The following is a 57,671-nucleotide window of genomic DNA, read 5'->3' as shown; positions in this document are numbered from 1 at the left end:
GAGGGATGCGCTTGGCCAACGGCTTTTTCCCTGGAGCGGCCTCATAGTTTAAGACTGGCTCACCGTGGACGACCTCTACTCCAATGGCTTTGGCCGTATCCATCGAACTTCCTCCGCCTACCGCTACCAAGCCATCGCACCCCTGTTCCACATACATTGCCGTTCCCTTTGCTACCGTATAAATGGATGGATTCGGCTCGACTTGGTCATACACAATCACATCAATATCGCTTTCTTTTAAACTTTTGACCACCCCTTCCGTAAGTCCGACCTTCTGCACTCCGGGATCTGTCACTAAGAGCACGCGGTTCACCCCTAGGTTCTTGATCTGTTCCCCTGCCTGCTTGATGACCCCTATGCCATGGACGACTACGGTTGGCATTTCAAAGCTTTTTAATCTCCCCATGCGCTCAAATCTCATATTCATTATTTATTCTCCTCCCTGTTCGATGATTAACCGAACCACTTCATAGGTTCTGGTTTAATATTCGTATAGACATGCTTAATCTCTGTATATTCTTCCAGCCCGACATGACTTAGCTCCCGGCCGATCCCCGATTGCTTATACCCGCCCCATGGAGCTTGCGGGAAGTAGGGATGATAATCGTTAATCCATACCGTACCCATCCGCATCGCTTTCATGACACGCTCTGCCCTGTTCATATCTTGGGTCCATACCGCGCCTGCCAAGCCGAACCGGCTGTCATTGGCTAAACGGATCGCTTCTTCTTCATTCTTAAAAGTCTCCACCGTAATAACCGGGCCAAAGGATTCCTCCTGCACAATGTGCATTTTTGTATGGCATCCAATAAAGATAGTAGGCTCTATAAAAAAGCCTTTTTGCAGTTCCGGCTGACTGGCTCGCCTTCCTCCCAAAACCAGCTCAGCTCCCTCCTGTAACCCAATTTGAATATACTTTTCAATTCCTGCCAACTGCTCAGCGGAAATCACCGGCCCCATTTGGGTACGTTCATCAAAACCGCTTCCCATCCGAATCTTCTTCGCTTGTTCCACCATCGCAGAGACAAACCGATCATGGATGGATTCCTCCACAAGCAGGCGAGCCCCAGCAGAGCAAACCTGACCCGCATGGAAGAATACGGCATTGATCGCATAATCGACAGCGGTTTCAAAATCGGCATCCGCAAACACCACGTTCGGGTTTTTTCCACCCAATTCAAGCGAGATCTTTTTGAAATTGGCTGCGGCAGCTTGCATGATCTGACGGCCCGCAACCCCTCCTCCGGTAAAGGAAATAAGATCCACCAATGGATTTTCAGCCAATTCCGCGCCTACTGTCGATCCGGGACCCAACACCACATTAACCACTCCGGGAGGCAATCCTACTTCTTCAAAGATTTCTGCCATCTTAATGGTCGTTAACGGAGTAATTTCCGCAGGTTTCAAGACTACCGTATTCCCAGCCGCTAAGGCCGGAGCTAGCTTCCAGGATGCTTGAAGCAGGGGATAATTCCACGGGGCGATCAGCCCGCACACACCCACCGGCTCACGAACGGTGCGGCTGACGGAATTCGGGTTCGGGGATTCAATCATCTCTCCCCCGTTCTTATCCGCCAGTCCGGCATAATATTGAAATACACCCGCAATCCCATCCATATCGGCGAGGCTTTCAGTGAGCGTTTTCCCTGTATTCAAGGTTTCCAGCTCAGCCAGCTCGGTTTTATATTTTCGAATCTTCTCAGCTACTTGAAGAAGAAGCGATCCCCTTTCGTACGCCGTGGTGTTTCTCCATTCGCCAAGATCAAAAGCTTGCCTTGCGGCTTGAATCGCATCACTCGCATCTCGGCGGTCGCCTCGCGTAACCGTGGCGATCACTTCTTGGTTGTAGGGATTAATCACCTCTTTGGTTTGTCCGGTGTGGGATGGCACCCATTTCCCATTAATGTACATGTTTTTCAAGAAAGTCCCTCCTTCATTTCGTTAAATATTTTTTAAACGTTCTTAACAATTTAAATTATAACACCGCAACTTTTAGCGGTCAATACTAAAAAGTCTGAATTTTATAAATTGACAAGACCGTCCTTTCTGTTTATATTTAATCCATACGAAATATTTTGAAATTATTTAACGTATGGAAGGAGATGACGGATTCAAATCCATCAGTTTATGGTGACCACTTCGAAAATGATGTACGACCATCAGAACTTGTTGGAGCAGGGCGAAGGACTAGTTGTGGACTCTATTTCAGAAACCATGGATCTCTATGGTGTTACTCCATCCGTTGGAAGGCTATTCGCCATTCTGTATTTCAGCGATGGACCGCTTAGCTTAGATGAGATGAGCGAAAAAACTGGCATGAGTAAACCATCGATGTCCACTGGTATCCATTCCTTGCTGGAGATTTCCATGGTACAGAAAGTTTGGATGAAGGGAGTGAGAAAGGATCAGTACGTAGCCGAAAAAGACTTTTTCAAATCGTTTATCCACTTCTTCTGTAAAAAGTGGGAACGGGAAATCTTATTAAACGTAAAATCGATTGAAAGCGCTACAGAAATTTTTAACCAATTGCTCGAAGACAAGAGTACACCCAAGCCTATTCGGCATAAAGCGGAAAAGAATCTCCGCCAGCTAGAAGAATCGCGGAAATATTATGATTGGTTGGTCAAGCTCGTTGAGTCCTTCCGCAGCAAGGACATTTTTACCATTATAAAATAAAAAAAAGGTGCCCGCAGGCACCAAGTCGAAACATTAGGGGAACATGACAAAATAGAAAGCTAGCCCAGCCCTACTTGTCATATTCTCCCTACTCATTGGCATCTGCCAATAGATAATTCTAGTTTAACATAATGGGATGATACCATAAATGCTTATTTAAAAGATAAGAATTCTAGCGTTCTTATTCCTCATAATAAAGGAGCAATGTGGGAATGAATTTAAAAAATAATATCGAGAAAGTTTCCTATGTTACTAGAGAAGAAGCTGCCACCCTAGAAGGTGAGATTGCCTCTCCACCTCTCAGAGGCGGATTCTGGACTCCATGGCGAACGTGCTTGACCGGTTTTAGCTTGGCTTCTGTCATAGCATTGGCATATTCGACCGTTACGGATAAGGAAATTTATTGGCCTGGCTTATTTATGATGTTAGGGTTTTATGCCCTATTCTATTATGTAGGAGCTAAATCTACCGAGAAAAAACGGGATGATGACATGCTGGTTGCCGGCCGTTCCATGCCACTATGGATTGCTATGTTTACCATGACGGCGACATGGGTAGGCGGCGGGTATATTACTGGAACATCTGAAAACGTATACAATGCTGGCATGGTCTGGACACAGGCTCCTTGGGCCTTCTCCATCAGCCTCATTCTCGGAGGAATCTTTTACGCACGGAAAATGCGCAGGTACGAATTTATGACCATGCTGGATCCTCTCGAATCCCGTTTTGGCAAGAAAATGGGGGGCCTGCTTTATTTTCCGGCGCTTTTAGGGGAAGTTTTCTGCATTGCCGCCTACCTTACGGCACTTGGGATGACCTTCGGCGTCATTCTTGGCCTGGACTTTAAGGTTTCGATCATTTTCTCTGCCTTTATCGCAATTGCCTACACAGTCATTGGGGGCTTATGGGCCATTGCCCACACGGATGTTTTGCAACTGTGCATCATGTTTCTTGGCTTGATTTTTGTTCTCCCTTTTGCTTTTTCCAATGTCGGAGGCTTTGAAATGGCCTTTGCGAAATATGCGGAAGGGATGGGAGATTCACTCAGTCTCTTTCCTCCCCTTATGGGCTGGACAGATCCGAATTGGGGGAATTACTACTGGCAATGGTGGGACTTCGCTCTTCTTCTCATGCTAGGCGGAATTCCATGGCAAATCTATTTCCAGCGAGTCCTTGCCGCGAAGAATGAAAATGTGGCCATGTGGCTTTCCATCAGCGCGGGGTTAGTCTGCATGCTTGCAGCCATCCCCCCCGCCCTTATCGGGATCGCGGGATACAATGCAGACTGGGCAAGCTTGGGAACCGCTGCACCAGACAATCCTTCGATGATTCTATCTTATGTTTTTAAGTATATGGCTCCCGGTCTCGTCGGTTCCCTAGCTTTAGGGGGGTTAGCTGCTGCAGTTATTGGATCGGTGGCGGCATCCATGCTGTCGGCTTCCTCCATGGCGGCATGGAATGTTTACCGTCCAATGGTTAAACCTAATGCGAGCAAAGTCCAACTGGACAAGATGATTAAGCGATGCATCATTATTGTTGGTGTGGGATCCACTATTATTGCCTTATCGGCCAAAAGTGTATATGCTCTTTGGTACTTATCAAGCGACCTAGTTTACTGCATCCTTTTCCCGCAGCTCACTCTAGCTTTATTTAATAAAGGAGTAAACACATACGGCTCTGCTGCCGGATTCATTGTGGCATTAGTTCTTCGAGTTGGAGGAGGTGAACCGCTGCTGGGTTTGCCACCCTTGCTTCCTTATCCGATGATCGAAGATGGCGTTGTATTATTCCCATTCAGAACCTTTGCCATGCTAAGCAGTTTAATCACCATTATCGTGGTTTCTTATTTCACTCGGCGCAAGTGTCCACCGATGCCTTTGCGGAACTTGGAAACGGGTAAACAGTGAGACCAACGCACAATTTTTCTATGTAAGTCCTCATGAGATAAAACTACAACAGCTCAAGCAAGAAAGAGGGAGTTCAACACGCTTTCTCTTTGTTGCAAGCAAATTCAAGCCGGTACTATTTCTAGCACCGGCTTTTTATTTTTAAGATATTTAATTAAGCAGCTTGCTTATACTTATCAAACTGCAATTGGGTGTTTTCAGATGGCTTAGGAGTCAAAAGACTCACTACAACAATGACCAAAAAGCTGGCTAGGAATCCGGGTACTATTTCATATAGGGATTCTTTCAGAAACGGAAATCGAGTCCAATGTATGACTGTACTTGCCCCTGCAACCATTCCTGCCATAGCTCCCCACTTGGTCATTCGTTTCCAATAAAGACTGAGCAGAATGACCGGGCCGAAGGATGCTCCGAAACCAGCCCAGGCATAGCCGACCAAGGATAAAATGGTTTCATTTTTATTGTAGGCAAGGAACAAAGTAATAATGGATACAAGGAGAACAGAAAGTCTTCCAACCAAAACAAGTTCCCTATCCGTTGCTGAACGGCGGAGGAAGGTCTTATACATATCTTCTGTCAAAGAACTGGCTGTAACAAGAAGCTGTGAGGAAATGGTACTCATTATTGCCGCTAAAATCGCCGATAACAGGAACCCGGTTATAATCGGGTGGAACAAGATTTCACCTAATTCAACAAAAATAGTTTCCGGATCAGCCAAATTCATTCCTTGTTTAAAGTAAAATGCAATTCCTACAAAACCGGTAAACATGGCGCCAATATACAGAGTTCGATAATTTTATACAGTCATTATATTCTTACTGTGTATATTTGTACAGTTGTTTTTTGAAAAAAGATATATTTTTTAAAAATAATCATAAGTGTTAAGTTTTTATCTATTTCTGTCTATTCCTATTCATATTGAACGTTATTGTTCAAATTAATTTCGTGATGATACTTCAATCTCCCAGTTTACAGGTTCAATTCTCTCACCATACGTACTCCCTTTAAAATCCACCATGCTAAAAAATTAGCCGATAATCAGTTCATACCGGCTAATTTGTTTTTATCCTATTTCTCCTCTTACATACTTAACGTTAAATAAAAATAGTCTCATTAACATATATATTGATGGCACTAAAAGGAACAGGCCCCCAATAAATGCCCAAATCAATGCCTTTCCCATGACATCATTCGTAACTCCGGACTGGATAGTAATATATGGATAAAGGAGATAAGGCATATGGGAAGAGCCATATCCCCAAAAAGCGGTGCCAAACTGCAGCATCACGGCAATAAAGGCGAAGCCGTAAAATTTTCGCTGGACGATCAAGGCTAAAGCGATGAGGAAAAATCCTAATGATAAGACATACAGCCAACTATAATCCATCATGGCATTAAAATGAGTCAAATTATGTTTTCGGAGCGACACAAAGACTAGAAAGCTTGCGAATATGGTAGGAAGGCTCCAAAATAATGCCCACCCGCGAAGCACTTTTTCCGCGCTGGAATCTTCTGCTAGGCCGGCATAATAAGTAAGAAAACACGAACTGATAAATAAAACACTGACAAGAGCAAGCAATACGACTGACCAGGAATAGGGGCTTAATAGCAGCTTATCCATTAACAGAACAACGCTTTCCCCCTCCTCAACGATGAATCCGCCCTCCGAAATCGTAAGAAGTGTCGCAAGGGAGGCCGGTATGAGAAGCCCCGTCATTCCATACAAGAAATGATAAATCGGTGCCGTTTTGCTGCCATAGTGATGAAAAGCGTAGAAAGATCCTCGTATCGCGATCAATATGACGGCAATACTGGCTGGCACCAACAGAGTTGTCCCATAATAATAAGCCGTATCGGGAAAGAACCCAACCATTCCCACGATGAAAAAAATAAGAAATACATTCGTCACTTCCCAGACAGGTGAAAGATAACGGTCAATTACTGCATTAACAAGCTCTCCTTTTCCCGTTAATTTTCCGTAGTAAGAGAAAAATCCAGCACCGAAGTCGATGGACGCAACGATGATATAACCGTACAAAAAGATCCATAGGACCGTAATACCGATGAGCTCAATGGACAAATGACTTCCTCCTTACATCGAGATCTTTCTTTTTTGCATTTCTGACTCCGGTGAATTTCTCCGGAACATTCGAATTAGTACAAAAGTGCATAATACACCCAATAACACATACAGAGCTGTAAATAGTATGAGCATTTCCCCGACATCCCCTGAGGTCGTAACTCCCTCCACCGTTCGCATATAACCGCGAAGAATCCAAGGCTGCCTTCCTATTTCAGTGAAAATCCAGCCGCATTCAATGGCAACCATGGAAAGAGGCCCACCCAAAACAACAGATCGGAGCAGCCATTTGTTCCATTCATTGCCCTTATTCCGTACCCAGGCAAAGATATATAAAAGAGGGACAATCGTTAAATACATGCCAATCGTAACCATCACGTCAAAGAAATAATGGGTGATGAGCGGAGGCCAAAGATCCTTCGGAACATCGTTTAATCCCTTAACCTCCGCATCGAAACGGCTATGGGCCAGAAAGCTGAGTCCGCTTGGGATAACAATCGCACCTTTTACTTCTTGTGTCTGGGGATCCAATACACCGCCAAGCAGCAAATCCGCGTTCTTTTTCGTTTCAAAGTGCCATTCGGCTGCTGCTAATTTTTCCGGCTGATGATGGGCCAGAAATTTTCCTGATAGATCCCCAATGATTCCGGTAGCCAAGGCAAAGACAAGACTGCAAGCCATGGTTAAGCGCAACGCTTTCCGATAGTAAGCACTCTGGTTGCCACGCAGGATGAACCAAGCCGCGCATGCTGCTAATATAAAGGCGGAGGTCAGATAGGCAGAGGACAACACATGTGCAACCTTGCTTGGAGTTGCCGGGTTGAACATTGCCTGTATCGGATCAATCTCGATAATTCTGCCCTGATCGATCTTAAAGCCCTGTGGCGTATTCATAAATGCATTTACAGTTGTAATAAAAAAGGCGGATGCGGATGACCCGATCACAACCGGGATCCCCATAAGCCAGTGATGCAATGGATTGGAAAATCGATCCCAAGTATAAAGATAAATGCCTAAAAAGATCGCTTCAAAGAAAAAGGCAAAAGTCTCCATTAACAGTGGCAGGGCAATGACCTGTCCCGCCAACTGCATGAAATTAGGCCAGAGAAGCGACAATTGAAGCCCGATGGCTGTACCCGTCACAACCCCTACAGCTACGGTAACCGTAAATGCGCGCGACCAGCGTCTGGCAAGAAGAATATAGTGGGGATCCTTCTTGCGGATCCCCATCCATTCTGCAATAAGAATCATAACGGGGATACCTACCCCTACGGTCGCAAAAATGATATGAAATCCAAGTGTTAATTCGGTCAATATCCGACTTTGATTCAAGGTTGTAAGTTCCATTGTTTCTCTCCTATCCACTATCATCCTGCTTGATGCAGATTTCTTTTTTGTATGGATTAACTCAAAAGGGCAAAAAGCTTCTTCCGCTTCTTCTGCAGAATCCGATTTCCCACCTCGTACGCACTCGAGAAGGATAGTTCTGATAATTGCCCTTCCCCTTCACACCAGTCTCCCGCAAAAAAGAGATTTTCAAAGTCGGGAATGGATGTAGGCATAGCTTTTTGATCCATGGTCCACTTAATTTCCTGCGCCGTTGCCCTTTGCGAAATTCGCGGTACAACCAGTGCTTCTCTCCACCCGGAAAAGTGCTTGTCATAAAGCTCCTCTATTTTTTGTTTGCATAGATCCAGCACTTCCTTATTGCCTAGATCACTCGGCTTTAAATAAGCAATAGCTTGAAGGAGTTGGCCTCCTTCCGGAATGCATGATTCGTCATAATAGGAAATGTCGGTAATGAAAATGTTATTTCGTTTATCATAGATGTAGGTATAAGGCATATCCAACCGAGTTTTTAGACCAATATCATAGACAAAGACTGTTGCTGGATTAAAATTTGAATAATACTTGAACAGGTGAGAGGCACCCGTTTCTTGAGAGATTTTTACCAATTCCTTTGGAGGGATGCAAAAAACAAATTCATCCCCTAATATGGCTTGATCCCCCATATGAACCGATCGGACTCTATTTTCCTCTATTGTTACGGACTCTACTTTACTCTTCGTCAGGATCCTTCCATCATTCTCCAGGATAACCCGCACAAACTCATCAATTAATGCTTGCCACCCTCCTCCGATATACGTGACCGGTTTTTGAGATTGGAATAATTTCTGATAATAGGCAAAGAACACATCCGATGGAATTTTTTCAGGTTCTTTGGTAAAAAAGTTAGACGAAGCAAGAGTGAGCATCATTTCCTTTACTTCATCAGCTATTCCTGCTTGCTCCATCCACTTCTGAATCGACACATGGGGATGCCCTGTTTCCAATTTCGTAATGGTTTTTAAAATCTCAAATGTAAATTTGATTTTTTCTGTTCCTTTTAAAACCTTTGTACGAAAAAGACCTTGTATATTCGCAGGGACATCCGTCAATTCCGCCCCGATGTCATACTTCGCTTTAATCGGATTAAAATCGCGCCAATCAATCCGGAGCCCCAATTCTTTTTCAAATTGGCACAGGATAGAAGCGTCTCGGCCATATATGGCATGGGCCCCAAAGTTAAAGGAAAATCCTTTAAGATTTAAGGTTACAGCTCGCCCCCCTAACACTCCGCGTTCTAATAAAATGACTTTTTTTCCTTTGTGGGACAGGTGAGCAGCCGCGGCTAACCCGGCTAACCCACCTCCTACAATCACCACGTCATAATGTTCTATGAGATTCATGCCAATTACACCCAACCTCTCCATTTCGCGGCTTCTGCCATCCGTCTTAAACCAACCATGTAAGCGGCCAATCGCATATCTACTTTTCTTTCTCTCGAGGTTTTATAGATTTGGAAGAATGAAGCAGTCAAAATCTTTTCCAGTTTTTCATTTACTTCTTCCTCCGTCCAATAATATCCCTGATTATTCTGTACCCATTCAAAATACGAGACAACAACTCCACCGGCGCTTGCCAAGACATCCGGGACGATCAAAACGCCTCTTCGGGTTAAGATTTCCGTTGCTTTTAATGTTGTAGGCCCATTGGCTGCTTCCACTAATAGCTTGGCCTTAATCATCTGAGCATTTTCCTCGGTAATTTGATTTTCAATAGCAGCCGGTACAAGAATATCGCAATCTTTAACCAATAACTCTTTATTGGTTAAACGATTAGGAAATAAATGAGTGACCTGCCCGAATGAATCCCGTTTATCCAGCAAATAATCAATATCCAATCCATCCGGATCGTATAAGGCTCCAACGGCATCAGATATCCCCACCACTTTAGCCCCGGCGATATGGAGAAACTTCGCAAGAAAACTGCCGGCATTCCCAAATCCTTGGATAATGACTCTAGCTCCCTCCATGGAAATTCCAGCCACTTTAGCGGCTTCTTTCATCACCATGGTCACTCCCTTAGCCGTCGATGATTCCCTGCCGGCAGACCCGCCTAAGACCAAAGGCTTTCCCGTGATAAAGCCCGGGGAATCAAATTCGCGAATACGGCTATATTCATCCATCATCCAGGCCATAATCTGCGAATTCGTAAAAACATCGGGGGCAGGAATATCCTTGGTAGGTCCAACAAGCTGGCTGATGGCACGTACATAGCCACGGCTTAATCGTTCCAATTCGCGGAATGACATCGATCGCGGATCACACTGGATCCCCCCTTTTCCGCCGCCATACGGCAAATCGGAAATCCCGCATTTAATGCTCATCCACATCGAAAGGGCTTTGACTTCCTCTTCTGTCACATCCGGATGAAACCTTATTCCGCCTTTTGTAGGACCTACAGCATCGTTATGCTGAGCCCTATATCCTGTGAAGACTTTAACAGTACCATCATCCATACGAACGGGAATGCGGACGGTCAACATGCGAAGGGGTTCCTTGAATAATTCATAGAATGATTCCGGATAACCTAATTTATGTAATGCTTCTTGTATAACGGTTTGTGTTGCCTCCAGTACGGTTAATTCTTTTTCCGTTGGAGTCGTCTGGTTGTCTAAGCTAACTAATGTGGTAGTGACCATGATTTCATACACCCCTCTGCTTGTTTGATAATTAAACATTGCAATATTTATGCCAATAGTAGAAAAATTGAAATGTGTGTCAGCAAATAAGCATCCAATCATTATAATGACTTGCTTAAGGTTGAAGTTTACTTTTTCACTTAACACATTTATTTACACGATTGTTTAAATTGTTTAAGCTTGATTTACATTTATGTAAGTTACAGGGAATCATAAAAAGGCTGTTGACAAAGTCAACAGCCTTTAGGGAAGATTTAGATCATCATTTAAAGCATTATTCCAACTTATATTTTTTTATTTTATTGTAAAGAGTGACTCTTGAAATATTTAATAGCTTTGCAGCCGCCGATCGATTTCCATAGGTGATTTGCAATGCGTGCTTTATTTTCGATTCCTCGTCATCATGGCGAAGAGAGGGTTTTATAGTACTTGGTAAACTCGTTTGACCATTGGTTTGGCTCTTCAAAAAACACTCAGGAAGATGGTGTGGTTTGATTACTTCCTCATCCGCCAATATCATAATCCGTTCGATGGTGTTGCGAAGGTGCCTGATGTTTCCTGACCAAGGATAATGCAAGAAGGTGCGCATAACTTCCGGATCTAAACTTGGTATGGGCTTTTGATGCCTAATGGAAAATTCCTTCAAATATAATTGGATAAGCTCCGGTATATCTTCAATCCTCTCTCTCAACGGCGGAATATATATCGGAACGACATTCAACCGATAAAATAAATCTTCGCGAAATACGCCTTCAGCTACCCTTTCTTCCAAGTTCCGATTCGTAGCTGCAATAATTCTTACATCAATAGGAATCGGTTCATTGCCTCCTACCCGGTAAAATTCTCTCTCCTGGAGTACACGCAGCAATTTCACCTGCAGATCTAAGGGCATCTCTCCGATTTCATCCCAAAATAATGTACCTCCTTTTGCCACATCCATTTTTCCCTTTTTCCCTTCCTTTACCGCACCCGTAAACGCACCTTTTTCATAACCGAACAATTCGCTTTCAAACAAAGCTGCTGGGATAGCCCCGCAATTGATATCAACGAAAGGCTGGTCAGCTCTTGGGCTTGCCTTATGAATCGCCTCGGAAAATAATTCTTTTCCGACTCCGCTTTCCCCCGTAATGAGTACGGTCGCATCCGTAGAAGCAACCTTGCTGGCTAAATCTAACGCTTTGCGAATGGCTGGGCTGCTGCCTTTGATTTTATGAAAGGGATCATTGGAACAATTTTTATCTATTTTCCTTTTTAAATCATGCACATAGGCAGCGGTTGTCGAGAGTTCATCATTGAGCCGAACAATATCGGTAATGTCTCTTTCTACAGACACGCCCCCAATGATGGAATCATTTAGAAATACGGGCAGCGTATTGACCAAGACATGAACGTCAGGCTGTGGTTGATTATACTTTCTAATCACACCTTTCCCTTCTTTTAGTGCAGACATCAACATAACGGAATCTTCTTTAAAAAAGTCCGTCACAGGCTTGCCTTTAGTCGCCTTAGAGGAACATTGGTACATTTCTTCCGCTTTCGGATTCCAAGCCATAATGTTTCCATGTTGGTCGACTACGGTAATGGCATCATCAACGGCGCTAAGCAACGTATGGTAATAGGATAGAGTGGCTTTCCAGTGGCTAAAAAGCGTTTGAATGACCTTAATATACGGGATCCACCCAACGAACTGGCCATCTCTGTTTGTAAGGGCAATATCCTGTTCGTGATCAAGATGGTCAATTTCTGAAAGGAAAAGATCCTCCGGAAAAATTCGCATTTTCCTGTGATCTAACGTCTTATCCCAAGGTATGGAAAGCGAAATAAGCGGTATGGTTTGTTCCAAGGTCTATTATCTCCTAAAGTAAAAAATGTAATTTAACTTTACAATTGTGTACATACTTAACACTTAATTTGTCATAACATAAACATAATTGTTTAAATATAATTATACAATCAATGCATAAATATCACAATTGCTTAAAATTAAACATTGGCACTGAATTTGCTTATAAATAGTTCTATAGAAATCATACTTTACAATTATTTAGGAGGTTTTTGTCAATGATTGAGTTTAGCTCAAGAAGGGTATACGATGCGCATTTATATACCTTTTGGCAATGATTGGTTTGGCTATTTTATGCGGAGATTGGCAGAGAGACCACAAAATGTCGCCTTCGCTTTAAAGGGCTTAGTGTCCAAATAAAAAGCAGTAGGCACTAACGGACGAAACAGCTATGGGGGAGGCCGAATAGGTCCTCCCCCATTATTTTGTTTATTTTTCCAGCAAGCTCGATCCCGCAATTCCTGGATAAGTCATTTCAAAGGGATCAAGAATCAAATTTAGCTCTTCCTCGGTCAAAACGTTGTGCACCAGGCACAGCTCCCGTACAGATCGTCCGGTCTGGATCGCTTCCCGGGCGATTCGAGCTGCAGTTTCATACCCGAGATGGGGATTTAATGCCGTAATGATACCTACGCTCTTTTCTACATATTCCCGGCAGCGTTCAATGTTGGCTTCAATCCCCTCCAAACAGTAGGTTCGGAAGACCTTGAATCCCTGGTTCATAATACTTAGGGACTGAATCAGGTTAAAGAACAGAACCGGTTCCATCACGTTAAGCTCAAGCTGTCCAGCCTCTGCAGCCAGGCAGATCGTATGATCATTTCCCATCACCTGAAAGGCAATCTGATTGATGACCTCACACATCACCGGATTTACCTTTCCCGGCATAATCGAAGAACCGGGTTGTCTGGAGGGAAGCGAGATTTCCCCCAGGCCTGTACGAGGCCCCGAAGCCATCAGCCGCAAATCATTTGCGATTTTGGACATATTGATCATGCATACTTTCAGTGCCGCAGACACTTCCGCATAAACATCCGTGTTTTGCGTGGCATCAACCAAATGATCTGCATTTACTAGCGGGAAACCACTGTTCTCCGCAAGCAGCTCAACCACCCGTTTGATGTACCGCGTATCAGCATTCAACCCAGTTCCAACCGCAGTCGCTCCCATATTCACTTCGTACAAGGATTCGCATGTGCGTTTAATCCTGTTGATATCACGGCCCAACGCCTTGCTGTAGGCTTCAAACTCCTGCCCCAGCCGGATCGGAACCGCATCCTGCAAATGGGTCCGGCCCATCTTAATCACTGCTTCAAAGTCCTTTGCCTTCTGAACGAAAGTTTGATGGAGTTCATCCATCGTCGCAAGAAGCTGCTCCAGCAAAGACAATAGGGCAATGCGAACAGCTGTCGGAAACGCGTCATTTGTGGATTGGGACATATTCACATGCGTATTGGGACTGAGTTTGAAATAATCCCCTTTCGTTTCTCCCATCAGCTCCAAAGCGCGATTCGCAATGACTTCATTGGCGTTCATGTTTATTGAAGTACCTGCTCCTCCTTGGATCGGATCCACGATAAATTGATCATGCCAGTTGCCTGCTATGATTTCTTCAGCCGCTTGTACGATCATTTCTCCCAACCGAGAGTTCAGCCTCGAAACCTCCATATTGGCAATGGCTGCCGACTTCTTCACCATAGCCAAGGACTTGATCAACTCCCCATGTATCCTATACCCCGTTATGGGGAAGTTTTCCACCGCACGCAGCGTTTGAATGCCGTAATAGGCTTCCACGGGAACTTCCTTCTCACCTAGGAAATCTTTCTCTAATCGGAGGCTATTCTTAATCATGACTGTTTTCCCCTTTTTGGATAGCTATTATTCTTCTAAAACGCTTACTCTATCACAATACTATCTTACATATAACCTACAGAAAGAGACAAAAAACTAGATTCCAGCAAAAAATAAAAAAAAGGAATACGAAAAAATATCGTATCCTACTTAAAACCGTATTCGAATAGGAGTATAAATCTTCAAGAATCTATTGCATCCATCTACTGTGGATTGCCTTAATCAAGATAGATCTGCCTAGGGTGAGAATGGCTGAGGAAGTCATGATGGGAAATGGCCCATCCATATGCACCGGAAAGATGAAATAAAATAATATCTCCCACTCTCACTTGTTCAATCGGTGTATCCCGTGCCAGTACATCATTCGGGGTACATAGCTCACCAGCTATGGTAACCGTCGTGTCCTTGATTTCCGGACGCGGAAAAGGATATTTCCAATGGTCGGCTTGGATAACGGAAAAAGGATGGTTATGCTTCCAGGCAGCAGGCAACCGCAAGTGATGGGTTCCTCCGCGGATCACCACAAATGTCTTTCCATGGTTTTGCTTAATGTCTAGCACTTCTGCTGCGTAGTAACCGCAGGAAGCTGTCGTATAACGCCCGCATTCCAGAATGAGTTTTCTATCCGAATGCTTGAATCTACTCGTTACGTTTTCTAGTTCTTGAGTCACTTTGCTCCATGGGAAGGATTGATTTGGATCTTGATAATTGACCCCTATTCCCCCACCCACATTAATAAGGGAAATCGGTAAGCCATATTCCTTTTCCCATGTTTCCGATTTCAGCACACAATGACGAATAAAACCAGAATGAGCCTCCCCATCCAAATTATTTGACATCGCATGGAAGTGAAAGCCCTGCAAGTTGATGTGGCGAAATTCACGAATCATCGAAAGCACCATCGGGATATGCGCTTCGTCGATTCCAAATTGCGTAGGGACACCCGCCATTTTCATTGTGGCATTGGGGATTGCATGCTTCAGGTTAACACGCAGCAGGATCTGGACTTCTTGTCCCGCTTGATTAGCAATCCAATCCAGCCGCCGCAATTCATGGATGCTTTCCACATGGATGAGATCGACACCATAGCGAATGGCTCCTTCCAGTTCGCTATCCATTTTTCCAGGTCCGCCAAAAAGAATCGAAACCGTTGGGTCAAGCTCTCGGACTTTCTCGATTTCACCTAGAGAAGCCACTTCAAACCCGTGGACAAGCGGGATCAGCGCTTTTAAGATTTCTTTTTCCGAATTGGCCTTTACGGCGTAATAGTAGCGGCATCCCGCAGGCAATGTTGAAATAAGGGAAGAAACATGGCTGCGCAAATGACTTAAATCATAGAGGTAAGCGGATATGGGTTCTTCTTGTTCCTGTTTGAGCGATAATAGCGCCGTTTTAATCTTTTCCATATATGAGTCCCTTCAATATATTATAGATTCCAAATTTGTTTTCTCATGCTAAGGACTAGAAGGGTGGTCAGAATGCACCCCAATCCCATGACGATCCCCGCCCAATAGGGTCCGAACGCACTGCCTATCGCACCTACGAGGATGGCACCGAGCGGGATAAACCCCCGATCCATTAAAGCGATGCTTAGAATTCGTCCGCGCAGGGAATCCGGTACCTCCTTTTGCAGAGCAATTCTACTCATCGTGCGGTACGTTTGACTCGTTAGCCCCACCAGAAACATGGCAATGGACGCTATGAAAAAATGAGACGCAAAGATAAAAAGTAAAAATGTTAAACCAAATAATAAAATGGAACAAACCAGCCATTTCCCTGCTTGAATGCCATTTTGGCCTAATGACAGCCAGCCGGAGCCCACAAGGGCTCCGATAGCGGAAATGGATAAAAGCAGTCCAAAGCCATCCGGTCCCAGCTGCATTAATTCTTTAGCGAAGAACGGCATCATCGAGGTATAAGGGAAGCCAAAGGTCATCGGAACGATTGCTAAAATCAACAGCGATTGTACAGTCGGCGAGCTCTTTATGTAAAGGATGGCCTCTTGGATATCTCCTTTTCGTGCCTTTTTCGGTTCCTGAAGGGATCGGCTTTCTGGGCGAATCAGAAGCAGCGTAAAAACAACGATGATCGAACTGAATCCCGTAAGCCAAAATATTTCAGATGTATCCATTAAAGTTAACAAGGCCCCGGCAATCGCTGGCCCAATGATTCGCGAAAGATTAATCACTGTCGTATTGACCGCGATAGCACTGGCCATTTTGTTTTCGGTCACGAGATTCGCAACCAGCGAATTTCGAATGGGGGGATCCATGGCCGTTAAGATGGCTCTTCCCGTTACAATCGCAGCGAACAACCAGAAAGGGAGGCCGGCTGCTAATATATAAGCTAGCATAAACGTAAATAGCATGACACCCGTTTGAATACCAACTAATAGTTTTCGCCGATCATATCGGTCGGCTAGGATGCCTGCCGGAAGGCTGACCAAAAAAGTCGGAATCAGCCGGCAAGCATTAATTAACCCGAGATAAAGCGGAGAATCGGCAAATTGAAGAACGGCCCAATTCAAAGCTACATAATCCATCCAATCCCCGACTCTCGAAACGAGGCTTCCCGTCATAAAAAATCGAAACGTTCTAGAATGCAAAGCAAACGATGAAGTTTGCGAATAAGATGTTTCCATTTGTGACATTAGTTATCATTCTCTCCTAATAAATTCGTGAAGGGGGTTAGGCACTTTCGTGTAGGTATACCCTTTATCTTCAGGATCCAAGCGCATCTTGGTTAAAGACTTATGATCTACTTTAGACTGGTAAAGCTCTGCCCGATCCAGTTGAACATTTTCCCTATTGATAGGGTCAGCCTCTAAATTTTCGAAGATTTGATCACAAATGCGGCGAATTTCCCTCCAAAGCTCTCTTTCTTCAATCCCATAAGCTTTGGTGATCTGCAGGATGATTTCTCCCAAGTGATTCTGGAAGACCGTATAGAACACCTTGTTCTGCATTTCCTTCAGGCTTTCGGTTACCGTTACCGATCCAGGGACAAAGCGGACCTCGAATTCACTTTGCTCTAATCGCTTGCTGTAAATTCTGGCTCCTCCCCAATCTCGGAACAGCATGCGAACCGGACGGCCCCCGAGAAAAACAGGTACGCTATTTTGCAAGTGACCTTCCAATCCTACCCCGTATTTCACCATCATCGTCAGGTACCCTTCAAGAGCAATCCTAGCATATTCCGATAGGAATTGAAATGCAGCCCGCTGCATTGCCGGCTCACCTATCGTCTTGGAAAATGCATCTATTAATTCTACCAAAATAGGTTTTCCGCTAACCGGAGATTCAGCATATAGAGCTGACCCAACGATGGGCAGTTCTCCCGGCTTCACCAAATCGTTTATACTTTGACGTACAACTGCGGACAAATTTCGAGATTTTAACGATCGTTTCTCTGCATCTGGTTCTCTGGGATCGACCTTGAAATGATACCCTGCCCATTCATATACCGGAATAAAAGTTTCAGACAGCTGAAGTTCCTGTTCCATGATTTTTCTTATCATTCCTGTAAATACTGGAGCGTTCTTGGTCGTGTTGGCAGAGATGGATCGGACGGTCGAAGTCATTTGGCTGTTTACCGCTATCTTTACGGCCGGAAGATGCCCTTCCCCCCTAGAAGTCGGTACGACGGTTCGAAAAGACGAAGTAGCCAAGCAAGGGACGGAAAAACTTTCTACCGGAACCACGACACCCTTGGATAGCTCTTCCCGGTAAATGTCCCCAAGCGCATGCTCCCACTGCCAAGCATGAACTGGTACAAAAACATAGTCGTTTGCAGTAAGTCCGTTTGCTGCAAATTCCTTCTCGACCGCCTGAACCAATGCAGGAAAAGCTTCAAAAAACAATTTATTGGCTTCTGCTCTCTCCGACGTTGCCCAGCCTGCATGCTCACGCTTAATCCCGACAAACCGGATGGCCACTTCATTCCCAAATTCAGGCGCAAACTGGTATACATCCTGTGGCTCCATCCCCATCTTGGTTTTTGCTCCCGGATGAAGATTATGGCCCTCACTGCAAAGCTGCTCGAAAAATAGATACGGATCAAATTCAGAATTTTTCCGCTGGAGACCAAGAGCCAAATCCAAGCTGTTTTGTACCCCAATCTCCTCCGCTTGGGATTGTATCCGGTGCTTTTTCTTTATCCAGGAAGCGTAGGCCAAAGCCAGATTCGCGCACCCGTTTCTTAACTCATCAGCAAGCCGGATCCAAGAGCCTGTTTCTTCCCCCAATGAAAGAGCCTCCTTTCTTCGTATGAGCTGAAGCAATTCGACGGGGTGCTCCACTTGCTGAACCTGCATGGAATGGATGTAAAGAATCGCTCCCGGTATCTCGGTCCGCCGGAAAGCATAGGTTCGGGAAACCGGTATGACTAGCGCTTCCTGATCACTTAGCGGATATACTTTATAAGAGTGAGCCGATGCCAAACCTGAGCGATGAAGGGTTTGAATTATCCGTCTCCAATAGCCGTCAATTTTCGGTACATTTAAGGCAACGATGGAGTCGATCATCTGAAGGTCATAGGATTGGGAAAATAACCCTAATACATCTTCACGCAGCAAGGAACAAGCCAACCGGTTTAGAATGCCTCGTCGCCCTTTCGGAATGGAGAATAGATAATGAGCAACCAAATCGGGGAAGCTGTTCTCCAGGAATTTTAGGATGCGGTTCTCCTCCTCATCCCTGTTGCCTGCGATAATATTCTGATAAGCCAAATCTAAAGAATCTTCTGTACGCTTAATGTGGAGTACACTCTTCACCGGTTTATTTCCTCCCTTGTTGAATGATGTGTTTTTCGGCCCACTCAAACAGCGGATTTTCTACCATGGTATAGGAATTAGCAGCGATATCATCGAATAGGCGCATCGTTACTAAAGCTTTTAAGCCCATGTAAGGCTGAAACATAAATTCTTGGTCTGTCTTGGTTTGTTTTTCTATTGCGGGGTCCTTTTTTAACTCCTCCAATTGATTCCAGCACACGGCTGCGACGGGCTCCCAAAGCTGCCTTTCTTCGATCCCGAACCAGGAAACAAGAGAGATAATCAATTCACCGAGATGGTTTTGGAATACGGCATGTGAGAGGACATTTCTCAAATCCATCATGTCTTCGGTTAGGATCGGCGACTGAGGGGAAAGCGGGCAAGGTAGACCTTGCTTCTCTAATCTTTCCCGTGATAGGCGCACACCGCCGTAGTCCCTTATGATCATGCGGACAGGCAGGCCGTTCCGGAATACCGGAATACTGTTTTGCAAATGGCCCTCCAAGCTCATGCCGTACTTGCACATCATCGTTAGAAACCCTGGCAAGCACACCTCTGCATACCGACGCATGAAGGAAGCCGCCGCCCGGTCTACATCAGAGATTTGAAAGTTCCGGCCGTGCTCTTCAACTAATTCAGCGATAATCGGTTTTCCGCTGATGGGCGATCGGTTGATCAAGGCTGCACCTGGCATAGGAATTTCTTCTTTCCTGACATGGTTCTCGGGGTTCTCACGAAGAATGGAAGCCAGATTCTTGCCCATCCTCGCACGCTCTTCATCCGAACCATCTTGGCCCGATGGAGAATAATAGATGCCAGCCCGTTCCTCCAGCATGATGAAGCGCTGATCAAACTGCTTCTCTCTCATTTGGATGTCCCTCAATATCCCGGAAAGGAAAGGCCCATTTTGCGTCGATTGAGGCGAAACGGTTCGGATGGCGCTCGTCGTTTGAACATTGATGGCGGTTTTAATATGATGTCTTCCTTCTCCCTGTCTTTGGAGCGGTGCCAGTGACCGAAAGGATACGAGGGCTGCCGCAGGTATCCCGTAGCCGCGTATCCAAATCATTTCCCGCTTTTGTATAGACTCGCGGTAGAGTTTCGGTAAAGTATGCTCAAGCTGCCAAGGATGTACAGGAATCAGTTCATATTCTTTCGCATCTGCACCATTTTCCCGCAGAAAGGTCGTTACGTACCTGTTCAAATCCTTATACTCTTGGTAAAGGATCTCTTTAAAATTTATCCCATCCATGACCGTTAACTTGCAGATGGATTTATGTATGGCAACTAAGGCTATTTCGGGGAAAGCGCCCCATTCCGGGGAATATCGGATCACCTCCGCCGCTTCCAGCCCCAGTCTCGTTTTTGAACCCGGATGCAGAGTGTGCCCATCGATCACCCATTGTTCATAAAACGACAGAGGACTGAAGGTTTCTTCCTCTGCAGCTTTTCGCAATACCCATTCTTGCAAGGTATTGGAATGCCATCGATTAGCCTGGGCTTTGATCTTTTCTGAACGGGAATGGGCACCGGCCAAGGCTAAAGCATAATTCGCAGAGCTATTTTGCAGCTCGCTGCCAAATCTTTGGAATTGGCTTTCCTTCACTTCCTTTGGAATCAACCCTTCTTCCTTCATCAGATTAAGTAAGGAAACGGGGTGATCTATCCTTTCTGATAGCCCCTGATGGATGAGCCGCATGTCACCATGTGGTTCAAATCTCCCTAAGGAGTATTCCTTTTCAATCCCTATCTCAAGAACTCTTCCACTTGGCAAATCGATTTGCCATTTCCCGATTTGCCTGTTTTTTCGAATCCGATTTACTTCAATCAGATTTTCTCTAATGAGTCCTTGAAACAACCGTTTTAGAATTCCCTCACGACCCTTTCCTTGATACTTATAAAATAAAGCCGTCATCGTAGGCATATGTTGGTCTAAGTACGATGCAATTGCCTCTTCGTCCTTATCCAGTCGTGCTTTGTAACAAGCATTGACCCCATTACTCATAGCATTAATCACCTCTTAGAACTTAGATTAATAATCATTATCACCATAAAAATAATAATCACCATACCGATAATGATAATTATTATCTGTAATGGTAAACATAAATAGAATTGTTGTAAATAGGAAAAAAGACCTGTTAAAGGTCTGCATATATTTTCCTAAACACTTAATTCTTATAGTCCATTTCTTATAGAATTCAATTACTTTTTGTCAATGGTCAAAAGATATAAAAATAGAGAGCACCTTCTAAAAAGGCACCCTCCTTCAAGTTTGATTTGCATACTTCTATATCATTATGTCAATTCTCATTAGTCTCCAATATCTGCTTGCTCAACCCATATTACATGACTGACCCTTCCGTAATCCACCTCTTTTCCATCAATAAGGCAAATACAACGATCATTTCCGCATTGAGACTTTATTTCCTCCACTATCTCCTTATCCACGTTTCGTAGAATAATCGTACGGTTATCAGCTAGGTATAAAACAGCAGCTGCAGCTGTTGCTTGCATGTACAAAACCTCCTCTTTTTTTCTGGACATTCATTTGGTTGAATTCTACCAACCCCGAGCGGCCATTCTTTCATTTTCCAAAAGTGCAGATATTTCAATGCCTTTCATGGCTGTACCTAGGCCTTTGGATATTTCTCCAATCAAGGCAAAATCTTCATAATGCGTGGTGGCTTGGACAATCGCTTTAGCAAATTTTTCCGGCTGCTCTGATTTAAAGATTCCCGATCCAACAAAGACCCCATCGGACCCTAAATGCATCATCAGGGCGGCATCTGCTGGTGTAGCTACGCCCCCAGCGGCAAAATTTACGACAGGAAGCTCTCCATGCTGATGAACATACTCTAGTAATTCATATGGAGCTCCTAGATTTTTTGCCTCAGCCATCAACTCATCGTATGACATATTCGATACCTTACGAATTTGACTTTGCATCATGCGCTGATGACGAACAGCTTCTACAATGTTTCCGGTACCCGGTTCCCCTTTGGTCCTGATCATTGATGCCCCCTCGCCGATTCGCCGAAGAGCTTCCCCTAAATCGCGGGCTCCGCATACAAAGGGCACTGTATATTCTTTTTTATTGATGTGGAAGACTTCGTCGGCAGGCGTTAAAACTTCACTCTCATCAATGTAATCCACTCCCAAGGCTTCAAGTACCTTGGCTTCAACATAATGGCCAATACGTGCCTTAGCCATCACCGGGATAGATACTGCTTGCATAATCTCCTCGATGAGTGTCGGATCCGTCATGCGGGCCACCCCTCCTGAAGCGCGGATGTCTGCAGGTACACGCTCAAGAGCCATGACGGCTACGGCCCCAGCGGCTTCGGCAATTCTCGCCTGCTCAGCCGTAACAACATCCATGATGACCCCACCCTTTTGCATCTCAGCCATTCCTCGTTTTACTATATCTGTTCCATTTCTTTTCATGACATGTTCTCCTCTCTTCCATTGCTATGAATATTTTATAAGCAATAATGATGCCAATGTTTTTCCTTAGCCATTCCTATGAATCTTGGATTCCAAGAAGGAAAATTTGATGGCATTGCAATTCTTTTTTGCAGGCTTATGGCACATTATTTTTGCAGTGAATGGAAAGAAATCTTTGAAAAGTCAGTTTCTCTATTCAATGGAATTGCCTTCAAGGATTTGGCAAAGGAATTGCATAAAACAGTTTCTAGATTGCCAAAAAGAATGAGGAGGTATTTCAAGCATGTATGCTGCGGAAAAGGTGAGAGAAGGTCTTGATCATTTGGTGAGGTCGTTTTCCATTTCTCGTTTGCTGCAATTCGTATTAAATCTAAGTCTCATTGGCCTTGCCATCATATTATCTATCCTCTTGATGAAAACCTTAGGAGAAATCTACTCTGTAAGTATAGAGGACCATACCAACTTTCATCATTTTCTTGGGAAAATTCTGGTCTTCTTTCTATACTTTGAATTTATATCCATGACTGTAAAATATTTCCGCGACCAATACCATTTTCCGCTTCGCTACTTTATCTACATTGGTATTACAGCCATGATCCGGTTAATTATTGTAGAGCATGCAGATCCGATTCATACATTGTTTTATGCGGCAGTGATTTTGACTCTGATTATAGGATACTTCATCATTAATAAGACTCCTCGAGAGAGGCCATGATGATGAAAAATCGCTCGAGGTGCGATTATAACGGCCAATCGCTTCCTCGCTTGACCTTAAAAATGAGACCTAACCCCTATACCAGTTGTATGTTCCCATTCGAGCCTAGTAAAAAACTTTAAATTATTGGAAGGCTAAAAAGCACCTGGATTCTTCGGAAGAATCCAGGTGCTTTGATTTTATATATTATAGAGACTGGACAATTCCGGTATCCTCAATGTCTTTTCGACCCCCGCAGCCGGTGGCAAGGAGCAGGAAAATGTGAACTTGCAAACCCAAAATCTCCTTTAGATCTTCCCCATTCCTTTTCTCCTTATCTTGGCTATTATCCAGAAGTAAAGAGGCATAATGGCCCCAAGAAATATGGATAGGTATCCGATATAGTCGCCCAGCTTGAATATGCTATTCAAATTTTCAGGGTACATCGCAACGATATAAATGATAGGCAATATCACAAAAGCGTAAACATGATGATCCTTCTTGAAAAGTTGCCCCAATCCCAGACACGCAGCGTAGTGAAATGGAACGAATGAGGTATACATTGCCATGACCCAGAGAACAACGAAAAAGGCTTCGAAACGCTCGAAGAATCCCCCCGGTAGCTCAATGGCCTTAGCCACCGACATCATCGGCCAGGTTAGCGTCTTCACCTCCTCTAATGTTAAAGTGCCTATGGCTAATATGACGACTAAGGTATACAAAGGGATTACGATGCCGATGCCAGCCATGATGGACTTGACTGCCTTTTGAGGCTCTTTCATAAAAAAGGTCAGAACAAGCATCAATTCGAAACCGCCATAAGATAGGGCCGTGGCATTGATTCCCTTCCATACCGGAAGGGTACCGTCACCCAGCACAGGTCGAAGATTATCCAATTCGAAATTCCGGAAACTGAATACAGCGAGCAATAGTAGAAGAACTACTATCACGAGAAAAAAAAGTTCACATATTCGCGCAATCGGATTGATTCCCCCTACGGTTAAGTAGACCCCCACACACATAAATGTGATAATGATCATTTCCATCGGCGTATCGTCCAACAGATACATACGGATCACTTCACCCATGATTCGCGCCTGATGGCCGGCGGAAATAATCAAGTAAACGACAAATATCATCCCGTGAACCTTACCCAGAAAATTTCCAGCTACCACTTGGCTGAATTGATAAAAGCTCTGGTCTGGAAAACGCTGACTCACTTTTCCGACAACCCACCCGAAAAATAAGGCAATCAGCCCGCCCAAGATCACCGAGATCCATCCATCCGGTGTTCCTACTTCTTCCGCCACTGCCCGGGGAAGAGTGATAATCCCTGTCGCTATGATCACATTGGTGACGATCAAGGCAGATTGAATCGTCGTGATTTGATCTTTTAGATGGGAAATCACAGCAAGACCTCCTTAGACTATCATCAGCGGCACTCTTCCGAATGGCGAATCCCGCTCCGTACTAGAGAAGGAAGGCCGCAGATGAAATCCAGCCAAAGCGACCTGAATCATCATCGGTCTTCACTTCCCCCTTTTCGCTCAAAGCCAATTGCGGTAAAAACGCACGGAATCCTCCTGCTTCGTCTAGGATATTACCATCATTTCATTTCCTAGTAAAAATATACCCTAATTTAAACAGCCGGCTGCCAGTCATGCAATGAAGCAATCTACCGAGTCTCCATACTAGGCAAAATTAACAACCACCTTTCAATAGGTGGTTGTTAAGAGTTAAATGGTGTAATCAGCATTGGGTTGGCTGGCTACAGGACCATTGCAGCAATGACACCGAAGATCATAAGTGGGATGTTATAGTGCAAGAAGGTCGGCACACATGTGTCCCAAATATGATGATGCTTTCCGTCCGCGTTCAATCCTGCCGTTGGGCCAAGCGTGCTGTCAGACGCCGGTGAACCTGCATCCCCGAGTGCACCAGCAGTACCGATTAATGCGGCAGTTGCTATTGGGGAAAAACCTACGGCTGCACAGATTGGCACAAACAAAGCTGCAAGAATCGGGATCGTGCCGAAGGAGGAGCCGATTCCCATTGTAATCAACAGCCCAACTAGAAGCATCATGATAGCAATAATCAGTTTACTCTCTCCCAAGATACCGCTTGCGGATCGCACAAGGTCCTCAACCGCACCAGTCTCTTTCAAAATCGCGGCATACCCGGAAGCGATCAGCATCACGAAAGCAATCATGCCCATCATAGTAATCCCTTCAGCGACAACCTTCTCTCCTTCTCTATACGGGATAACCGCGAATACAAACATGAGAAAAATTCCGGTAAGCGCTCCTAAAACAAGGGAATCGGTAACAAGCTGAACAATGAGTGCAACGATTATCGACACGATTGTGTAAAAGTGACGCCGTGTGAAAGCTAATTGCATTTCTTCTGAAGCGGCTACTTCTTTTGATGCTTCATGATCTATCATCCCTAAATTACTGAAAGGCAGTTCGCGATCCTTCCTATAAGAAATAAAAATGGCAATCAACAACCCAACAATCATTCCAAGTCCTGGTATTAACATAGCGTAAGTAACGGATGCAAGAGGGATTTCCATACCGCTTGCTTTCATTTCATCAGAAATAATCCCGTGGAATATTAGCCCAAACCCAGCTGGAATCATAATATAAGGCGCCTTCAATCCGAATGTTAATGCGGTAGCAACGCCGCGACGGTCGACCTTCATTTTATCAAACAGATGAAGCAAAGGCGGAATTAAGATCGGGATAAACGCAATGTGTACCGGAATGGCATTTTGAGACAAACAGGCGACTCCGGCAATCGTCAGTAACATAATGGATCGTTTCCCTTTTAAAATGCTTACAAGCCTTTTCACGAGAAATCCTGTAATTCCCGAATATCCAATCATAACAGCAAAGATCCCAAGCATAACATAGCTTAGTGCCGTATTCGCTTGTCCTCCCATCCCAGAGATGAGCATATTCGTCGTTTCGGCCAGAGACAAACCTTGCATCAAACCTGCAACACCTGCTGCAATTAAAATCGCAAACATTACATTTACACGGATAAGACTCAATAGAGACATAACGATGACTGAAACGACTACAGCATTGAACATCAAACCACCCTTTCTGTTTTAAGCGTTTCCAAATTGCTTTTAGAGAGTGCCGGGATTATCTCCCGGCTTCACTTATGCCGTAACCATACAATTATCGATTACAAACTCATCCTCTTTCATCCGTTCAGATAATCTTTCGATATCCTTTGAGAATACGCGATCCTTTTCGATGATCGGAACCACAGCACGGATAGCGTCATGCAAGCATTTGGTTTTCGGAGCCAGTTTCTCCTTGCCGCGAATGTCTGCAGCCTGGGCAGCACATATCGCTTCGATTGCCAAAACTTTGCGGCTGTTTTTAATAATCATCGCAGCATGTCTAGCTGCGGTCGTTCCCATGCTGACATGATCCTCCTGATTTGCAGAAGATGGGATCGAATCCACACTGGATGGATGCGCCAATGTTTTGTTCTCGGATACTAGAGAGGCTGCAACGTATTGGGTAATCATTAAGCCGGATTGCAGCCCCGGATCGTTACTCAAGAATCCCGGAAGATCGTTTAACTGCGGATTAACCAGTCGTTCAATCCTTCGTTCTGAAATGCTTGCTATTTCCGCCACGGCTATGCCAAGGAAATCCATCGCAAAGGCAATGGGCTGGCCATGGAAGTTGCCGCCTGAAATGACTTTTCCGGAATCAGAGAAAATAAGCGGGTTATCCGTTGCCGAATTAATTTCGATCAGTAGCTTTTCCTTGACATACGCGAGCACTTGCTGAATCGCACCGTGAACTTGCGGGATACAGCGCAAGGAATAGGCATCCTGAACGCGAAGTTCCCCCTGCTTCGTCGTAAGCTGACTCCCTTCAACAAAAGAAAGGATTCGCTCCGCTACTTGTCTCTGCTCCGGGTAAGGGCGAACCAAATGGGATTCCGGCATAAAAGCATCCACCACACCCCTCAACCCTTCCAGGGTTAAAGAAGCAATCCCATCAGCTACAAGAGCCAAATGTTCGGCCTCCAAGTACGCTATGACGCCAATCGACGTCATGGCTTGAGTACCGTTGATTAAAGCAAGCCCCTCTTTCGCTTGCAAACGAATCGGTTTTAATCCCGCTTGACGAAGAGCCTCTGCGCCATCCATCCGTTTTCCCTTGTATATGACCTCTCCTTCACCAATTACAGCTAGTGCCAAGTGAGATAATGGAGCCAAGTCACCGCTAGCCCCCAAAGAACCTTGGCTTGGAATTACCGGATGGATGCCGTGGTTGATCATATCAATCAACAGTTGCAATGTTTCTCGACGGATTCCGGAATATCCTTTCGCCAAGGCATTTGCTCTTAGCAGCAGCATCGCTCGGCTTACATTCTCCGGCAGCGGTTCACCCACAGCACAAGCATGGCTTCGGATCAGATTCAACTGTAAATCCTCGACGTCCTGACGGGAGATAATGGTGTCGCTGAATTTCCCAAAGCCTGTGGTCACGCCATAAACCACATTCCCCTGCAACACGTTCTTGTCAACGACTTCCCTGCTTTTCTCAACCTTTTTCCAGGTCTCTTCCGTTATTTCTACCTTTTGGCCATTCGTTACTACTTCCTTAATTTGCTCTAATGTCAAATGATTTCCATTCAATTGAATTTTCATAGCTATTTTTTCTCCTTTTCTGATTGAATAAATTAGAATAAAAAAAGGAGGCTACACCAAGAAAACACCGTCTTGGTATAGCCCCCTGATCACTAAATCACTATAGGCTAACTAAACTTGTTATTTATAATCATAAATATGTTATGCAAAACCCGTTAGATATGGTTATACCCAAATCCCAGCACATCATGCTCAAACCCTTTTTGCGGAGCGCCAATCGTTCCGTAAATACAAACGCTCAGCCATTCTCCTGCATGGCCAGAGACATCAACCTGTCCTCTTGCAATGCAAAAGGTTAACCCTACAGTTCGCAAAATCTCGCCAACCTGAATCGTACCTCTCCCGACTCCCTGGAGTGCTTCTATTATGGCATGATAAAGCGAATGAACTTCACGGTATGAATTGGAATCAATGATTTTATTAGATTTACCGCTTGTTTCAATTGCCGCTACCACCTTAGTCAGATCCATTGCCCCAACTTTCCCTACTGTATAGCGATAACCTCTGTATTTCATTTCTTCTTCGATAACCTTCATCATTTCAACATCATGCTGTAAAAGAACTACAAGTGAAGTCAATCTTCCCAAGGAGTACTTCGTTCGGTCCGCAAATCTCAGATCTTTACGATTATCCATTGAATTCCCTTTCATTAATAAATTTTCCTAAAATCAGGCTATACAACAGTAGATTGTATCCTATTCTCTCCTATCTATATCCTAAAAAAACAAAAAACTTCGCACGAAAAGAAACCTATGGTTCCTCTTGTACCAAGCTCTACTCTAAATAACTAATAACTAAATGGAGAACTCTACTAATATTCTATACTTATATACTACCATAAAAGCTGAGTCTGTCAATAACGATTATTCGATCACTGCTTGTACAGTTTAAATAAGAAATCAGGCTTTTTATACCCAACCTCTCCATTTCACAGCTTCCACCATTCGGCGTAAGCCCACCATATACGCTGATAACCTCATGTCTACATTTTTTTCTACCGATGTTTGATAGACCTGATAAAAAGATCTGACAAGAATCTCCTCCAGTTTCCGATTTACTTCTTCCTCCGTCCAATAATATCCCTAATTATTTTGCACCCATTCAAAATAAGAAACAACTACCCCACCGGCACTCGCTAACACATCCGGTACAATTAAAATCCCCCGATCCGTCAGGATTTCCGTAGCTCGCAAAGTCGTTGGTCCGTTGGCCGCCTCCACTAAAATCTTGGCTCTGATCCTAAAGGCATTCTCTTCTGTTATTTGGTTTTCAATAGCCGCCGGTACAAGAATATCACAATCCTGAATAAGCAATTCCTGATTGGAAATGCGATTCTGGAAAAGAGTTGTCACCGTGCCAAAAGAATCCCTTTTATTTAATAAATAATCAATATCCAGACCCTCCGGGTCATATAAAGCCCCATATGCATCTGAGATGCCTACCACTTTCACTCCTGCATCATACAGAAACTTCGCCAGAAAGCTTCCTGCATTTCCAAACCCTTGAATAATAACCCTGGATCCTTCAAGCGGAATTCCAACGACTTTCGCTGCTTCCTTCATCACCATCGTCACTCCCAGAGCCGTAGAAGATTCCCGACCGGCGGATCCCCCTAAAACCAAGGGTTTCCCGGTAATAAATCCTGGGGAATCGAATTCACGAATGCGGCTATATTCATCCATCATCCAGGCCATAATTTGCGAGTTGGTAAACACATCCGGTGCCGGAATATCTTTTGCGGGCCCCACCAGCTGGCTGATTGCCCGAACATAACCCCGGCTTAGTCGCTCTAATTCCCTAAACGACATAGATCGTGGGTCACACTGGATCCCTCCTTTACCACCCCCATAAGGAAGTCCAGTAATGCCGCATTTCATGCTCATCCAAATGGATAAAGCCTTAACTTCCTCTTTGGTTACATCGGGGTGAAAGCGAACCCCCCCTTTAGTAGGTCCAACGGCATCATTATGTTGGGAACGGTACCCGGTAAATACCTTTACAGAACCATCATCCATACGAACAGGTATGCGAACGGTTAATAATCGAAGCGGCTCTTTTAACAATTCAAACAGTTCTTCTTCATACCCCATTTTTTCTAGGGCCGTGTGAATAACATGCTGCGTTCTTTTCAATACATCATCATTTTTCTGGACATTTTGTTTCTTTTCTTCTAACTCTCTAGTTTGTACACGCATTCGTTTCCCTCCTCGTCCTTCTTTCTGATCTTATTGTATAGAGGAACGGAAAGGGCGAATAGAAGAATGTTTTTGTAAATACTGAATGATTCGGTGTATTGATATCGCCCTGTTCTCACATTTTTACTAATACCTGGATTTTCATTTTAATTCATGGATTATTTATTGCAATCTCCAGGCTCGGGGAGAATAGCCTGTATATTCTTTAAATAACCGGCTAAAATAGTTCGGATCATCATACCCTACGGCAAAGGCAATTTCGCGAACCGTCAAGGATGTTGTAGATAACAAGTGCTTAGCCTGCTTGATTCGCACATCCGTTACATATTGGCGAAACGTCTGTGCTCTTTTCGCAGATAATATATGGCTGAAATAACTGGGGCTTCGCTGGACATAGTGAGCCACTTCCTCTAAGCTCAAATCGGAGCGGTGAAAATTTTCATCAATATAGCGCAAACTTCTCTCGATAAAATCGCCGTGCGCATTCTCCTTTTGGTTTTTAGCCTCTTGAACAATATCAAAAATAAACAGCAGGACTTCTTGTACAATTCGAAACAGAACTGGAACATGCAGTATGGTTTGGAAAATCTCCTGATAACGGATTTCCACTTGGTGAATCTTTTCAAGCTGATAGGTCTGCATGAAACGACGCAAATGCGCAAGAATGCTTGTTAATCGGATACGCAACAATTCAGGCTCAGGAAGTCCTTCCGTAAATTCGGTAAATTGTTCGTACAGCCATCGTTTTATCGCTACTCTGTCTCCCTCTTCAAGCATCCCCATCCACACTCGCTGTTCAGCAGGGGTTAAAAAAGGATCAATGTCAAGAAAAATAGGAACATCTTGAATATGCACAATTTGTTGATGGCCCTTAAAAAATATCGTTTTTAAGGCCTGCAATGCTCTTTCATAGCAAGTATGAATGGTTATCGAAGAGTACTCAATGGAAGAAAGGGCAATAAATAATTTGCTTCCGTTTCTTCCTAGCGCTTCTCTTACCAGCCGTTGGGCTTCCTGATAGAGCATTTCGTTTGTATAGGAAGGCAAAAGACAGACCATATGTTCACGCAACGGCAAAATATGAGGTTGATAGACAAAGGAATAATTCCCTAGCCATTCGGTAAGCTCGCTTATTTCGCTTCTATCTTCCGGATGTACAAGCATCATCCCCATTACATCGGACATTCTGACTTCCGCATCGTAGAATAAAGAAGAATAGAGTTTTTGCAGGGTTTCCTTTTCGTTTCCTTCACTTGTTGCCGTTACATCTCTTTTTCGTTTACTGCGAACTGCCGTTGTGAGAGTCTGTCTGATTCGGTCCGGTGATAACGGTTTGATTAAAAGTCCTGTTGCTTGCAACTGTAAAGCTTGCCAGGCTCTTTCGAAAACAGCTTCAGCTGTTATGGCAATAATAGCTCCTGCACATTTATCTATTGCACGAGCAAAAACATCCCAGCTGGCGGGAGGAATCATTTCAAGCTCTACAATAAGTATATCTGGCTGATATTTATCCAATTCTTTCATGAGTGCCACGATATCGGACGTTTGGCGGATTTCAGAAAATCTCATAGAATAAGATGTGATTAGCCATTCAAGCCCTGTCCGTTCCGTTGAATCTCGGTCAGCAATTAGCAGGCGCATAGAAACGTCCTTTCTTCTGTTCATCAATAAAAATTCTTACCCCTATGATTGTAACATAGAAGGGCCAAATCCCTGTATGAGAGGATTTGACCCAACAATTTGACTCTATGTTTTGCAATTGCCTTTTCTTTGTGCAAATCCGGTCAGGAACGTCAGCATGACGTGAACACCCGCTTTTACAGTTGCCTGGGCAACATCGCGATTAGGATCAAGGCAAACGATATCCATGGCCTGTACGCGGGGATGGCATCCAGCCAAATAGACCGCTTCAAACAATTCATCTGTTCGCATGCCTCCCGAAGTTGCAGCAGGAACTCCCGGCGCATAGGCAATATCGAGCACATCCATATCGACTGTAAGATAAATGACATCTACCTTAGCAGACAATTGCTCTAATGCAGATTGAACCGTAGATGTAATCCCTCTTTCTCTCACCTGGCGAAGGGTCACATAATTCACTCTTGCTTTGTCCGCATATTCCCTCAGTGATTTAGCATTATAAAATCCATGTAAACCTATATTATAAACATCCTCTCCAAGGATGGTACCACTTTCAATCAGATTGCGGATAGGCGTGCCATTGCTTGGACCGTTATCCTCCAGACTGCGCAAGTCAAAATGGGTATCGAACTGCAAAATCCCGATCCGCTGTTCCGGATGAGCACTTTTCCATCCCTTGATGAGCATTGCCGTAATCGAATGGTCGCCCCCTAACATAATGGGAAGTGCATGCGAATGATGCTTTCGCATCGAAACCATCGCTTCCGCAATCCATTGATGGGAAAGGGAAATGTCCGTGACATGCTGTCGCACATCTCCCAGATCGAGTACGTGTAAGGGGGTTAAATCGACATCATATTCCAGATGATACGGGTTGAAGGACTTCCAGGCCTGGCGCATCGCCTCCGGATTTTCGCTTGCTGCAGATGCGCTAATCGAAGAGCGGGATAAGGGAATCCCGAGGATCGTTACATCCACGGGAGCAAAATCCACGGTTTGATCTTCACCGGAAAGCGTACGAATCCATTCATTCACTTTCGGTTCGCTTCCTTGCGCCCGCGACCAGCGGAATGGAGGCTGCTTAAGCTGGGGATACGGATAACTCATGACTCAATCTCCCCTTTTCCATCACAATCTGTCCTGCCTTAATCACGGTTTCGACAAGGTTAACGGCATAGTTGTACTGCATATATGAATAGTTTGGGGCATCAAACACGACCAAATCAGCCGCCTTCCCTTTTTCCAGGCTGCCTACGCGATGCGCTTGCTTAATGGCATGAGCCGCATTAATGGTGGCAGCCACTAAAACCTCGGCAGGTGTCATGCCCATGGTTTGGCATCCCAGATTCATCATGAAAGGCAAGTTTTCTGTAGGAGAAGATCCTGGGTTGCGGTCTGTTGACAGGGCCACGGCCACTCCTGCATCGATCATTTTGCGCCCATTTGCCGGCTCTGCTTTTAAGAAAAACGCAGTTCCGGGAAGCAGAACCGCAACTACGCCTTTTTCCGCCATTTGCCGAATCCCTTCATCCGATGCCCGCAAAAGATGGTCAGCGGATACCGCTCCTAGTTTCGCAGCCAACTCTGCTCCCTGATAAGGTTCAATTTCATCGGCATGTATTTTGGGAAGCAACCCGTATTCCATTCCCGCGCGTAAAATTCGCTCGGTTTGCTCAGGCGTAAACACACCATGTTCGCAGAATACATCATTAAACTGGGCCAGTCCGCTTTTCGCTACTTCCGGTATCATTTCATTCACCACAATATCGACAAAACGATCCGGGTCATGTTTAAATTCGGCAGGTACGGCATGCGCACCCATAAAAGTAGGAACGATATCTATCGGATGGTGATCATTCAACCGCTTGGCTACGCGCAGCTGCTTCATTTCATGTTCCAGCGTTAAACCATAGCCGCTTTTCGCCTCCAGCGTAGTCACTCCGTACTGCAAAAAACGATTAAGACGCTTGAAGGCCAATTGATATAATTCTTCTTCACTGGCAGCTTGCGTAGCACGGGTTGAATGATGGATACCGCCACCCGCATTCATAATCTCCATATAGGATTTCCCTGCCAAACGCATCTCAAACTCATTTTCCCTGCTTCCCGCAAACACTAAATGCGTGTGGGCATCAACAAGTCCGGGCGTGACCACTTTCCCAGTGGCATCGATAACAAGAGCTTCATGAAGACGATCCTGATAAAAAGCAGTCACGTTTTTATCTGTATCCACCATCTGGATGAAGCCGTCTTCGATCCAGACGGCCCCATCAGCAATGATGTTTAAATCGCTCATCGCTTTTCCTGTTACCGGTTGTTCTGTCGTTCCCTGAAGTGTAACAAGTTGGGCGGCGTGGCGAACTAGAACCGGTTTTTGCTTCATAACACACTCTCCTAAGATTTATAATATTTAGATAGATTTTTGAATATGGTACCCTTTAATAGGTGCTATTTCTTCAGCATGGGAATATGAATACCTTTATTCTTCGCCGTTTCGATAGCTAATTCATAACCTGCATCCGCGTGGCGAACGACACCCATTCCCGGGTCAGTTGTAAGAACGCGCTGCAAGCGTTTTTCAGCCGCTTCCGTACCATCAGCGACAATAACCATTCCGCTATGCTGCGAATATCCCATTCCTACTCCGCCGCCATGGTGCAGAGATACCCAGCTTGCTCCGCCTACGGCATTGATCATAGCGTTAAGGATTGGCCAATCGGATACAGCATCACTTCCGTCTTTCATCGCTTCGGTTTCACGATTTGGCGAAGCAACAGAACCGGAATCCAAGTGGTCGCGTCCGATAACAATCGGAGCTTTCAGCTCACCGCTGCGTACCATGTCATTGATAATCTTGCCGAAACGGGCGCGCTCCCCATAGCCTAACCAGCAAATGCGGGCAGGCAGGCCTTGGAAGGCGATGCGCTCTTGTGCCATTTTGATCCAATTGCAAAGATGTTCATTGTAAGAAAATTCACGCAAAATCACTTCATCTGTCTTATAGATATCCTCTGGATCACCGGATAGGGCTACCCAACGGAATGGCCCTTTCCCTTCGCAGAATTGCGGACGAATAAAGGCAGGAACGAATCCAGGGAAGTTAAAGGCATCCTTTACTCCTTCATTGTAAGCGACCTGACGTATATTGTTGCCGTAATCAAAAGCAATTGCGCCTTTTGCTTGCATTTCTAACATAGCCTTCACATGAACTGCCATACTCGCTTTTGAACGTTTTACATACTCTTCCGGGTTGCTCTTTCGAAGTTCGGCCCCCTCCTCCAAGCTCATGCCAGCAGGCAGGTATCCATTTAACGGGTCATGTGCCGAGGTCTGGTCGGTGATGATATCCGGGATGAAGCCCTGTTTGATCATTTCCGGTAGAATTTCTGCTGCATTCCCAAGTAAGCCAATAGAGAGTCTGCGTCCTTCATTCTTCGCTTCTTCTGCGCGGGCAATCGCTTCATCCAATGTTTCAACAAGGATGTCTGTATATCGGGTTTCAATCCGTTTCTCAATTCGAGATCGGTCCACGTCAATACCGATGACGACCCCGTCACACATCGTAACCGCAAGGGGCTGTGCTCCACCCATTCCGCCTAAACCGGCCGTAACGGTAATGGTCCCTTTCAAGCTTCCTCCAAAGTGCTGCCTTGCACACTCAGCAAAGGTTTCATATGTTCCTTGAACGATACCCTGGCTGCCGATGTAAATCCAGCTCCCCGCGGTCATTTGACCATACATCATAAGTCCTTTTTTATCCAATTCATGGAAGTGATCCCAGTTTGCCCATGCTGGAACGAGATTTGAATTTGCAAGCAATACACGAGGAGCGTCAGGATGCGATTTGAATACAGCCACCGGTTTTCCTGATTGAACCAGCATCGTTTCATCATCTTCTAGATTTTTTAATGTCTCAACAATCGCATCAAAGCTTTCCCAGTTACGGGCCGCTTTTCCGATTCCACCGTATACAACCAATTTATCAGGCCATTCTGCCACTTCCGGGTCAAGGTTATTCATAAGCATTCTTAATGCTGCTTCCTGTACCCATCCTTTTGTATTTAATTCGGTACCGCGCGGTGCTCTGTATACTCTTTTGTTTTCTATCGTTGTCATTTTGATTTGTCACTCCTTCAACTTTTCTTAACTTAATTTTATAGGGTGAAGTTGATTTTCAATAGAAGAGTGGCTTTATAAATCATGAAGATTTCTCTATATTGATATCGCTTTTTCTTTTTGTTTTCGTTGATTAACTGGATTATTATTAGGTATTATGGATTTATTTTTTCTCGTGCCGTGTTTTATATTTTTGTTGAACGAAATTCACTAGGACTTATCTGAACGTATTTCTTAAAAGTTCGACTAAAATAGTTCGCATCTTCAAATCCGACATGATTGGCAATTTGCTGTACGGTTAAATCGGTTTGTTCTAAGTATAGAAGAGCCTTTTCAATTCTCATTTTATTTATAAAATCAACAATGCTTACTCCCAGTTCTTTCTTGAACAAATGACTAATATGGTATTTACTTAAACAACAAAATCGTGCTATTTCATCCAAAGAAATTTTCTTTTCAAGATTTTCTTTAATATATTGAATCGCTTGCCGAATCACTGGGGAAACCACGGCCGAGTGTGTCAGGGTAACTTGCTCCGTAAGCCGTTGTCCGTATTCACACACTTTTTGAACAAACTTATCGTAACGAATCGTTTGATACAGATCTTGAATAAAATGGGCGTTTTCTGACAAGATCGTCGGGGCACTTACCCCTGACTCCAAAGCCAGCCTAGACATCAACATGACCAAGTCCGCTACTTCAGATTTAAACATATCCACATTAAACTTATACGCCCTGGCCATTCTTTCCATCAATATTTTCAAAATGGAAACAGTTCCCTCTCCATCACCAATCCTGACGCGTGCCAATAACTCTGTTCTCTCTAGCCGGACAACAGGATCATTCCTAAGGTCCCCTGAACTAGATTTCTTCTCAAATTGGAAAATGAGCCGATTGCCTTGGAAAAACCGATCAACCATTGACCTTTTTGCTTCATCATAAGAGTGATGAAGCATATAGGGATTATCGTAGTAGGTTCCGATGCCAATGGATACGGGGATATCCATGAAATAAGCCGATGTTTGGATATCTCTCGCAATCTGAAAATTTACTTCTTTCAAATCCTGCTGATCAAGTTGTTCCGATCTAATCTCTAGGAGTAGTGCAAGTACGCCTTCCGCAACCCAAGCCCATACAAAAGGAACCGTTATGGCCTTATAGACGGCTTCTACCAACTTATGGCCAATCTCTGTTTTCCATATCAAAGTCTTTCCCAACGAGAGATCAGGATAGCGATCGACAGAAACGACCATGACGAGATGGGGGTGTATGGATATGCCATATATTTCTTGGATTTTAGAAAATGCTGCCTCATGTACTATTGTTCCCGAGAGCAACAAGTGTGAAAAAGTTGCTATAATAGGATCTTGTTTCATTTTACGGTTCTCTTCCTCAATTTATGATTTTCACAAGAATGCTTATTATATTGTTCTCAACTGGCTAGTAAGTACGCATGAGAAAAAGCCACTCTTCTACCCAAAGGGCAGAAAGAATGGCTGATTTGCATCTATAGGATGAACAATGCGATCGGTGTCACTAGAATCAAGGTCAGGATAACTCTTTCAATATAGATAACAATAAGTTCTGGTACTGAAATCGGAATGTCCGTAGATAAAATGCATGGGATAGAAGCAGAAAAGAATAAAATGGACGATACGGATACAACGGCAATGATAAATTTCGTGGCTAATGGAGCACTGGCTACCAACAGAGCAGGAAGAAACATTTCGGCAATGCCAACAGACAACGCTTTTGCCGCTAATAAGGGTTCAGGAACTTGCAGGATCCAGGTAAATGGGTAGAAAATATACCCCAACCAATCGAACACAGGAGTAAATTTAGCCAGCACAAGACCTAATAAGCCAACAGACATAATCGAAGGGAGAATTCCCATCGTCATGACAAATCCATCTTTCAAATTCTGCGTGATGTTTTGCCCTAACCCTGGGGCATGCTGAGCTGCTTTCATCCCTTCTTTCCAAGCAGTCTTTAATAAAGGGCCTTTCGTTTCCGGCTCAGGATCACTGATTCCCGTATAGTAATCATCACTTTTACTGTTCAATGGCCGAATGCGTACCGTAATCGCTGTCACTATAAACGTTATGACCAAAGTGGTCCAAAAATACAGATTCCATAATTCCATGATATTAAGCGTCTTTGCCACGATAATCATAAAGGTTGCTGAAACTGTTGAAAACCCAGTAGCAATAATGCAAGCTTCTTTAATTGTATATTTCCCTTCTTTAAATACCCGATTGGTGATCAATAATCCAATGGAGTAGCTCCCGACAAAAGAAGCTACAGCGTCAATTGCCGATCTCCCTGGTGTTTTCCATAGCGGTCTCATGATCGGGTTACAGAATACTCCAATAAACTCCATCAGTCCATACCCAACTAATAAGGCCAAAAAAGCAGACCCAACTGGAACCAAAATGCTGACTGGTATAACCAATTTATCGAAAAGGAAAGGACCCAAGTCCTTTTCAAATAACCATGCGGGACCCAGATGAAAATAAAGCATGACTCCTACGATAAATCCAAACACTTTCAAAATGGAGAATACCCGATTTACTGCTCCCTTATTCCAAGTCTTTTTTATAAATGGGTAGATGCTGCCAAGCAACATGACAATGAGAGCATAAATAGGAGCTAAAGAGGGTACCGCATCCTTGATAGCGGTTACAAGGTGATCTAAAGGAATCGTTGATTTTCCACCTATGGTGACAGGAATAAAAAACATAAAAATACCGATTGAACTAAAGAGAAAAAACTTATAGGCATTACTTGAGTTTTTCCCCACCTCCGGTTCCATTTGCCCCGAATTCTGCTGGATTTGACTCATACTAAACCTCCTTAATTTATTTTGAACCCTATGTCTTATCATCATTTTATAAGAATAGTATGCCTTTTCATCTAGTTTAATTTGCGTAAAGTTAGCACAATATTGCTATTGCAAATAAAATAAGAGAAACTGCAAGAAGGAGCCTTGATAGGCTCCCCCTTTTAAATGTTAAATACTTTACTATACAAGGTATATTCTTTAATCCGTTGACGATCCGGTTCATATCCAATGCCGGGATGATTGGGAACCGTAATCCAACCGTTATCTACGGTGACTTCAGGATGTATGATATCATTCTCCCAGTAGCAAGAGGATGCTGCTGTATCGCCCGGCAAAATAAAGTTAGGCAAAGTGGTAATCGCGATATTGTGAGCCCTTCCTACCCCCGATTCCAACATCCCTCCGCACCAAACTGGGATATGATTCGCTTGACAAAGATCATGAATTTTTTTTGCTTCTGTTAATCCGCCGACACGACCTATCTTGATATTGATAATCCGGCAACTGCCTAATTTGATAGCCTTGCGCAAATCTTTCGCCGAGTGGATACTTTCGTCTAAGCAAATAGGAGTTTTTATTTTGGCTTGTAACTCGGAATGGTCTACAATATCATCATGAGCCAAAGGCTGTTCAATCATCATCAGATTAAACTCATCAAGGGCTGCCAAATGCTCGGCATCCTCTAATGTATAGGCAGAATTGGCATCTGCCATGAGTGGAATGTCTGGAAATTCCTTGCGTACTTGCTTAATCATGTCCACGTCCCAGCCTGGTTTAATCTTTAGTTTGATGCGTTTATATCCTTCGGCGATTCGTTCCTCTATGATTTTCAATGTTTTTTCTACGGATTCCTGGATGCCAATACTGACACCGACTTCGATTTGCTCCTTCGTGCCGCCCAGAGCCCGGGATAGAGATACGCCTTTTGCTCTCGCATATAAGTCCCAAACAGCACCTTCTAAAGCCGCTTTTGCCATATAATTTCCACGAATGTGAGGAAACAGCTTTTCCGATACTTCATCAGGATGATCGATCGGTTCCTTAGACAAGATGGGGATCAAAAAGTCCTCCATGATATGCCAATTGGTTTTCACCGTCTCTTCCTTATAAAACGGATCATTTGCAGCCACCGATTCGGCCCAACCGGATGTTCCGTCTTCATTGATCATTTCTACCAGAATAAAATCTTTGTCCACTTCTGTACCAAAGCTGGTGGTGAAAGGATGAAGCAAATTCATTTTCAAATGACGCAGAATGACTTGCTTAATTTTCATGAATGTTCTCTCCTCTTCTAATAAGCACATAAAAATGTACCGGAATGTTTTTATTGGTATTCTTTAAAAACCGGATAACTTGCCATCCTTCACGGAAAGCATGAGTAAAAACATTCCTGGTGGCCATACGCCAGTCTTGAGCAAGCAGCATATCCTTTTCCTTCATCCCCTGAAAATCGGTCGGAATGGCCACATATAAAAAGTCATGGGATGACGTTATCACATGATCAGCTTCTTTAGGAATAGGGAAACCGTCCTTATTGATCTCCCACTGAATCAGCGAACGATCTAGAGCGGTTTCTAGTTCTTCTTTCTCTCCAAGGGCCTGTTGGCTTTTTACCTCGTGTTGATTCATTCGCCATTCTACAAGAAATCGATCGGAAGGCAATCCGCCGTTTAAGCTATCATCCAGTTGCCCGTAATAGTTCACGCAATATTTCGTACCTACAGCTCCCAATTTGGCAATGTTTAAATAGGCATTAGCGCTTTCGAGCGGATCATAGGTCCATGTAATGTAGGAATATCCCATTTCAGCTGCTTTTTCCCGTTGAGCGTGCTTTAGCTTTTCTCCGATCCCTTGGCTTCGGAATTGAGAATCGATTCCAAGGATATGTGAACAAAGATAGATCGATTGGCCATCGTAGCCAGGAAAGCTGTATTGAAAGCCGACCAGCTCGCCATGGCTATAAGCACCAAGAACAAAACCGCCATTTTTAACGGATGTAAGGGTTTGATGAGTGGGAATGGAATCGGACTGGCTCCAAATTCTGGACTCCAACTCTCTTACTTTTTCCAGCTCTTCGACCGATTCAATGGAATGAATGATAATCTGTTCCTTTTGGCTCACCGGTTCAAACCTCTCCTTATTGTTGTTTATTTTCATCGCTTTAATTGAAGGCAAAGCTTTATTCCATAAAGACTTCGTAGGTCGAATACATTTCTTCCAATCTTCTCTGGCGAGACTGGATCCTTTCTTTATCCTTTCGATTGATCCCCGTAATGACTAAATCTAGCAAACTAATAACAGGAGCGATGGAATTGGATCCTGATTCTACATTTTCCTCGGTCGTCAGCGTCATATCCGAAATGCGGCCTACTGGTGAAAGCGCTCGATCTGTCACGGATATTAGGGTGATGCCTTGTTTCTTCGCGCTTTCCGCAATATGAACGGTTTCTTTGGCATAGCGGGGAAATGAAATGACCAAAACAACGGAATCCTTCGTAAGGTCGTTCAGCCTTTCGTGCCAATCAACCGATGGCGGGCACAAGATGACATTTTCCCGCAACATGCTGAGCGTATAAGAAAACCAATAAGCCGCTGCATAAGAGGTCCGAAATCCTGCAATGAAAATTTGATCCCCTTTAATTATTGCATCCACTACGTTCCATAATTGCTGTTCATTTGTCTGATGAAGGATTTCCCTTAGGATATGCACCTCGTTTTCAATCACTTTAGCAAAAGGACTCAGCTCACTCTTCCTGTCCTGGATCTGTTCGCGTTTATTAGACGCAGCCTGATGGCTTAATAATAATTGTCTTTGGATCTTGTCCTGCATTTCAGTAAAGCCATCAAAACCGAGAGCATAAGACAGTCTGATGACCGTGGTTTCACTGACCTCCACTTTTTTCCCAATTTGAAAGGCTCTGCTAAAAGCCGCCTCCTCCAGATTTTGCAACATATAGTCGGCCACTTTTTTCTGCCCGGCAGATAAGCGATCGAACCTTTCTTTTATCAAATTCTCAAACGTTTCATTTTCCACAGAAATCCCCCATTTGAACAGGTTAGCTCAATTTAGCCTATGTAAATGTTGATAGGTTTGAATAATACTTTCCCTTTTTTCATTTAGATAATTCATTGCGCTTGCTGCCAAGAGACTCATGAACGACCTCACGTTTAAATTTTTTAGGAATGCTATTTTAGGTGAATTTATAACTTCAAAAAAATATTTTTATGAAGTTTAAACTTCATATTTATATATAACTATATCTTCTTATAAAACGCAAGCACTTTATTTTAGTTTTCTGAATTTTTGTGTTTATCTTGGAAAATATAGCTTAAAACCAACAAAGCAAAAGCTGCCTGTCGGCAGCCCTCTTCTTTTTAATCAGCTATTCATTTCTGATCACTTGCATTTTCAATCCATTTTTCGGACGCATGGTGATTAAAGGCTCGGGCACGATGGGGGGATGATCGGCCGTTAATCTTAACTTGTAACGCTGGGCGATCGTAGCCAAAATCAGAACAGCCTCCATTATGGCAAAATGATTTCCCACGCATACGCGAGGTCCTCCACCAAAAGGAAAGTAGGCATAAGGAGGAATTTTTTTGAGCAAGTCCTGGGAGAATCTCTCAGGAATAAATAAATCAGGGTGTTCAAAATAACGTGAATCCCGGTGAACAACATATTGGCTGATCAGCACAATGTCTCCCGGCTCAAATCGTTGTTTGCCAATCTGCACCCTTTTTACCGCTTTACGGGGAATCGCCCAAGCCGCAGGATACAAACGCATGGATTCCTGAACGATTTGAGTCAAATAGCGTAATTGCCGAACGTTATCGTAAGTAGGCACGTTGCCGCCAAGGACTTCATTCAATTCATCCGAAAGCTTGTGTTCTACTTCCGGATGTTGGGGTAGCAGATACCATGTCCATGACAAGGTATGGGCTGTAGTTTCGTGCCCAGCCAGAAAAATCGTCATGACCTGATCCCGTAGTTCTTCTTCTGTCAGCACGTTTCCTTCATCATCCCGAGCAGACAAAAGCGCCGACAATAGATCGTCTTTCTCACTCTCCCCCTTCTTGCGCCGTTGTTCCAAAATCCCATTAATGATTTGATGTAAAGATTCGATCGCCTGATTTAATTCCTTATTCTTTTTTGTCTGCATGATCTCAAGAAAATCAAAGATGGCTCGAGTCCGTTCCACCACCCTCCTTTGAACGATGTCCAGGTCCTGGCGTATCCGCTCTGTATCCTTGCTCACCTCAGCCCCGAACATGGTTTTTGTGATAATGCCCAGCGTTAGCGCCATCATATCTCGATCGATCCAACGTTCCTCTCCACTTGTCCATTGTCTCGTTAGCTCAGCCGTTTCCTCTACCATTTGGGCTGCATACCTTCCTATTTGCAACGCGCTAAAATGTGGCTGTATCATTTTGCGTTGTCTGCGATGTTTTTCTCCTTCACTTGTGAGGAGTCCCTCTCCTACGGCCACTTTCAGCTTTTGCAGTCCTCTTGCCTTATGAAAACAATCCTGTTTCGTCACCAGCACGTCACAAATATCATCAGGATGATAAAGTACGTAAAAATTTTGAAATGGCCTGAATCGGACCTTGACAATATCTCCAACCTTTTTTTGATTCATCAAAAATGCCAGTGGATCTTTAGCAAAATCCAATGCATCACCAAACCCTAACGCACGACCCATATCCCCACTCCTTCCCCTAATCCCGATCCGTCATACGACTTATATGAACGGTCATAATAATTAAATTCTATGCTCTAAAAATTGCCTTATTATTAATCGACCTGGTACTAGCGCCTATAACGTTATGCCGAATAAACTGGAAGAAAGTTTTAAGAACGTATGCGGGGAGGATTTGTCTATGCAACATGTTGAGACGATGAGACTAGACGGGGCGGTAGCCATCGCTTATACGTCGGATCGCGGAGGAACCTTCGATATTTGGCTTTATCGGCCTATGGCGGCTCTTAACTATCCGCTTACTCAAGGGTTGGGTGAGGAGTTTTCGATTCCTTATTGGTCTCCGGACAGCAGAAAAATAGCTTTTATTGGGAAGCAGAACATCATCTATTTAGTGGATACAGGTTCAGGGGCTGTAGCACGTATTGATCAGACTCACCCTTACACCCTGTTGGACTGGTCACCAGACAGCCAATTCTTATGTTATATAAAAAACGGGCGCATTGTGATTTACAACATCCTATCCCATTCCAGCCGCTCGATGTTGCATGAAGGAGCTTCCAATGCCCAATGGTTTCCTTCAGGGAGAGAGCTTTTGTTTGCCGCCCCCGATACAGCAGGGATCACCCAACTCTATAAAGTGAACGCGGATGGAACAAACAAACGTCAACTGACCCAAAATAAGGAGGGTCCGCTTCATAACGTCAGGCTTTCACCCGACGGTAGCTTCGCACTTTACACTTCACCCGGAGTCAGCATATCCATCATTTCAACCGTAGATCTGGCTACAGGCAAAACGTATTCCCTGGAAGGTGGACCACAGGCTAAAAACTACTTTCCCGAATGGTCGCCCGAATCTTCCTTCATCGCCTATAGCGCCACCGCATTAGCCCAAAATAAGTATTACTCTCTTATCCAAACCGACCATCGGACCGGTTTGCAAAAAAGTACGCTGGCGGTCTCCGATTGCTTTGCCACCCCTGTGAGTTGGTCGCCAGACGGAAGCCGCATAGCCTACTTGTCCGGATGCGGGAACTTAGAAAGAGCGAGTCAAATATGGGTAGTGGATCGCAGAAACCTGGTACCGGTCAAGATCGTCGAAGGGGGACGCATATCAGCCCTGCAGTGGTCCCCATCTAATTTTGCCATTCCCCGGTTTGCCATTTATTCCAATCCCGTATATCATGTTACTTTTCTTTATCCTGCAAACTGGCGCAAGGTTACGGAGGAACGGTACGAAGGTACAAACGGTTTCTTTCAAATCTCCGCGATTTCTTCGGAGAGTCCAATCCATGAAGTATGTCGTTTGGAAGCTTTTCATCCATTACAACCATACGGATCCTCCCCGCGGATTACCATGACATCCATCCATAATCTGAACGGCTGCTTTATTTTCCCATCGGGTGATCAACCGAAGGAAATGAAAAACCAAGCAGCTCTAATCGTGAAGTATCCGCGTCCCGTCTCAATACAAGGAACCCTCTATCATTATTTCATCCTGTGGGCGGATCAAAGTCATATTGTGCCACTGGCACGAGGGCTTACATTTGTTTAATTAATTTATAAGATTCCCTGGCAGAGGGCCTACCCGTAAGTATTTTAAATACTTGCAGGTAGACTCTGCGCAATTCAACATCACCAGGTTGATCTAGTCTTAAGCAATTGCCTTTCTAATTGCTAGTTTCGCCAATATTAATGTAGGATCAATTTTAATAATTTGTTGGTCCAGATAAGGAAACAAGAGCGGGATTTCAGTGCATCCCCCTATAATCGCTTGTATCCCTTTTACCTTGTAGGAGCCGATCATTTCATTGATCTGATCAATATATGAATTAGAATCCACTTGCAATGCTTTTACTTTACCGATCCCTTTTGAAATCACTTCCTGTTCTAAAGGATTGGGGATCCAAATATGAGCTCCAAGTGATTGAAAGGCCTTTTGGTATAATCCTCTGGTTATCATCGCTTCTGTTGCCAATAACAAGACAGAGTTTAGGGGAATATTGCTATTCATTATTTCGCATACTGTATTCTCTATCATATCGTAAAATGGGATTTTAACATGACTCTTCACCTCATGATACCAATTATGTGCGGTATTGCACGGCATGATGATAAAGTCTGCACCTGCATACTCTATCATTTTTGCAGTTTTTATCAGCTCTGGTAAAGGGTTTTTACCATTAAACAATATGGCCTCGTTTCTCGAAGGAATTTTTGGGTTGTTATATATGATCATTCTTAAATGATCTTGATCGACCTTTGCCGGAGTATTCATTATGATTTTGTTAACCAAATCAACCGTTGCAAGCGGTCCCATCCCCCCTAAAATACCAATGATTTTACTCATTTTTCATCTCCCTCATATCAAGTCTTCCAAAGTGATATCTTATTCTATGAATTTAATAAATGAAGCGCTACTAATAGAAGCGATAGTCTAAATGGTAAAAGAGGTCCAATATGTTTTCTTCACCTTGTTTTAAATCAGGCAACGAAAAGAGGGATTTCGCTTGAAGTCCCTCTCTTCGCTAATCATTTACTTTGTCTGAATCTTCCCGGCATAACGGAATAAGGCCGGAAAATAGCCCGTCAGATGCAAAAGTTTCGCTCGGGTTGCAGTAGCCAGATTACGGATTTTTCCATGCCATCTCTAAGGATGCCGTTCAGGTAACCATAGACCGATTCCGTCAGATGAGGAACTTGATTCAAATCTTTGTCCCACCAACTCTCTTGAGCTAGCACTTGCTGCACTAATTCCTGAAGCAGTAAGTCTTCCCCTTGGTACCGGGCCCAAAGGCTATCGAGCAGTTCTATCACTTCAGGCTGATCCCTTAAGGTATACACCTCGTCCCCACGCTTGCAAGTGATTTCATTATCTGCCGTTTTTTGCCCTCGATAGAGCGATATTAAAGCAGCAAGCGAAAAAGTAATGGCCTGCGGCAATTGATTTTCTTTTACTGTGTTTTCTAGAAGAGTGGGTAGAAGTCTCGTTTTATATTTATAAAAAGAATTGAGTGCAATGTCGCGAAGAAAATGCCGATTAAAAGGGTTCAAGAAACGCTCTATGACCGAATCGGCAAAGGGCTGCTTACGGGATCTCTCCGACTCCACTATTGGAAAGATTTCCTGAAAGATTCCCTTTTGGATAAATTGACGAAGCCACGGGTCCTCCATTGCCTCCAGTACTGTATCTTTACCGGACAAGAAAGCCACCGGCACCATAAGGGTATGCGCACCGTTTAAGATTCTTACCTTGATTTCCCTAAATGGCCGAACATCCGTCCAATGGACATTGAGCCCCGCTTTATGGAATGGAATCGCATCGGCTACCTCTTGGGGGGCCTCGATCGCAAACAGATGATAGGGCTCTCCCACTGTAAGCAATTCATCATCATATCCCAGGCGCTGCTGATATTCCTCAATCCCTTCTTTCGGGTAACCGGTGACGATTCGATCGACGAGCGTATTGCAAAAGCGATTACTCGTTTTCAACCAGGTGGTAAATCCAGCTGGAAGATTCCAATCCATCGCAATTTTTAACACAATCTCCTTCAACAGTTCCCCGTTATCTTCCACTAGCTCACAAGGCATAATTACCATGCCTGTATCTTTGGTATCCCCTAGCACCTTGTAGCGGCGATAGAGGAATGCCGTCAGCTTTCCAGGATAAGAAAGTGGAGATTGCTCAGGAATATACTCTTCCTTAAGGTAAGTTAATCCCGCTTCCGTGGTATTGGAAAACACAAATTGGACATCCGGATTTTCCGCTACCTTCAGCACTTCCTTCCAATCTACATAAGGATTGATCCCTCGGCTTATGGAGGTAATGACCTCGGCTTGATCGATTACTTTTTCATTTTCAATTCCCTTCGTCACCAAGGTATAGAAGCCATCCTGAGCATTGAGCTTGGGAACCACCTTGCCATGAGGTGTGGGCTGAATCGCGACAATCCTTCCATTGAACAGGCCTTGCTTATTTAATTCGTGAACCATCCAATCCACAAATCCGCGAAGAAAATTCCCTTCCCCGAATTGAATGATTTTCTCAGGCAGATGATCATATAACTGCTCCTGCGCCATCAGCTGTTTATTTAGCCTCTGCATGAATTGACCCCCACTCTGTTTTAATAGGATCCGCGAATATGCGGAGCCACTCGTTGTTGATAGAATGCAGCCAACTGCTGCCGTTCTTCCACGGAGAAAGAAGCGGCCTCCAACGCCTTGAGATTCGCTTTCACCTGTTCGGCGCTTTTAAAACCCGGGATGACGCAACTGATAGCCTCCTGATCCAGGATCCACCGAAGGGCGGCGGAAGCCATGTCCCCTCTGCCTTCCTCGATCCAGCGCAAGGAATTACTCAGTTCAAGCCCTTTCTTGAATCCTAAGCCTGCAAAGGTTTCCCCTACGTTAAAGGATTCGCCATTCTCGTTATACCGGCGATGATCATTTTCTTCAAATACCGTATCCGGACCGAATTTTCCGGTTAGCAAACCACTTGCCAGCGGCAGGCGAGCCAAGATGCCTACCCCTTTTTTCTTTGCTTGTGGGAAAAGCTCTTCTAATGGCTTTTGTCGGAAAATATTAAAGATCACCTGCAAGGCTCTTACATTCGAATGGTTTAAGCAAACCAAGCCTTCTTCCACGCTTTCCACGCTAACGCCGTAATATCGGATTTTCCCCTCGGCTTGCAGCTTGTCAAGCACTTCGAAAACTCCCCCGTCTTTTAAAATATCAAGCGGCGGACAATGAATTTGGTACAAATCAATTCGTTCCCGGTTCAAGCGCTTCAAACTCGCTTCGCAATATTGGCGGACGGTTTGTTCATTATAGGTTCCAAGATCGTGAATATTCCCAGCACGGCAGAACTTCGTGGCAATGTAGGTGTCATCTTCTTTCCCTCTCATGGCCTTTGCCAGCAGCTCTTCGCTGTGTCCATTCCCATAAACGTCTGCCGTATCAAAAAAGTTAACCCCGGCGTCCATGGCTGCTTGCAAGCCACGAAGCGAGTCTTCATCCTTCACCTTTCCCCAGGAGCTGCCAATGGCCCACGTGCCAAAGCTTACTTCGCTGATTCGAAGGTCAGTGCTTCCCAATTGTCGATAGTCCAAATCTATCCCTCCCAAAATGATCCTGTCAGAAACTATTCGAGTGACTTTCGAGGAAACTTCCTTCCTCGATCTTCTCTTTCTTGATATCGTGCAAAATAAAGCCTAAAACCACAAAAAACTCCACAGCCATCCCCGTAACTTGGCTTACCGTACCGATCCATCCGCCGCTCTTTGAGCTAAAGAGTAGAATGCAGGACAACATGATTATTGTAGTCAGAACATTGCATATCTGGGATAAGAACATAAAGGATGTTCGATTTCTGAGGATCAACATTCCATTTAGAAAATCTAAAAATGGAAATAACATGGTTAATAGAATAAAAAACTTTAAGGTAACAATGCTCTCTTGCAATAAATTTCCCGTAACCCCAATAATATCGCGTAAGATCCATTCCCCTAGTGCGGTATAAGCTATACAGCCAAGCATAAGCGAAGGCAATAGCCCAAGTACGATCGAAAATCGAATCACGGTTTTTGGATCTTTATTAAAAAAATTGATGGCAATCTGATGCATATAGGAAGTAAAGCTTAAAAATAATTGCGTGACCGAAGCCGCAACGGCAAAAGAGGCAATGGCCAATTCTCCTTTTTCACTCCAGCCCAGGGCCGCCATGATGATCGGATTGATCATGACAGCGATCAGCGATGCCAGCAGCAGCGGCCGATAGAAACGGAACACTTGAGCGTGACTTTCTATGGCATGCTCTTTTTTCTTTTCAGGCAGCTTTTTGAAAAGATAATGCCCTTCCAAAAAACCTACCAAGGCTTCGACCATCATGCCGAAGAGAAAAATATACGAACCGATATAACCATCTGTGGCCCACCCCTTCTTCGTCACGACCACAGCGATCAAGGCCATTAACACAAGACGGACGATCATCATGATCGTCATCCATTTTGTCCGTAAATGGGAAATGATCACTCCTTGGTAAAAACAGCGTATTCCCGAAAAAATCGTGACAAAAAGAAGCACTTTATAAGCTTCAATCGTAGGGATCAGCAGCTCTTCCTTTACCCCGAACGCATACGTGAAAATCCATTTCCCCACATCCGTAAAGGCAATTCCCAGCGATATGCAGAGAATGGCGATCAGGACCATGGCCGTCACTTTGGCCATCGCATAAAATGAAATTTTATCGCGAACCAAAGCGGTTGAAGTCTGCCGGAAAATAACGGCACTGCGCTCCAATACTCCAAAAAGACTAAAAGCCACCGAGTAGCTTGCAATAACTACAGCCGCATTTTCGGCACGCGCTAAGGTACTGTGGATGATCACGTGAGAAAGAGTCACCAAGGTAGCAGAAAAGCTTAAAGGGACAAAAAAACGAAAAAGAGTTTTATAATCCAGCGAAGATATCACGATCTGATTCTCCTTCGTAAGTGAAAAGATACCCTATTGATATGCTTCCATCTAACAGGGTATCTCTCCGATAAAAACGTATTATAGGCCAATCCTATAGCTTTCGGTATTTCAAGATCTCTTGCTCGTACAAATCCTGACCTTTCGAATCATAGGCGACAAGCAAGGGGAAATTCTCAACCTCTAGCTTCCGGATTGCTTCCGGCCCCAAATCCTCGTAGGCCTCAACATCAACTTTTTTTATGCATTTGCTTAAAATGGCCGACAATCCGCCGATGGCTGCAAAAGATACTGCCCCATGCTTTTGGCATGCCTCTTTGATCATATCCCGCCGCGGGCCCTTTCCGACTGTTCCTTTGACCCCGTACTCATATAATGCCGGCGCATAGGGATCCATCCGGTACGCCGTGGTGGGAGCGGTTGACCCAATCACTTGACCCGGTTTAGGAGACAAGGTCCAGCATAAAAAATAATTTGGTTTTTCAGATCAACCGGCAGGGGCTGGTCGTTTCGGAGCAATTGGACTAACCGTTTATGTGCCGCATCTCTAGCCATATAAAGAGTGCCCGTCAAGAATACCTCATCACCAATTTGGAGCTGTTTGATCTGTTCATCTGCAATAGGAGTTTGCCAATGATAGGTAGCCACTTGAATTCCCCCTTAAATCACCGATGTCTTTTTGCGGGCAGCATGGCATTGAATATTGACCGCTACCGGCAGAGCGGTGATATGGCAAGCGTAGGATTCTACTGCCACCCATAAAGCGGTGTTGGTTCCCCCCAGCCCCTGGGGACCAATCCCAGTTTGGTTGATTACATCAAGCAAATCCTTTTCCAATTGCGCCAAATGCGGTTCCTGATGATAGGCACCCACTTCCCGCAATACCGCTTTTTTGGCAATCGCAGTGACCTTGTCAAATGTCCCCCCGATTCCTACACCTACGACAACGGGTGGACAGGCTTTTCCTCCAGCCGCTTCAATGGTTTCCAGGACGAATTTCTTGACGCCTTCCTCCCCTTCTCCAGGCAGCAAAAATTTCATCGCGCTCATATTTTCGCTTCCGCCCCCTTTAGGGAGGACCGTAATCTTCACCTGGTCACCGGGAACGATTTCGGTGTGAACAACGGCTGGGGTATTGTCGTTCGTATTCACACGGAGCAAAGGATCTCCCACCACCGACTTCCTCAGGAACCCTTCACTGTATCCTTTTCTTACCCCATCATGGATGGCTTCCAGAAAATTTCCTCCCGTGATCTGCACCTCTTGGCCTACATCCGCATAGACGACCGCCATCCCTGTATCATGGCAATACGGCATTTGTTCTGATGCAGCTACTTCGGCATTTTCAATCAATTGGGTCAAGATGGATTTTCCTAATGGGGAAAGCTCCTTCGCTTCCGCTTTTTTAAAAGCATTGGTAATATCAGACGGCAAATAGTAGCAAGCTTCCCAACAAAGCCTGGCAACGGTATCCCGGATTTCATCTGTATGAATCGTTCGCATCGAGCGTACCCTCACTATCGAATATTCTGCAATTCCTCTTGATTCACACCCAGAAGCTCTTGAATCTTGATCGGCCTGTTCTCCTTGCAGGAACGCCAAACGGCTTCACCTACAGCAATGGAATAAGCCCCTGCTTCGGAACCGGCCAGAATGTCATAGTTTCTTCTCGGATCTTTGCCAAGGAAGATATCCTCCAGCAATAGCGGATCTCCTCCCCCGTGCCCCCCTTCATTGCGGACCACATGGATGATCTCTTTCGATCCGAATAGTGGATAGTATTCGATTGTTTGCTGTTCCGGAATCGGGAACGGAATTCGGCTCGGCTCATGATACTCCGTCGTTTCCAGTCTTCCTTTTGTCCCGTTGATTGCTAAGCGGTACCCTTCATAAGGAGCGGAAAAATTAATCGAATAGTTCAGCAAAGCCCCGCGGTTATATTTCACGTTAACCGAATAGGTATCCTCAATATCAATTTCTGAATCAAAAATACAAGCATCTGGCCTATACTCGGTATACTTGGGGTTATTTTGATCCATCACATCCGCCCGCAAATGATCATCGCGAATGGATAGCCCCTTGCTTCTCGTAGTCCAGCGCATAAAGTAATCGCAATCCTGCTTCACATCACAGGTTCCGCAGAAGCGATGATCCCTTTTCTCGGGATTGAGCTCTGCATCCGGCCCAAAGTAATTCAAGGCGCCAAAAGCGAACACTTCTGATGGCGTTTGATCCAGCCACCAGTTAACCAGATCGAAGTGGTGGGAGGATTTATGAATGGATAAACCCCCGGAATTCCCGCGCATGCGGTTCCAGCGGCGGAAATAACTCGATCCGTGGTATGTATCCACATACCAGTTCAGGTCAACCGAAGTAATTCTCCCGAGTTTCCCTTCCAAAAGGAATTCCTTGATCTTGCGATGATAAGGGCTGTAGCGATAATTGAACGTAACGGTTACTTTCCCTTTGCTCTTCGCTTCTGCTTCCCATACTCTCTTGGCATCGGCGGCATTGGTAACCATTGGCTTTTCAGTAAATACCTCAAGGTCCTTTTCAAGCCCCTTCACAATGTAGTGAACATGGGTATCATCCCGGCTGGCGACAATAATGGCATCTGGCTTTGTCTCCAAAATCATTTGATCAAATTGTTGAGGAAAATAAGCTGGTACTTCCCCCAATTCCGGACACTCTTCCCGGCATACTTCAAATCGCCTGGAATCGTTATCAAGAATGGCTACGATTTGATTTCCTTCAGAAAAATGTTTCAGCATCGGCTTCATAAACATTCCTAATGCTCGATTACTTACACCGCAAATGGCAAATCTTTTCATATCGCTTCCCTCTCCTTAGTAGAAATTTATTATTTTGCTGAACTGTTCCTAATGCACTCTTCCAAAGCCACGCTTGCCAGAATAAAAGCCCCGACACCGTGCAAATCGTTATCGCCTGTCGGACGGCCGACATAGTGATCATAACCGCCAGCAGAGGTACCGATGCATATTCCCTTCATCTTCCATCCTTGTTCACCGGAAACGATCATGTGATCCAGCAAGCCCTGATACCCCTTTTTAACGGGTTCCAGATAACTCTCATCGATATAGCCTCTTGTGATCGCTTTCGCGATGAAATAGATAAACAAACTGGAACAGGATGATTCAAGCCAGTTGTCCGGCTGCTCCCCTTTATCCACCACTTGATACCATAAGCCCGTTTGGAGATCCTGGAAGGGGAGCAACCCGCGGATCAGTTGTCGCAAGGATTGAACCAGCTCTGATCGGCCGGGGTAATCGGCCGGCAGAAGTTCGAGGATATCTACCAAGGCCGTTCCATACCATCCCACCGATCTTCCCCAGAATTCAGGAGAACAACCCGTAACGGGATCCGCCCATCGCTGGCGTCCGCTTTCATCCCAAGCGTGAAAGAGGAGACCGGTTTTTTCATCCTTCATATGCAATCTCATGAGTTTTTCCTGATGCAGAACCATCTCTACTAGCTCGGGCTCATCAAACCATTGCGCATAAAGTAAAGCAAAAGGCCCTTCCATAAATAGGCCATCCAGCCACATCTGATGGGGACAACTATCCTTATGCCAATATCCGCCTTCTTTGGTCTTGTTTAACGTACCGAATAGATTTCTCAATTTCCTGGCAGCGATCAGGTAACTTGAGTCTTTCGTCACCTTATATAAGGGAAATAGTAGAATTCCGGGTTGGATCGAGTCCAATTCATCTCTAGCGAACAGGAAATTTCCCTGTTCATCGACAAGGGAGTCAACATAGGCTTTCTATAGTCAAAGTACTCCTGCCTGCCTGTCTTTTCCCATACCTTCTGCAAGCCATATAAAAATACTCCTTGATGGTAGTGCCAGCGATGGGCAGGAGGCAGTTCTTCAGGTTTAAACGTTTTCATTAGCTCTTGACAAGCCCGCTCCGAATACAACAATGCCGTATCCGCTAACTCTTGACCTAAATTATGAATACTCATCGGCATCTCTCCTTTCTGCAGGGATCGATCCATAATAACAACGTTTTCAAAAATAATTAAAATATATACTTGCTAGCAATACTAACAAGTAGGTTTAAAAAATAACAATGTTGTTAACTACAATATAATCCATATTTCTAATTTACGCAATATTTTTATTATCATGCTTCATAAATTTGTGTCAACCAAGCAGATCACTTGGCAAGCGCTCCTCCATCTACTGACAAAATAGCCCCAGTAACGTATAGATTATCAGGCAAAGCAAAATAAACCGCTGCTTCAGCTATATCTTCGGGTGTCCCTAAGCTTGGCGTAAGGCGCCTCTGCAAAAATTCCTTCTTAAGTTGCTCCGGATTTTCATGATTGGCTAAGGTGCGCTGAACCATCGGCGTTTCGATTGTACCCGGACAGATGCAGTTCACACGAATCCCACTTGGCGAATGGTCAACAGCCATCGCTTTGGTCATCCCGATGAGGGCGGATTTGGCCGCACTGTAAGCTGCCCGATTGGAAAATCCTTTCAAACCGGCTTCAGAAGAAATGTTGATCACGGATCCTTTTTGTTCTCTCAACAGATAAGGCAAGGCATAATGACTCACTAAGTAGGCCGATGTCACATTGGTTTGGAAGCTCTTTTGCCAATCTGATGGGCTAATGTCGACGATATTTCCAGGAATGACCAGACCTGCATTGTTCACGACTGTATGGATGGTTCCAAAGCAATTCACCACAGACTCGACCATATGCTGCACATCTGAATCCACAGTCAAGTCGGCGCGAAAAAAGACACCTTCTCCTCCATTGGCACGAATGGCAGATACTACTTTTTCTCCTCGTTCCTGATCTCTGCCTATCACCGCTATTTTTGCCCCTTCCTTGGCAAACCGATAGGCTATCGCTTCTCCCAGTCCGGAAGTAGCTCCAGTGATGATCGCTACCTGATCCTTTAACCTCAATCGTACAACCTCCTTTATGCGTTTAACATTCTTTTCAAATGAGAAATGGCTCCTCTCGCCGCTTCATCAGATGTGGGAAGCGGCAAACACTCCATGGCAATATGCCCCGTATAGTTAATCTCATTCAGCGCATGGATCACACGCTTAAAATCAAAGCATCCCGTCTCCGGGGCACATCCGATTGTTATCTGCAAAATGCACATGGCCCAATGAGCTCCTTTGCCTGAAGAATCGGCTGTACCATGTCGCTTTCTTCGATGTTCATATGGAAAGTATCGATATGCATTTTCAATAGATTGGTATCGAATCTGCTGATAAATTCAGCTGTACTATTCGTAGTGTTGAAGGAATCGCTTTCATATCGATTAATCACTTCAAGAACGACCATTACTTGTTCCTTGGCTGCCACATCGAGGCAGTGCTTCAAGCTATCCTGAAGCAGGCTTTCAAAGAAATCAAAACCGCAGTTTTCCTTGACTTGTCCTTTCATCAAGCCAATAATGACCAGGCAGTCTAGTTTATCAGCCAGCCGAATATGAGAATCTACTCTTTCTATGGCCTTTTTTCTCGTTTCCGAATCCCTGCTGTTCAAGCTCAGGCCTTCCATAGCATAGGCGAGTCCTGTTCCAAGAGAAGAAACTTTGATCCCATGACGAAAGCAGCTTTCCCGCAAGGCTTCGGCATCGATTTCCTCGGGATTTCTTACATGCAATTCTACCGCGTCGTAGCCCAATAATGCTGCTTTTTCAATGGCCAGAGAATAGTTGTCCCTTAAAACAAAAGGAGCAAGGGGAGCGGCGTTTTCTGCTACTGTGATACTAAGCTTCATTCATGCCCCTCGTTTCGCTAGTTAATTGAATTTCAAGCCAATCATAAGCGTTTTTCCCCCATATCTCATGGGTACCTGGGAAAATATCCGTCTCTAGAGCGCTCGTCGCTCCGATCATTCCGTAAATCCTTTTCAATTGGGAGATCGCCTCTAATGCACTATCCAAGGGAAAGACATGATCCTCCATCCCTGTCTCAATAAAGAGCGGACGAGGAGCAATTAATCCGATTAAATCGGGCATTTCAGCATAAGGAAGGATGCCTGGTATATAATTGTCCGCACAGTGGCGCATGGACAACACACTCCCCTTAAACGTGTTCACAAAACCGCTGAGGACAACTGCTTTAATCCTCTCATCTATTGCGGAAGCAAAAGCACAGATAAGTCCGCCTCCGGAAAGACCCATGCATCCGATTTGCTCATTTGCCACATCTTCTCTGGCAATCAGATAGTCCACGGCCCTTTGAAGCTCAAAAACTCTTTGTCCAGCCAACGTTCTTCCCATCATCAATAGATTCATAGACAACCGATAACAGGAATTAACCCGAGGATCCTCATTTTGGTCCTGAAGGAGCCGCCGGTCGCCAAACCCCAATATTTCCGGAGCTAAGACGACAAATCCCTTCTTCACCAACTCTAATGCAAAATTTTTATGTATTCCCGGAGCTGAAGTATTTTCTGAGCCGTCCGGCCATAGCCCGACAATTTCTCTGCTCCCATAGCCATGACCGTGACAGGCAATGACGGCAGGCAGAGGGCCGCTCCTGTGCTTAGGAATAAGTAGATAGGCAGGCACTCTCAGGTGCGCATCTACGGTATATTCGATCCGCTCTCTTACATAGGATTCAAAGACCTTTCTTTCCAATACGATTGGACTTAACTCTACCTTTTCGCTTGGAAAGTGACCAAGCAACTCGGAAAATTTATCTTTGAGAGCTGAACGCCATTCGAACCAATCTTCTTTACTCCTGGCAATAAACGAAAATTCGGGTTGGATACTTGCATAAAGATATTCTAAATATTCATCTGGATTCCACACGTTTGCCTCCAAACAAGTTCAGGTGAACTGGTTGAACTTAAAATCAGTCCGTCTATGTCATAATCGAAATTTAATGGGAGAAAATCTACTTATCTTGAGACCGAACTTGCTAGGAAGGAATAGCTGCCCCGTAATATCCCTTTTAGGGCAGCCTCCCGTAAAAACTCGGTTTATTTTAACTTACCGGCTCCCGCTTTTGTTTTCACCAATGCAGGTACACTTTGTGTCGGATCAATACGGTCATGGATCTCTGGAACCCAACCTACATTCTCATCGAATGGTTTAGAAGGATTAGCCTCATTATAAGCTGCAACTAAATCGACTTGATGATGTGTGCTAGAGCCGTTTACGAAGGATCCATCCTCATAAATCGATGTGCCTTTCCATTCCTTCAGAATGGTAGATGGATCCACATCCCAATCAAAATCAAAATAATTGTTTTCTGCGTAAATTTTGGATTCTTTACCTACTCCTAGTGCGTAACTGTATTCATATTCGGAATCCTTCGAGAACTCATAATAGTTATTGTAAACATGCACCTGGCCGAAGCGAACACGAGGCAGACGCTGGCTTAAATTTCGATAATGGTTGTGGTGGAAGGTCACTTTCAAATGGCCAGGGTCCTTTGTACTCGAGTCACTGGAGCCGACAAGCGTTACTTTATCATGCTCCTGGAAAACATTGTACGAGACCGTAACATAATCGGAACCATTCTTTACGTCCAGCAATCCGTCATGCTGTTGATATTCACGACCGAAATATTCTCCAGACTTGCTGTCCGGATGTTCCCCGTCACCAAAGGTATTGTGATCAATCCAAATGTTCTCGGAATTGGTAATGGTCACGCTATCAAATTCTGAATTCCAGTTTCCACCTGAATCGGCTGGATCCCATTGCGGGAACAAGTCGATGGGAGCCTCAAACTCAATA

46 protein-coding genes and 4 pseudogenes (2 of these 50 running past the window's edge) are annotated in these 57,671 nt (G+C 44.5%); 6 read left to right on the top strand and 44 right to left on the bottom strand.

What is annotated here, in order from left to right; all coding sequences use genetic code 11:
* Together ABLT31_RS05795 and betB are read right to left on the bottom strand one after the other, a co-directional pair.
* Nucleotides 1-427, bottom strand: partial view of an iron-containing alcohol dehydrogenase gene (locus ABLT31_RS05795; RefSeq protein ID WP_367749636.1) — the 5' portion only. 776 nt of this gene lie to the left of the window's left edge; the window shows 427 of its 1,203 coding nt (coding positions 1-427); its start codon is at nt 425-427; its stop codon lies beyond the left edge, outside the window.
* A gap of 26 nt (nt 428-453) precedes the next feature.
* Nucleotides 454-1,911 carry a betaine-aldehyde dehydrogenase gene (gene betB, locus ABLT31_RS05790; protein WP_367750232.1) on the bottom strand — a complete coding sequence of 486 codons (1,458 nt, stop codon included), beginning with the start codon at nt 1,909-1,911 and terminating at the stop codon, nt 454-456.
* 216 nt (nt 1,912-2,127) lie between these two features.
* On the opposite strand from betB, the gene cudC reads away from it, so the two are divergent.
* Nucleotides 2,128-2,676 carry a choline uptake/conversion transcriptional regulator CudC gene (gene cudC, locus ABLT31_RS05785; protein WP_367749634.1) on the top strand — a complete coding sequence of 183 codons (549 nt, stop codon included), beginning with the start codon at nt 2,128-2,130 and terminating at the stop codon, nt 2,674-2,676.
* 212 nt (nt 2,677-2,888) lie between these two features.
* Nucleotides 2,889-4,583 (top strand): high affinity choline transporter 1, encoded by a 1,695-nt coding sequence (locus ABLT31_RS05780; RefSeq protein ID WP_367749632.1) that lies wholly within the window; start codon nt 2,889-2,891, stop codon nt 4,581-4,583.
* A gap of 154 nt (nt 4,584-4,737) precedes the next feature.
* Here ABLT31_RS05780 and ABLT31_RS05775 read toward each other — a convergent pair.
* From ABLT31_RS05775 to ABLT31_RS05750, 6 genes and pseudogenes are all read right to left on the bottom strand, one after another.
* Nucleotides 4,738-5,358, bottom strand: a pseudogene (locus ABLT31_RS05775) (sodium:solute symporter family transporter); the annotation flags it as partial.
* Nucleotides 5,359-5,646: 288 nt separating this feature from the next.
* Nucleotides 5,647-6,663 carry a cytochrome d ubiquinol oxidase subunit II gene (locus ABLT31_RS05770; RefSeq protein ID WP_367749630.1) on the bottom strand — a complete coding sequence of 339 codons (1,017 nt, stop codon included), beginning with the start codon at nt 6,661-6,663 and terminating at the stop codon, nt 5,647-5,649.
* A 12-nt stretch (nt 6,664-6,675) separates the two neighbouring features.
* Nucleotides 6,676-8,010 carry a cytochrome ubiquinol oxidase subunit I gene (locus ABLT31_RS05765; protein ID WP_367749628.1) on the bottom strand — a complete coding sequence of 445 codons (1,335 nt, stop codon included), beginning with the start codon at nt 8,008-8,010 and terminating at the stop codon, nt 6,676-6,678.
* 56 nt (nt 8,011-8,066) lie between these two features.
* On the bottom strand, nt 8,067-9,392 hold the full coding sequence (locus tag ABLT31_RS05760; protein WP_367749626.1) for an FAD-dependent oxidoreductase: 1,326 nt from the start codon (nt 9,390-9,392) through the stop codon (nt 8,067-8,069).
* 5 nt (nt 9,393-9,397) lie between these two features.
* On the bottom strand, nt 9,398-10,726 hold the full coding sequence (locus ABLT31_RS05755) for a Glu/Leu/Phe/Val family dehydrogenase (RefSeq protein WP_462976466.1): 1,329 nt from the start codon (nt 10,724-10,726) through the stop codon (nt 9,398-9,400).
* A gap of 235 nt (nt 10,727-10,961) precedes the next feature.
* Nucleotides 10,962-12,530 carry a sigma-54 interaction domain-containing protein gene (locus ABLT31_RS05750; RefSeq protein WP_367749624.1) on the bottom strand — a complete coding sequence of 523 codons (1,569 nt, stop codon included), beginning with the start codon at nt 12,528-12,530 and terminating at the stop codon, nt 10,962-10,964.
* Nucleotides 12,531-12,752: 222 nt separating this feature from the next.
* On the opposite strand from ABLT31_RS05750, the pseudogene ABLT31_RS05745 reads away from it, so the two are divergent.
* Nucleotides 12,753-12,890 (top strand): annotated as a pseudogene (locus ABLT31_RS05745) (proline dehydrogenase); the annotation flags it as partial.
* 69 nt (nt 12,891-12,959) lie between these two features.
* On the opposite strand, the gene aspA reads toward ABLT31_RS05745, so the two are convergent.
* The 7 genes from aspA to pdxS form a co-directional block, all read right to left on the bottom strand.
* Nucleotides 12,960-14,381: an aspartate ammonia-lyase gene (gene aspA, locus ABLT31_RS05740; RefSeq protein ID WP_367749622.1), complete on the bottom strand. Its 1,422-nt coding sequence runs from the start codon at nt 14,379-14,381 to the stop codon at nt 12,960-12,962.
* Between the two features lie 218 nt (nt 14,382-14,599).
* Complete coding sequence (locus tag ABLT31_RS05735; protein ID WP_367749620.1) at nt 14,600-15,787, bottom strand: type III PLP-dependent enzyme; 1,188 nt, start codon at nt 15,785-15,787, stop codon at nt 14,600-14,602.
* A 20-nt stretch (nt 15,788-15,807) separates the two neighbouring features.
* Nucleotides 15,808-17,031 carry an MFS transporter gene (locus tag ABLT31_RS05730; protein WP_367749618.1) on the bottom strand — a complete coding sequence of 408 codons (1,224 nt, stop codon included), beginning with the start codon at nt 17,029-17,031 and terminating at the stop codon, nt 15,808-15,810.
* 6 nt (nt 17,032-17,037) lie between these two features.
* Entirely contained in the window at nt 17,038-19,152 is a 2,115-nt protein-coding gene (locus ABLT31_RS05725; protein ID WP_367749616.1) for an IucA/IucC family protein, read from the bottom strand.
* Nucleotides 19,153-19,156: 4 nt separating this feature from the next.
* Complete coding sequence (locus tag ABLT31_RS05720; RefSeq protein ID WP_367749614.1) at nt 19,157-21,157, bottom strand: IucA/IucC family protein; 2,001 nt, start codon at nt 21,155-21,157, stop codon at nt 19,157-19,159.
* A gap of 308 nt (nt 21,158-21,465) precedes the next feature.
* A complete protein-coding gene (locus tag ABLT31_RS05715; protein WP_367749612.1) occupies nt 21,466-21,669 on the bottom strand; it encodes a hypothetical protein in 204 nt (67 codons plus the stop codon).
* A gap of 45 nt (nt 21,670-21,714) precedes the next feature.
* Nucleotides 21,715-22,599, bottom strand: a complete 885-nt coding sequence (pdxS, locus tag ABLT31_RS05710) for a pyridoxal 5'-phosphate synthase lyase subunit PdxS (protein WP_367749610.1) — start codon at nt 22,597-22,599, stop codon at nt 21,715-21,717.
* 78 nt (nt 22,600-22,677) lie between these two features.
* On the opposite strand from pdxS, the gene ABLT31_RS05705 reads away from it, so the two are divergent.
* Both ABLT31_RS05705 and ABLT31_RS05700 read left to right on the top strand, forming a co-directional pair.
* Entirely contained in the window at nt 22,678-22,917 is a 240-nt protein-coding gene (locus ABLT31_RS05705; RefSeq protein ID WP_367749609.1) for a hypothetical protein, read from the top strand.
* The gene (locus ABLT31_RS05700) at nt 22,883-23,314 is read left to right on the top strand and encodes a phosphate-starvation-inducible protein PsiE (protein ID WP_367749607.1); all 432 of its coding nucleotides are present in this window, start codon (nt 22,883-22,885) and stop codon (nt 23,312-23,314) included. The genes ABLT31_RS05705 and ABLT31_RS05700 overlap by 35 nt, the downstream gene beginning before the upstream one ends.
* A 287-nt stretch (nt 23,315-23,601) precedes the next feature.
* On the opposite strand, the gene ABLT31_RS05695 is transcribed toward ABLT31_RS05700, so the two are convergent.
* The 15 genes and pseudogenes from ABLT31_RS05695 to ABLT31_RS05625 form a co-directional block, all read right to left on the bottom strand.
* Nucleotides 23,602-24,702, bottom strand: a complete 1,101-nt coding sequence (locus tag ABLT31_RS05695) for a GerAB/ArcD/ProY family transporter (RefSeq protein WP_367749605.1) — start codon at nt 24,700-24,702, stop codon at nt 23,602-23,604.
* Between the two features lie 359 nt (nt 24,703-25,061).
* Nucleotides 25,062-26,387: a Na+/H+ antiporter family protein gene (locus ABLT31_RS05690; RefSeq protein WP_367749603.1), complete on the bottom strand. Its 1,326-nt coding sequence runs from the start codon at nt 26,385-26,387 to the stop codon at nt 25,062-25,064.
* Nucleotides 26,388-26,459: 72 nt separating this feature from the next.
* Entirely contained in the window at nt 26,460-27,974 is a 1,515-nt protein-coding gene (gene hutH, locus ABLT31_RS05685; protein WP_367749601.1) for a histidine ammonia-lyase, read from the bottom strand.
* Between the two features lie 155 nt (nt 27,975-28,129).
* Entirely contained in the window at nt 28,130-28,609 is a 480-nt protein-coding gene (gene hutP, locus ABLT31_RS05680; RefSeq protein WP_367749599.1) for a hut operon transcriptional regulator HutP, read from the bottom strand.
* A gap of 273 nt (nt 28,610-28,882) precedes the next feature.
* Nucleotides 28,883-30,169, bottom strand: a pseudogene (locus ABLT31_RS05675) (Glu/Leu/Phe/Val family dehydrogenase).
* Nucleotides 30,170-30,331: 162 nt separating this feature from the next.
* Nucleotides 30,332-31,834 carry a helix-turn-helix domain-containing protein gene (locus tag ABLT31_RS05670; protein ID WP_367749597.1) on the bottom strand — a complete coding sequence of 501 codons (1,503 nt, stop codon included), beginning with the start codon at nt 31,832-31,834 and terminating at the stop codon, nt 30,332-30,334.
* Between the two features lie 81 nt (nt 31,835-31,915).
* Nucleotides 31,916-32,917 carry a formimidoylglutamase gene (gene hutG / locus ABLT31_RS05665; RefSeq protein ID WP_367749595.1) on the bottom strand — a complete coding sequence of 334 codons (1,002 nt, stop codon included), beginning with the start codon at nt 32,915-32,917 and terminating at the stop codon, nt 31,916-31,918.
* A complete protein-coding gene (gene hutI / locus ABLT31_RS05660) occupies nt 32,892-34,193 on the bottom strand; it encodes an imidazolonepropionase (RefSeq protein WP_367749593.1) in 1,302 nt (433 codons plus the stop codon). The genes hutG and hutI overlap by 26 nt, the downstream gene beginning before the upstream one ends.
* A 65-nt stretch (nt 34,194-34,258) precedes the next feature.
* On the bottom strand, nt 34,259-35,926 hold the full coding sequence (hutU, locus tag ABLT31_RS05655) for a urocanate hydratase (RefSeq protein WP_367749591.1): 1,668 nt from the start codon (nt 35,924-35,926) through the stop codon (nt 34,259-34,261).
* Nucleotides 35,927-36,111: 185 nt separating this feature from the next.
* Complete coding sequence (locus ABLT31_RS05650) at nt 36,112-37,302, bottom strand: AraC family transcriptional regulator (RefSeq protein WP_367749589.1); 1,191 nt, start codon at nt 37,300-37,302, stop codon at nt 36,112-36,114.
* 131 nt (nt 37,303-37,433) lie between these two features.
* Entirely contained in the window at nt 37,434-38,768 is a 1,335-nt protein-coding gene (locus tag ABLT31_RS05645; RefSeq protein WP_367749587.1) for a YjiH family protein, read from the bottom strand.
* Between the two features lie 161 nt (nt 38,769-38,929).
* A complete protein-coding gene (gene menC, locus ABLT31_RS05640) occupies nt 38,930-40,042 on the bottom strand; it encodes an o-succinylbenzoate synthase (protein WP_367749585.1) in 1,113 nt (370 codons plus the stop codon).
* Nucleotides 40,032-40,925 (bottom strand): GNAT family N-acetyltransferase, encoded by an 894-nt coding sequence (locus ABLT31_RS05635; RefSeq protein ID WP_367749583.1) that lies wholly within the window; start codon nt 40,923-40,925, stop codon nt 40,032-40,034. The genes menC and ABLT31_RS05635 overlap by 11 nt, the downstream gene beginning before the upstream one ends.
* A gap of 22 nt (nt 40,926-40,947) precedes the next feature.
* Nucleotides 40,948-41,802 (bottom strand): MurR/RpiR family transcriptional regulator, encoded by an 855-nt coding sequence (locus tag ABLT31_RS05630; protein WP_367749581.1) that lies wholly within the window; start codon nt 41,800-41,802, stop codon nt 40,948-40,950.
* 349 nt (nt 41,803-42,151) lie between these two features.
* Nucleotides 42,152-43,468 (bottom strand): cytochrome P450, encoded by a 1,317-nt coding sequence (locus ABLT31_RS05625; RefSeq protein ID WP_367749579.1) that lies wholly within the window; start codon nt 43,466-43,468, stop codon nt 42,152-42,154.
* Between the two features lie 178 nt (nt 43,469-43,646).
* Here ABLT31_RS05625 and ABLT31_RS05620 point away from each other — a divergent pair, with 178 nt between their 5' ends.
* The gene (locus tag ABLT31_RS05620; RefSeq protein WP_367749576.1) at nt 43,647-45,020 is read left to right on the top strand and encodes a hypothetical protein; all 1,374 of its coding nucleotides are present in this window, start codon (nt 43,647-43,649) and stop codon (nt 45,018-45,020) included.
* A 99-nt stretch (nt 45,021-45,119) separates the two neighbouring features.
* Here the strand turns inward: ABLT31_RS05620 and cuyB are convergent, their stop codons facing one another.
* From cuyB to ABLT31_RS05550, 14 genes and pseudogenes are all read right to left on the bottom strand, one after another.
* On the bottom strand, nt 45,120-45,815 hold the full coding sequence (cuyB, locus tag ABLT31_RS05615; protein WP_367749574.1) for a cysteate racemase: 696 nt from the start codon (nt 45,813-45,815) through the stop codon (nt 45,120-45,122).
* Between the two features lie 239 nt (nt 45,816-46,054).
* A complete protein-coding gene (locus ABLT31_RS05610) occupies nt 46,055-47,569 on the bottom strand; it encodes a tagaturonate reductase (RefSeq protein WP_367749572.1) in 1,515 nt (504 codons plus the stop codon).
* 20 nt (nt 47,570-47,589) lie between these two features.
* Nucleotides 47,590-48,573 (bottom strand): aldo/keto reductase, encoded by a 984-nt coding sequence (locus ABLT31_RS05605; RefSeq protein ID WP_367749570.1) that lies wholly within the window; start codon nt 48,571-48,573, stop codon nt 47,590-47,592.
* Between the two features lie 25 nt (nt 48,574-48,598).
* On the bottom strand, nt 48,599-49,933 hold the full coding sequence (locus tag ABLT31_RS05600; protein WP_367749568.1) for a multi antimicrobial extrusion protein MatE: 1,335 nt from the start codon (nt 49,931-49,933) through the stop codon (nt 48,599-48,601).
* Between the two features lie 94 nt (nt 49,934-50,027).
* Nucleotides 50,028-50,387 (bottom strand): fumarate hydratase C-terminal domain-containing protein, encoded by a 360-nt coding sequence (locus ABLT31_RS05595; protein WP_367749566.1) that lies wholly within the window; start codon nt 50,385-50,387, stop codon nt 50,028-50,030.
* Nucleotides 50,363-50,581, bottom strand: a complete 219-nt coding sequence (locus ABLT31_RS05590; protein WP_367749564.1) for a fumarate hydratase C-terminal domain-containing protein — start codon at nt 50,579-50,581, stop codon at nt 50,363-50,365. The genes ABLT31_RS05595 and ABLT31_RS05590 overlap by 25 nt, the downstream gene beginning before the upstream one ends.
* Nucleotides 50,582-50,593: 12 nt before the next feature.
* Nucleotides 50,594-51,436 (bottom strand): fumarate hydratase, encoded by an 843-nt coding sequence (locus tag ABLT31_RS05585; protein ID WP_367749562.1) that lies wholly within the window; start codon nt 51,434-51,436, stop codon nt 50,594-50,596.
* Nucleotides 51,437-51,450: 14 nt separating this feature from the next.
* Entirely contained in the window at nt 51,451-52,764 is a 1,314-nt protein-coding gene (locus tag ABLT31_RS05580) for a Gfo/Idh/MocA family protein (RefSeq protein ID WP_367749560.1), read from the bottom strand.
* A gap of 29 nt (nt 52,765-52,793) precedes the next feature.
* Nucleotides 52,794-53,917 (bottom strand): annotated as a pseudogene (locus ABLT31_RS05575) (glycoside hydrolase family 88/105 protein).
* Nucleotides 53,918-54,111: 194 nt separating this feature from the next.
* Nucleotides 54,112-54,873 carry an SDR family NAD(P)-dependent oxidoreductase gene (locus ABLT31_RS05570; RefSeq protein WP_367749558.1) on the bottom strand — a complete coding sequence of 254 codons (762 nt, stop codon included), beginning with the start codon at nt 54,871-54,873 and terminating at the stop codon, nt 54,112-54,114.
* 14 nt (nt 54,874-54,887) lie between these two features.
* Nucleotides 54,888-55,067, bottom strand: a complete 180-nt coding sequence (locus ABLT31_RS05565; RefSeq protein ID WP_367749556.1) for a hypothetical protein — start codon at nt 55,065-55,067, stop codon at nt 54,888-54,890.
* Nucleotides 55,058-55,702, bottom strand: coding sequence for a TIM barrel protein (locus ABLT31_RS05560; protein WP_367749554.1), 645 nt, complete (start codon nt 55,700-55,702; stop codon nt 55,058-55,060). Before ABLT31_RS05560 ends, ABLT31_RS05565 begins: the two co-directional genes overlap by 10 nt.
* Entirely contained in the window at nt 55,692-56,741 is a 1,050-nt protein-coding gene (locus ABLT31_RS05555; RefSeq protein ID WP_367749552.1) for a dienelactone hydrolase family protein, read from the bottom strand. The genes ABLT31_RS05560 and ABLT31_RS05555 overlap by 11 nt, the downstream gene beginning before the upstream one ends.
* A 170-nt stretch (nt 56,742-56,911) precedes the next feature.
* Nucleotides 56,912-57,671, bottom strand: partial view of a pectate lyase family protein gene (locus tag ABLT31_RS05550; protein WP_367749550.1) — the 3' portion only. 572 nt of this gene lie beyond the right edge of the window; the window shows 760 of its 1,332 coding nt (coding positions 573-1,332); the start codon falls outside the window, past its right edge — the gene reads right to left on this strand; it ends in the stop codon at nt 56,912-56,914.

This window comes from Ammoniphilus soli (assembly GCF_040813775.1).
The sequence above is the reverse complement of the archived record's forward strand: the minus strand, read 5'-3'. Positions and strand labels throughout refer to the sequence as shown.

Excerpts from the sequence above, each read along its gene's own strand:
- ABLT31_RS05560 (WP_367749554.1), bottom strand. The coding sequence starts at position 55,702 with ATGAAGCTTAGTATCACAGTAGCAGAAAACGCCGCTCCCCTTGCTCCT.
- ABLT31_RS05735 (WP_367749620.1), bottom strand. The coding sequence starts at position 15,787 with ATGGAAAAGATTAAAACGGCGCTATTATCGCTCAAACAGGAACAAGAA.
- ABLT31_RS05585 (WP_367749562.1), bottom strand. The coding sequence starts at position 51,436 with ATGCGAACGATTCATACAGATGAAATCCGGGATACCGTTGCCAGGCTT.
- ABLT31_RS05715 (WP_367749612.1), bottom strand. The coding sequence starts at position 21,669 with ATGCAAGCAACAGCTGCAGCTGCTGTTTTATACCTAGCTGATAACCGT.
- ABLT31_RS05690 (WP_367749603.1), bottom strand. The coding sequence starts at position 26,387 with ATGTTCAATGCTGTAGTCGTTTCAGTCATCGTTATGTCTCTATTGAGT.
- hutH (WP_367749601.1), bottom strand. The coding sequence starts at position 27,974 with ATGAAAATTCAATTGAATGGAAATCATTTGACATTAGAGCAAATTAAG.
- cudC (WP_367749634.1), top strand. The coding sequence starts at position 2,128 with ATGGTGACCACTTCGAAAATGATGTACGACCATCAGAACTTGTTGGAG.
- ABLT31_RS05635 (WP_367749583.1), bottom strand. The coding sequence starts at position 40,925 with ATGAAAATAAACAACAATAAGGAGAGGTTTGAACCGGTGAGCCAAAAG.
- menC (WP_367749585.1), bottom strand. The coding sequence starts at position 40,042 with ATGAAAATTAAGCAAGTCATTCTGCGTCATTTGAAAATGAATTTGCTT.
- ABLT31_RS05645 (WP_367749587.1), bottom strand. The coding sequence starts at position 38,768 with ATGAGTCAAATCCAGCAGAATTCGGGGCAAATGGAACCGGAGGTGGGG.
- hutU (WP_367749591.1), bottom strand. The coding sequence starts at position 35,926 with ATGACAACGATAGAAAACAAAAGAGTATACAGAGCACCGCGCGGTACC.
- ABLT31_RS05625 (WP_367749579.1), bottom strand. The coding sequence starts at position 43,468 with ATGGGTCGTGCGTTAGGGTTTGGTGATGCATTGGATTTTGCTAAAGAT.
- ABLT31_RS05580 (WP_367749560.1), bottom strand. The coding sequence starts at position 52,764 with ATGAAAAGATTTGCCATTTGCGGTGTAAGTAATCGAGCATTAGGAATG.
- pdxS (WP_367749610.1), bottom strand. The coding sequence starts at position 22,599 with ATGAAAAGAAATGGAACAGATATAGTAAAACGAGGAATGGCTGAGATG.
- hutG (WP_367749595.1), bottom strand. The coding sequence starts at position 32,917 with ATGAGTTATCCGTATCCCCAGCTTAAGCAGCCTCCATTCCGCTGGTCG.
- hutI (WP_367749593.1), bottom strand. The coding sequence starts at position 34,193 with ATGAAGCAAAAACCGGTTCTAGTTCGCCACGCCGCCCAACTTGTTACA.
- ABLT31_RS05755 (WP_462976466.1), bottom strand. The coding sequence starts at position 10,726 with ATGTTTAATTATCAAACAAGCAGAGGGGTGTATGAAATCATGGTCACT.
- ABLT31_RS05610 (WP_367749572.1), bottom strand. The coding sequence starts at position 47,569 with ATGCAGAGGCTAAATAAACAGCTGATGGCGCAGGAGCAGTTATATGAT.
- ABLT31_RS05765 (WP_367749628.1), bottom strand. The coding sequence starts at position 8,010 with ATGGAACTTACAACCTTGAATCAAAGTCGGATATTGACCGAATTAACA.
- aspA (WP_367749622.1), bottom strand. The coding sequence starts at position 14,381 with ATGATTAAGAATAGCCTCCGATTAGAGAAAGATTTCCTAGGTGAGAAG.
- ABLT31_RS05620 (WP_367749576.1), top strand. The coding sequence starts at position 43,647 with ATGCAACATGTTGAGACGATGAGACTAGACGGGGCGGTAGCCATCGCT.
- cuyB (WP_367749574.1), bottom strand. The coding sequence starts at position 45,815 with ATGAGTAAAATCATTGGTATTTTAGGGGGGATGGGACCGCTTGCAACG.
- ABLT31_RS05730 (WP_367749618.1), bottom strand. The coding sequence starts at position 17,031 with ATGTCACAAATGGAAACATCTTATTCGCAAACTTCATCGTTTGCTTTG.
- ABLT31_RS05760 (WP_367749626.1), bottom strand. The coding sequence starts at position 9,392 with ATGAATCTCATAGAACATTATGACGTGGTGATTGTAGGAGGTGGGTTA.
- ABLT31_RS05780 (WP_367749632.1), top strand. The coding sequence starts at position 2,889 with ATGAATTTAAAAAATAATATCGAGAAAGTTTCCTATGTTACTAGAGAA.
- hutP (WP_367749599.1), bottom strand. The coding sequence starts at position 28,609 with ATGGATAATCGTAAAGATCTGAGATTTGCGGACCGAACGAAGTACTCC.
- ABLT31_RS05670 (WP_367749597.1), bottom strand. The coding sequence starts at position 31,834 with ATGAACAGAAGAAAGGACGTTTCTATGCGCCTGCTAATTGCTGACCGA.
- ABLT31_RS05720 (WP_367749614.1), bottom strand. The coding sequence starts at position 21,157 with ATGAGTAATGGGGTCAATGCTTGTTACAAAGCACGACTGGATAAGGAC.
- ABLT31_RS05700 (WP_367749607.1), top strand. The coding sequence starts at position 22,883 with ATGTATGCTGCGGAAAAGGTGAGAGAAGGTCTTGATCATTTGGTGAGG.
- ABLT31_RS05650 (WP_367749589.1), bottom strand. The coding sequence starts at position 37,302 with ATGAAACAAGATCCTATTATAGCAACTTTTTCACACTTGTTGCTCTCG.
- ABLT31_RS05705 (WP_367749609.1), top strand. The coding sequence starts at position 22,678 with ATGAATCTTGGATTCCAAGAAGGAAAATTTGATGGCATTGCAATTCTT.
- betB (WP_367750232.1), bottom strand. The coding sequence starts at position 1,911 with ATGTACATTAATGGGAAATGGGTGCCATCCCACACCGGACAAACCAAA.